At 43.8% G+C, this 57,671-nt stretch carries 55 protein-coding genes and 5 tRNA genes (1 of these 60 running past the window's edge); 39 read left to right on the forward strand and 21 right to left on the reverse strand.

Translation table 11 applies throughout. The features are described 5' to 3' along the window. Nucleotides 1-420: 420 nt before the first annotated feature. From QZX97_RS11860 to QZX97_RS11890, 7 genes are all read right to left on the reverse strand, one after another. Nucleotides 421-969: a NifU family protein gene (locus QZX97_RS11860; protein ID WP_295655692.1), complete on the reverse strand. Its 549-nt coding sequence runs from the start codon at nt 967-969 to the stop codon at nt 421-423. Between the two features lie 84 nt (nt 970-1,053). Then, on the reverse strand, nt 1,054-2,397 hold the full coding sequence (gene purB, locus QZX97_RS11865; protein WP_295655691.1) for an adenylosuccinate lyase: 1,344 nt from the start codon (nt 2,395-2,397) through the stop codon (nt 1,054-1,056). A 261-nt stretch (nt 2,398-2,658) separates the two neighbouring features. Next, nucleotides 2,659-3,201, reverse strand: coding sequence for an ORF6N domain-containing protein (locus QZX97_RS11870; RefSeq protein WP_295655690.1), 543 nt, complete (start codon nt 3,199-3,201; stop codon nt 2,659-2,661). Nucleotides 3,202-3,333: 132 nt separating this feature from the next. After that, nucleotides 3,334-6,756: an efflux RND transporter permease subunit gene (locus QZX97_RS11875; protein WP_295655689.1), complete on the reverse strand. Its 3,423-nt coding sequence runs from the start codon at nt 6,754-6,756 to the stop codon at nt 3,334-3,336. A 25-nt stretch (nt 6,757-6,781) separates the two neighbouring features. Further along, nucleotides 6,782-7,876, reverse strand: a complete 1,095-nt coding sequence (locus tag QZX97_RS11880; protein ID WP_295655688.1) for an efflux RND transporter periplasmic adaptor subunit — start codon at nt 7,874-7,876, stop codon at nt 6,782-6,784. A gap of 36 nt (nt 7,877-7,912) precedes the next feature. Continuing rightward, nucleotides 7,913-9,277, reverse strand: a complete 1,365-nt coding sequence (locus QZX97_RS11885; protein WP_295655687.1) for a TolC family protein — start codon at nt 9,275-9,277, stop codon at nt 7,913-7,915. Between the two features lie 24 nt (nt 9,278-9,301). Next, nucleotides 9,302-9,922: a TetR/AcrR family transcriptional regulator gene (locus tag QZX97_RS11890; protein ID WP_295655686.1), complete on the reverse strand. Its 621-nt coding sequence runs from the start codon at nt 9,920-9,922 to the stop codon at nt 9,302-9,304. Nucleotides 9,923-10,315: 393 nt separating this feature from the next. Between QZX97_RS11890 and QZX97_RS11895 the strand changes: the two genes are divergently transcribed. From QZX97_RS11895 to rfaE2, 28 genes are all read left to right on the forward strand, one after another. Beyond that, nucleotides 10,316-11,488, forward strand: coding sequence for an acyl-CoA dehydrogenase family protein (locus QZX97_RS11895; protein WP_295655685.1), 1,173 nt, complete (start codon nt 10,316-10,318; stop codon nt 11,486-11,488). 59 nt (nt 11,489-11,547) lie between these two features. After that, nucleotides 11,548-11,775: a UPF0175 family protein gene (locus QZX97_RS11900; protein ID WP_295655684.1), complete on the forward strand. Its 228-nt coding sequence runs from the start codon at nt 11,548-11,550 to the stop codon at nt 11,773-11,775. Next, a complete protein-coding gene (locus tag QZX97_RS11905; RefSeq protein ID WP_295655683.1) occupies nt 11,753-12,223 on the forward strand; it encodes a DUF3368 domain-containing protein in 471 nt (156 codons plus the stop codon). The genes QZX97_RS11900 and QZX97_RS11905 overlap by 23 nt, the downstream gene beginning before the upstream one ends. Nucleotides 12,224-12,471: 248 nt before the next feature. After that, nucleotides 12,472-12,663: a 30S ribosomal protein S21 gene (gene rpsU, locus QZX97_RS11910; RefSeq protein WP_295655682.1), complete on the forward strand. Its 192-nt coding sequence runs from the start codon at nt 12,472-12,474 to the stop codon at nt 12,661-12,663. A gap of 93 nt (nt 12,664-12,756) precedes the next feature. After that, nucleotides 12,757-13,692, forward strand: a complete 936-nt coding sequence (locus QZX97_RS11915; RefSeq protein WP_295655681.1) for a tyrosine-type recombinase/integrase — start codon at nt 12,757-12,759, stop codon at nt 13,690-13,692. Between the two features lie 14 nt (nt 13,693-13,706). After that, entirely contained in the window at nt 13,707-14,054 is a 348-nt protein-coding gene (locus QZX97_RS11920; protein ID WP_295655680.1) for an HPF/RaiA family ribosome-associated protein, read from the forward strand. A gap of 168 nt (nt 14,055-14,222) precedes the next feature. After that, a tRNA-Thr gene (locus QZX97_RS11925) sits at nt 14,223-14,295 on the forward strand. An 85-nt stretch (nt 14,296-14,380) separates the two neighbouring features. After that, nucleotides 14,381-14,461: transfer RNA gene (locus tag QZX97_RS11930), tRNA-Tyr, on the forward strand. An 84-nt stretch (nt 14,462-14,545) separates the two neighbouring features. Next, nucleotides 14,546-14,618, forward strand: a tRNA-Gly gene (locus QZX97_RS11935). Nucleotides 14,619-14,706: 88 nt separating this feature from the next. After that, nucleotides 14,707-14,778 (forward strand) — tRNA-Thr (locus QZX97_RS11940). A gap of 58 nt (nt 14,779-14,836) precedes the next feature. Beyond that, nucleotides 14,837-16,024 carry an elongation factor Tu gene (gene tuf, locus QZX97_RS11945; protein ID WP_295655679.1) on the forward strand — a complete coding sequence of 396 codons (1,188 nt, stop codon included), beginning with the start codon at nt 14,837-14,839 and terminating at the stop codon, nt 16,022-16,024. Between the two features lie 127 nt (nt 16,025-16,151). Then, a tRNA-Trp gene (locus QZX97_RS11950) sits at nt 16,152-16,222 on the forward strand. A gap of 14 nt (nt 16,223-16,236) precedes the next feature. Beyond that, entirely contained in the window at nt 16,237-16,431 is a 195-nt protein-coding gene (secE, locus tag QZX97_RS11955; RefSeq protein WP_295655678.1) for a preprotein translocase subunit SecE, read from the forward strand. A gap of 12 nt (nt 16,432-16,443) precedes the next feature. Continuing rightward, nucleotides 16,444-16,986, forward strand: coding sequence for a transcription termination/antitermination protein NusG (gene nusG, locus QZX97_RS11960; protein WP_295655677.1), 543 nt, complete (start codon nt 16,444-16,446; stop codon nt 16,984-16,986). Nucleotides 16,987-17,153: 167 nt separating this feature from the next. Beyond that, entirely contained in the window at nt 17,154-17,597 is a 444-nt protein-coding gene (gene rplK, locus QZX97_RS11965) for a 50S ribosomal protein L11 (protein WP_295655676.1), read from the forward strand. Between the two features lie 24 nt (nt 17,598-17,621). Beyond that, on the forward strand, nt 17,622-18,320 hold the full coding sequence (gene rplA / locus QZX97_RS11970) for a 50S ribosomal protein L1 (RefSeq protein ID WP_295655674.1): 699 nt from the start codon (nt 17,622-17,624) through the stop codon (nt 18,318-18,320). A gap of 4 nt (nt 18,321-18,324) precedes the next feature. Continuing rightward, the gene (rplJ, locus tag QZX97_RS11975) at nt 18,325-18,843 is read left to right on the forward strand and encodes a 50S ribosomal protein L10 (protein WP_295655673.1); all 519 of its coding nucleotides are present in this window, start codon (nt 18,325-18,327) and stop codon (nt 18,841-18,843) included. 59 nt (nt 18,844-18,902) lie between these two features. After that, a complete protein-coding gene (gene rplL, locus QZX97_RS11980; RefSeq protein ID WP_295655671.1) occupies nt 18,903-19,286 on the forward strand; it encodes a 50S ribosomal protein L7/L12 in 384 nt (127 codons plus the stop codon). 214 nt (nt 19,287-19,500) lie between these two features. Next, nucleotides 19,501-23,304 (forward strand): DNA-directed RNA polymerase subunit beta, encoded by a 3,804-nt coding sequence (gene rpoB / locus QZX97_RS11985; protein WP_295655670.1) that lies wholly within the window; start codon nt 19,501-19,503, stop codon nt 23,302-23,304. A gap of 84 nt (nt 23,305-23,388) precedes the next feature. Continuing rightward, nucleotides 23,389-27,672, forward strand: coding sequence for a DNA-directed RNA polymerase subunit beta' (rpoC, locus tag QZX97_RS11990; protein WP_295655669.1), 4,284 nt, complete (start codon nt 23,389-23,391; stop codon nt 27,670-27,672). A 71-nt stretch (nt 27,673-27,743) separates the two neighbouring features. Continuing rightward, nucleotides 27,744-28,055 (forward strand): DUF3467 domain-containing protein, encoded by a 312-nt coding sequence (locus tag QZX97_RS11995; protein WP_295655668.1) that lies wholly within the window; start codon nt 27,744-27,746, stop codon nt 28,053-28,055. Nucleotides 28,056-28,172: 117 nt separating this feature from the next. Then, a complete protein-coding gene (locus tag QZX97_RS12000; RefSeq protein WP_295655667.1) occupies nt 28,173-28,988 on the forward strand; it encodes a 2,3,4,5-tetrahydropyridine-2,6-dicarboxylate N-succinyltransferase in 816 nt (271 codons plus the stop codon). Nucleotides 28,989-29,160: 172 nt separating this feature from the next. Beyond that, on the forward strand, nt 29,161-30,282 hold the full coding sequence (locus QZX97_RS12005) for a glycosyltransferase family 1 protein (protein WP_295655666.1): 1,122 nt from the start codon (nt 29,161-29,163) through the stop codon (nt 30,280-30,282). Beyond that, nucleotides 30,275-30,841, forward strand: coding sequence for an L-threonylcarbamoyladenylate synthase (locus QZX97_RS12010; RefSeq protein ID WP_295655665.1), 567 nt, complete (start codon nt 30,275-30,277; stop codon nt 30,839-30,841). Before QZX97_RS12005 ends, QZX97_RS12010 begins: the two co-directional genes overlap by 8 nt. A 61-nt stretch (nt 30,842-30,902) precedes the next feature. Then, complete coding sequence (locus QZX97_RS12015) at nt 30,903-32,321, forward strand: HD domain-containing protein (RefSeq protein WP_295664675.1); 1,419 nt, start codon at nt 30,903-30,905, stop codon at nt 32,319-32,321. A gap of 36 nt (nt 32,322-32,357) precedes the next feature. Beyond that, nucleotides 32,358-33,005 carry a hypothetical protein gene (locus QZX97_RS12020; protein WP_295655663.1) on the forward strand — a complete coding sequence of 216 codons (648 nt, stop codon included), beginning with the start codon at nt 32,358-32,360 and terminating at the stop codon, nt 33,003-33,005. Nucleotides 33,006-33,019: 14 nt separating this feature from the next. Beyond that, nucleotides 33,020-33,931, forward strand: a complete 912-nt coding sequence (gene miaA, locus QZX97_RS12025; RefSeq protein ID WP_295655662.1) for a tRNA (adenosine(37)-N6)-dimethylallyltransferase MiaA — start codon at nt 33,020-33,022, stop codon at nt 33,929-33,931. 4 nt (nt 33,932-33,935) lie between these two features. Beyond that, nucleotides 33,936-34,430, forward strand: coding sequence for a D-glycero-beta-D-manno-heptose 1-phosphate adenylyltransferase (rfaE2, locus tag QZX97_RS12030; protein ID WP_295655661.1), 495 nt, complete (start codon nt 33,936-33,938; stop codon nt 34,428-34,430). Between the two features lie 72 nt (nt 34,431-34,502). Here rfaE2 and rfbD read toward each other — a convergent pair whose 3' ends face one another. The 3 genes from rfbD to QZX97_RS12045 form a co-directional block, all read right to left on the reverse strand. Next, a complete protein-coding gene (gene rfbD, locus QZX97_RS12035; RefSeq protein ID WP_295655660.1) occupies nt 34,503-35,363 on the reverse strand; it encodes a dTDP-4-dehydrorhamnose reductase in 861 nt (286 codons plus the stop codon). 16 nt (nt 35,364-35,379) lie between these two features. Then, a complete protein-coding gene (locus tag QZX97_RS12040) occupies nt 35,380-35,859 on the reverse strand; it encodes a nucleoside deaminase (RefSeq protein WP_295655659.1) in 480 nt (159 codons plus the stop codon). Nucleotides 35,860-35,928: 69 nt separating this feature from the next. After that, entirely contained in the window at nt 35,929-36,516 is a 588-nt protein-coding gene (locus tag QZX97_RS12045) for an OmpH family outer membrane protein (protein WP_295655658.1), read from the reverse strand. Nucleotides 36,517-36,670: 154 nt separating this feature from the next. On the opposite strand from QZX97_RS12045, the gene gyrB reads away from it, so the two are divergent. The 3 genes from gyrB to QZX97_RS12060 all read left to right on the forward strand — a co-directional run bounded on the left by gyrB (nt 36,671) and on the right by QZX97_RS12060 (nt 39,799). After that, complete coding sequence (gene gyrB, locus QZX97_RS12050; RefSeq protein ID WP_295655657.1) at nt 36,671-38,671, forward strand: DNA topoisomerase (ATP-hydrolyzing) subunit B; 2,001 nt, start codon at nt 36,671-36,673, stop codon at nt 38,669-38,671. Nucleotides 38,672-38,810: 139 nt separating this feature from the next. Continuing rightward, the gene (locus tag QZX97_RS12055; protein WP_295655656.1) at nt 38,811-39,149 is read left to right on the forward strand and encodes a PadR family transcriptional regulator; all 339 of its coding nucleotides are present in this window, start codon (nt 38,811-38,813) and stop codon (nt 39,147-39,149) included. Further along, nucleotides 39,146-39,799, forward strand: a complete 654-nt coding sequence (locus QZX97_RS12060; protein WP_295655655.1) for a hypothetical protein — start codon at nt 39,146-39,148, stop codon at nt 39,797-39,799. The genes QZX97_RS12055 and QZX97_RS12060 overlap by 4 nt, the downstream gene beginning before the upstream one ends. A 31-nt stretch (nt 39,800-39,830) precedes the next feature. On the opposite strand, the gene QZX97_RS12065 is transcribed toward QZX97_RS12060, so the two are convergent. From QZX97_RS12065 to QZX97_RS12075, 3 genes are all read right to left on the reverse strand, one after another. Continuing rightward, nucleotides 39,831-40,301: an aspartyl protease family protein gene (locus QZX97_RS12065; protein WP_295655654.1), complete on the reverse strand. Its 471-nt coding sequence runs from the start codon at nt 40,299-40,301 to the stop codon at nt 39,831-39,833. Next, nucleotides 40,301-41,239, reverse strand: a complete 939-nt coding sequence (gene mdh / locus QZX97_RS12070; protein ID WP_295655653.1) for a malate dehydrogenase — start codon at nt 41,237-41,239, stop codon at nt 40,301-40,303. Before mdh ends, QZX97_RS12065 begins: the two co-directional genes overlap by 1 nt. Before the next feature lie 176 nt (nt 41,240-41,415). Beyond that, on the reverse strand, nt 41,416-42,102 hold the full coding sequence (locus QZX97_RS12075; protein ID WP_295655652.1) for a hypothetical protein: 687 nt from the start codon (nt 42,100-42,102) through the stop codon (nt 41,416-41,418). 140 nt (nt 42,103-42,242) lie between these two features. Here QZX97_RS12075 and dnaE point away from each other — a divergent pair, with 140 nt between their 5' ends. From dnaE to QZX97_RS12110, 7 genes are all read left to right on the forward strand, one after another. After that, complete coding sequence (gene dnaE / locus QZX97_RS12080) at nt 42,243-45,830, forward strand: DNA polymerase III subunit alpha (protein ID WP_295655651.1); 3,588 nt, start codon at nt 42,243-42,245, stop codon at nt 45,828-45,830. A 129-nt stretch (nt 45,831-45,959) separates the two neighbouring features. Further along, nucleotides 45,960-46,184 (forward strand): hypothetical protein, encoded by a 225-nt coding sequence (locus QZX97_RS12085; protein ID WP_295655650.1) that lies wholly within the window; start codon nt 45,960-45,962, stop codon nt 46,182-46,184. A 449-nt stretch (nt 46,185-46,633) separates the two neighbouring features. Continuing rightward, the gene (locus tag QZX97_RS12090; protein WP_295655649.1) at nt 46,634-47,332 is read left to right on the forward strand and encodes a hypothetical protein; all 699 of its coding nucleotides are present in this window, start codon (nt 46,634-46,636) and stop codon (nt 47,330-47,332) included. Nucleotides 47,333-47,408: 76 nt separating this feature from the next. Continuing rightward, the gene (locus QZX97_RS12095; RefSeq protein WP_295655647.1) at nt 47,409-47,621 is read left to right on the forward strand and encodes a hypothetical protein; all 213 of its coding nucleotides are present in this window, start codon (nt 47,409-47,411) and stop codon (nt 47,619-47,621) included. Further along, complete coding sequence (locus QZX97_RS12100; RefSeq protein WP_295655646.1) at nt 47,608-48,015, forward strand: putative toxin-antitoxin system toxin component, PIN family; 408 nt, start codon at nt 47,608-47,610, stop codon at nt 48,013-48,015. The genes QZX97_RS12095 and QZX97_RS12100 overlap by 14 nt, the downstream gene beginning before the upstream one ends. Nucleotides 48,016-48,147: 132 nt before the next feature. Continuing rightward, a complete protein-coding gene (gene trxA / locus QZX97_RS12105; RefSeq protein ID WP_295655645.1) occupies nt 48,148-48,468 on the forward strand; it encodes a thioredoxin in 321 nt (106 codons plus the stop codon). Nucleotides 48,469-48,910: 442 nt separating this feature from the next. After that, nucleotides 48,911-49,831, forward strand: a complete 921-nt coding sequence (locus QZX97_RS12110; protein ID WP_295655644.1) for a DUF58 domain-containing protein — start codon at nt 48,911-48,913, stop codon at nt 49,829-49,831. Nucleotides 49,832-50,268: 437 nt separating this feature from the next. On the opposite strand, the gene QZX97_RS12115 is transcribed toward QZX97_RS12110, so the two are convergent. From QZX97_RS12115 to QZX97_RS12130, 4 genes are all read right to left on the reverse strand, one after another. Continuing rightward, on the reverse strand, nt 50,269-51,456 hold the full coding sequence (locus tag QZX97_RS12115; protein WP_295655643.1) for an aspartate aminotransferase family protein: 1,188 nt from the start codon (nt 51,454-51,456) through the stop codon (nt 50,269-50,271). A 71-nt stretch (nt 51,457-51,527) separates the two neighbouring features. Continuing rightward, a complete protein-coding gene (locus QZX97_RS12120) occupies nt 51,528-52,010 on the reverse strand; it encodes a hypothetical protein (RefSeq protein WP_295655642.1) in 483 nt (160 codons plus the stop codon). 72 nt (nt 52,011-52,082) lie between these two features. Further along, the gene (locus QZX97_RS12125; RefSeq protein ID WP_295655641.1) at nt 52,083-53,087 is read right to left on the reverse strand and encodes a hypothetical protein; all 1,005 of its coding nucleotides are present in this window, start codon (nt 53,085-53,087) and stop codon (nt 52,083-52,085) included. Between the two features lie 44 nt (nt 53,088-53,131). Further along, on the reverse strand, nt 53,132-53,689 hold the full coding sequence (locus QZX97_RS12130; RefSeq protein WP_295655640.1) for a sigma-70 family RNA polymerase sigma factor: 558 nt from the start codon (nt 53,687-53,689) through the stop codon (nt 53,132-53,134). Nucleotides 53,690-53,826: 137 nt separating this feature from the next. Here QZX97_RS12130 and QZX97_RS12135 point away from each other — a divergent pair, with 137 nt between their 5' ends. Then, nucleotides 53,827-54,240, forward strand: coding sequence for an EamA family transporter (locus QZX97_RS12135; protein WP_295655639.1), 414 nt, complete (start codon nt 53,827-53,829; stop codon nt 54,238-54,240). Nucleotides 54,241-54,319: 79 nt separating this feature from the next. Here the strand turns inward: QZX97_RS12135 and bcp are convergent, their stop codons facing one another. From bcp to QZX97_RS12155, 4 genes are all read right to left on the reverse strand, one after another. Further along, nucleotides 54,320-54,781, reverse strand: coding sequence for a thioredoxin-dependent thiol peroxidase (gene bcp, locus QZX97_RS12140; protein ID WP_295655638.1), 462 nt, complete (start codon nt 54,779-54,781; stop codon nt 54,320-54,322). Further along, nucleotides 54,781-56,502, reverse strand: coding sequence for a M23 family metallopeptidase (locus QZX97_RS12145; RefSeq protein WP_295655637.1), 1,722 nt, complete (start codon nt 56,500-56,502; stop codon nt 54,781-54,783). Before QZX97_RS12145 ends, bcp begins: the two co-directional genes overlap by 1 nt. Next, on the reverse strand, nt 56,499-57,110 hold the full coding sequence (locus tag QZX97_RS12150) for a fumarylacetoacetate hydrolase family protein (RefSeq protein ID WP_295655636.1): 612 nt from the start codon (nt 57,108-57,110) through the stop codon (nt 56,499-56,501). The genes QZX97_RS12145 and QZX97_RS12150 overlap by 4 nt, the downstream gene beginning before the upstream one ends. A gap of 111 nt (nt 57,111-57,221) precedes the next feature. Next, nucleotides 57,222-57,671, reverse strand: the 3' portion of a protein-coding gene (locus QZX97_RS12155; RefSeq protein WP_295655635.1) for a T9SS type A sorting domain-containing protein. The gene runs 72 nt beyond the window's last position; the window shows 450 of its 522 coding nt (coding positions 73-522); the start codon falls outside the window, past its right edge — the gene reads right to left on this strand; it ends in the stop codon at nt 57,222-57,224.

Raw genomic sequence — 57,671 nt, forward strand, 5'->3', positions numbered from 1 at the left:
GTATCTTTTGTTCTGAAGTGAATATTCTTCTGGTCTTACTGCGAATCTCTTTGATATAGTTTTCTGCTGTTTGTTTCTTCTTGGTTTCCATTGTCTTAAAGTTAATTAATCTTTGGAAACACTCCACAAGCTTAGCACCCAATCGGTCCACTTTCAGCTGACGATTTACATTGCGGCTTCGTTATTTATCTGGTTTTACATGAAACGTCGCCAAAACTTAAGGGAGCTTCTTTTGAGCTTCGTCGTTGTTATTATTATATGGCAGTTCGATGTACAAGTTTTGCATTGGAGTTTACGCTACTACCTGTAACTCAAAAAAAATACCGGCCCGCTGGCGCAAACCGGTATTTAATTCAACTATAGTAAAAAACAATTAACACTTTGTACTATCGTTATGATAACGAAAGCGTTATCAATATATTACATCGCTTCTGAAACAACTTCGGTAACTTCGGGCACCATACGTTTCAACAGATTTTCGATGCCCGATTTCAGCGTGATGGTGGATGATGGGCAGCCACTGCACGAGCCACGCAGTTCAACGGTTACCACACCCTCGTTAAAAGATTTATAGGTTATGGCGCCACCATCCTGTTCAACCGCCGGGCGAACATAGTCTTGCAGTATTTGTTGTATCTTGATTTCGGCATCAGTACCTTCAAAGGCAACTTCTTCCTGTTCTTTTAACTGTACTGCCAGCTCGCTTTCAACCGCGCCTTTAACAAACTCTTTCAAAATGGGTTCAAGGTCGTTCCAGTCGCTGCCTTCCGTTTTAGTTACGGTTACAAAGTTGCTGGCAAAAAATACGCCGTTAACAAACGAGAACTTGAACAATTCTTTTGCGAAAGGCGATTTCTCGGCGCTTTCTTTAGTGGCATAATCAACACTTCCGTTAATGAGCAGTTTATTTACAATAAACTTCATAGTGGCCGGGTTCGGCGTCGATTCGGTATATACGTTGATATTCATGTTATCTTCCTTTCAAAAATTGTGCTACAAAATTACTATGCTTTTTGGTGTTTGCGTGCAGGTTTACCAATTATGACCTGTAAATTATATACCCGTGTAAGTAGCCGGGCTAATTGCCCTTATCTCGTTCTTTATCGTGTCGTCCACATCCAATGTGCCAACAAACGCGGCTATGGTTTCGGCATTTATTTCGGCATTGGTGCGGGTAAGGTCCTTTAAAGCCTCGTAAGGGTTGGGGTAGCCTTCGCGGCGAAGGATGGTTTGTATCGCTTCGGCAACCACGGCCCAGTTGGCTTCGAGGTGTGCTTTGAGGGCCGGTTCGTTCAGTAATAATTTGCCAAGGCCCTTCATGGTCGATTTGAGCGCAATGAGCGTGTGCGCCATCGGAACGCCGATATTGCGCAGAACGGTCGAATCGGTCAGGTCGCGCTGGAGGCGGCTGATAGGCAGTTTGGCCGCCAGATGCTCAAACAAAGCATTGGCAATACCCAGATTACCTTCCGAGTTCTCAAAATCAATAGGGTTAACTTTATGCGGCATGGCCGATGAACCTATTTCGCCTGCCTTTATTTTCTGTTTGAAGTAGTTCATGGATATGTAGGTCCACATATCACGGTCAAGGTCAATCAGGATGTTGTTGATACGTTTAAGGTTATCGCAATGTGCGGCAAAGTTATCGTAATGCTCAATCTGTGTGGTGTATTGCGAACGTTTAAGTCCAAGCGTGGCATTTACAAAAAGGTTACCGAAAGCTTTCCAGTCGATAGCTTTATAACCAGTGTTATGTGCGTTAAAGTTGCCCGTAGCACCACCAAACTTGGCCGAGTAGGGTATTGTGTAAAACAACTCCAGTTGAGCTTCCAGGCGTTCCACGTATACCATCAGCTCTTTGCCTAAACGGGTTGGCGAAGCTGGTTGGCCGTGGGTATGGGACAACATGGGTATTTCGGCCCAATCGGCAGCATAAGTTTTTAACAAGTCTATCACCTCTTGTAATGCCGGCAGGTAAACCTGATTGACAGCCAATTTAAACGAGTAGGGTATGGCGGTATTATTGATATCCTGCGAGGTGAGGCCGAAGTGGATAAACTCTTTATAAGCATCCAGTTTTAGCGCGTCGAATTTTTGTTTGATGAAGTACTCAACCGCCTTCACATCGTGGTTGGTTATTTTTTCAATGTCTTTGATGGATTGGGCATCGGCTTCGGTAAAGTCAAAATATATCCGGCGCAGGCTATCGAACAATGTTTTATCAAAACTCTGCAGTTGCGGTAAAGGTATTTCGCAAAGGGCGATAAAGTATTCTATCTCTACAAAAACACGGTATTTTATGAGCGCGGCTTCCGAAAAGTAGGCCGATAGTTGTTTGGTAGTATTATGATAACGGCCATCGACCGGTGATACTGCAGATAGTGGAGAAAGCGTCATTGTCAAATTTTTTGCAAAGATAGTGATAAGATGGAAGATGGATGATGTAAAATGGAATATGGGTAATTATGGGTGTTTGAATTTTTAATTTCGGATCCCGATAGCTATCGGGACGGATGTTCAATTTCGGATTTGGCCCATGGGCATTTATGGGTGTTTGAATTTTTAATTTCGCTAATATTCTCTTTAGTCAACATTCCATACAATATAAGAAAATTTGCAGGACTTTACAAAAAGTGTTGATGAAATGGCTCCTGGAGCTTACAGGTCGTCCGATTTATAACCTATTCTTTTGCGCGGTTTGGGTACCTCTTTTCTCTCTAACTCATCCAGGTATTGAAAAACCAGTTCAATGTTTTGCGTATTGTTATTCAGTTGCTTGTTCATCTCTTTTAGCTGCGCGCTAAATTCGTTATGGTCCAAAACATGTTTTCTAAAACGAGTAAATATGCGCATTACCTGGATATTTACCTGTATGGCCAGAGGACTATTTAAAACACTTGACAGCATTAATACTCCGTGCTCGGTGAATGCGTAAGGTGGTTTTCTTCTACCGCCTCTTCCTATCTTTGATGTCGCAATTTGCGACATCAAACTTTCAAATTCGTCACCGGTTAATCGGAACATGAAATCTTCTGGAAAACGATCTGAATTCCTTGCTACTTGTTCATTGAGCCTTCGTGTTTCAACACCATAAAGCTCTGCTAAGTCGCTGTCTAACATTACTTTTTGATCGCGAATATGATAAATTTTGTTTATCACTAATTCATCGGGTATAATTGACTGGTTTTGTAATTCCTTCATATTTCAATCGAAATTAATAATTAATTTCCAATGTTTGAGGTCGCAATTTGCGACCTCAAACATTGGATTTATCCCAACAAAAAAGCCCCGCATGGTACAATCATGCGGGGCTAACAAACAAATAAACTAATTTTAGGCGACTGTTTCTTCAAGCTTTACGATGCTCTCGTCATCGCTGATTTTTTTGCCTGAAAAAAAGTTCTTCATATGTACACGGATAATGTACATGCATGGCACCAATATCAACGTAATAATGGTGGCAAAACCAAGCCCGAATATCATCGTCCACGATAACGGACCCCAGAAGGCTACGTTATCGCCACCGAAGAAGATATGCGGCTGGAAACTGGTAAACAAACCCGTAAAGTCAATATTAAAACCTACAGCCAATGGCACCAATCCGAAAATGGCAGCTGTTGCTGTCAACAATACCGGCGTCATACGGGTACGGGCAGCTTCAACAACGGCGTCATGTAGGCTTCCGCCCTGTTCTATCAGCATATCGGTAAATTCAACGAGCAATATACCGTTACGCACTACCACACCGGCTAAGGCAATGATACCAACCCCTGTCATTACAATCGAGATGGTCATCCCAAAGATGCTCACGCCCAGGAACACACCGATGATACTGAAGAATATCTCGCTGATGATGATAAAGGTTTTACCGATGGAATTGAACTGTGTCATCAATATTACCAATATCAAACCAAAAGATACGCCCAGTGCTGTCAATAAGAAGGTCATGGCCTCCATTTGGTCTTCCTGGCCACCGCCCATCCTGATGGTTACATCATCGGGCTTGCTAAAGGTATTGATGGCCCTTAAAATGTTGGCGTTTACCTCGTTGGCGTTGTAGGGCTGCACCACGCTCGAGCCTAGGGTAAGTACACGCCTTTGTTGTTTACGCTTTATATTGCTGTAGGTGTTGGTAAACCTGATATCTGTAAAGGCAGATATGGGTACCTGACGGATAGCACCGCCGGTAGCAAAATCGCGGTAGGTGATTTTCATGTTCCGTATGGCATCCAAATCGTTGCGTTGCGACTCTTTACCACGAACGGTAATCTCGTAATTGTCCTCTTTGGTGTTTTTAAAATCACCGGCTTTGGCACCATAAACCGTAGCACCTAAAGCCTGGGTAATCTGGCCCGTGTTAATGCCTTCGCGGTTGGCACGCTCACGGTCAACATCAAACACAATTTCAGGTTTATCACTTTGCACGTCGGGTTGCAGGTCTTCAATACCGGCTATGCCTTGCGCGGCAATGTGTTTTTTCAACCTTTCGCCGGTTTTAACCAGGCTATCCAAATTATCGCCAATAATTTCGATACTGATATCTTTTTGCGTTGGCGGGCCGCCATGCTCTTGTGCTACGGCTATTTGCACGCCCGGCAGACCTTGTACTTCCTTTCGAATGTTAGCCAATATCTTTTTGGTATCCTTACCGTGGCGTTTGGCAAATTCAACAAAGGCTACGGTAATTTTGCCTTTATTATAGTAGGTGCCCTGGTCTTCGTCTTGCGGGTCGGTAACGCCAACGCTTACGTTGGATATAATGGAAGATACCACATCCTTATCAGGTTCTACCACATCGGCAACACGTTTTTCCAACTGGCGGGTTATCTTATCGGTATATGATTGGTCGGTGCCTATCGGTAGCGTAATGTACACATAAGCAAAGTTAGGGTCGGCATTGGGGAAGAACTCCACTTTGGGGGCCCGCGCCGACATAAATACAAATGTTAGGATGAACAATACTACCGCGCCAAGCAAAATGGTACCCGGCCTGCGTACCGCACGTTCTAACCAGCGGGCATACCACGACTGGAACTTGGGCCATATATTGTTTTGAAATGCATCTATGGTACGCAGCAATACAAAATGATTGAACAGGTATAATATAGCCGCGAATACAACAAAGTTGCCCAGGCCCTTATTGATCAAATACGCCAATACGGCAATAACCGCAAATATGAGCAACGAGCGCAGTACCTTTTTATCGAACTTAGGATTGTCGTGCTCGCCTTTATAATGCGGTTTCATAAAATCGACTGCGAAAACCGGGTTCATGATGTATGCAACCAGTAACGATGCCAATAAGGTGATGATCAACGTTATAGGCAGGAAGAACATAAAATGCCCGATCAAACTGTTCCAAAACGCTAAGGGCACGAATGGCGCAAGGGTGGTCATGGTACCCGAAAATACCGGTAAAAACACTTCGCCTGCGGCCATTTTTGCAGCTTGTTTAATAGGTACTTTACCGTTGGCAAAAATACGGTGCGTATTTTCAATTACCACAATGGCATCATCTACCACAATACCCAGGGCCAGCAGGAATGAGAATAATACGATCATGTTCAGGGTAAAACCGATAGCCGGCATCACCAAAAAGGCCACAAAACACGACAGGGGCACCGATAGCGCCACAAATACAGCGTTGGTAGTACCCATAAAAAACATCAGGATAACGGTTACCAAAATAAAACCGATGATGATGGTATTGATAAGGTCGTTCAAGGTTGAACGGGTTTTGTCCGACTGGTCGCCAGTAACGGTAATACTTAAACCTTTAGGGAAAACCGTTTTTTGTTTTTGAGCAATCAGCGCATTAATCTTATCCGATGCCTGAATCAGGTTTTCGCCGGCACGTTTGCTAATGTTTAGTGTAATTACATTTTTAAAGTTGGGGTTATCATTGGTTTTTAAGCGCGCATAGCTCTCCTGATCTTTAAAGCCGTCTTTAATTTCGGCAATGTCTTTCAGGTAAACTGCTTTGCCTGCCGGATTACGGATAATCATGGCGCCAACTTCATCGGCACTTTTAAAGTCTTCTTTAATGTCAATGGGGCGTTGTACACCATCCATAATCACGTTACCTGCCGTGCTGATGATGTTTTCGTTGCCAATGGCCTGGATAATATCGCCGTAGCCAACTTGCGCTGCAGACATCTTGTCCAAATCCACATTCACCTGTATGTTTGGCGTAAGCGCGCCAACTTCGTCAACTTTCGAGATTTCTTTAAAGCCTTCAATATCGTCTTTCAGGTTGTCGGCGTATTCCTTTAACTTTTTCAGATCATAATCGCCCGAGATATTGACGTACATGATAGGCAAATCGGCTACGTTGATATCACTTATGATAGGATCTTTTAGGTTATTGTCGTTTTGCGGCAGGTCTTGCTTGGCCTTGTCAACAGCATCCTTAACATCCTGCTTGGCATCTTTAATGGCAATATTGGCATTAAACTCGGCGGTAATAATGGATACGTTTTGTACCGAGTTGGAAGTGACCTTTTTTAATCCTTTCAGCGATTTTAATTGCTTCTCGATTTGACGGGTAACCAACAACTCGATGTTTTGGGGCGATTGGCCAAGGTATTGCGTGGTAACAAATACCTTCGATTGCGCGATATCGGGGAAGTTTTCCTTGGGCAAATTGTTATAACTGATCAAACCCAGTACCGTGATCAAAAATATGAGCACATATACCGCGGTTTTATTTTTGATGGCCCAGCTTGATGGCCCAAATTCTTTTTCAAGATCTTTCATTTCAGATCGGTTTTTAGTTTAAAACTTATTGAGAAACTTTTACTTTATCGCCATCTTCCACATCGCTTGCGCCGCGGGTTATCAATTGGTCGCCTTCATTTAAGCCCGATAATATTTCGGTTTGGCTGTTATAGGTTGCGCCCAAGGTAACGGCTTTGCGTTTGGCTGTACCGCCATCGTTAACGAAAACAAAATCGCCTTGCTCCGATTTTTGTATGGCATTTAGCGGCACCACAATGCTATTGGTTTTGCTGTAATCGGCAATTTTTATCATCACGGTCATATTGGGGCGCAATGTTTTGCGGGTAGGCAGTTTTATTTCGATGGCGAAGCTGCGCGATGCCGGGTCGATTACTTTTGCGGCGAAGGTCAACTTAGTGGTTAGCGAATCATTGGCATCGGGTACCACAATTTTAACATCCTGCCCTTGGTTTACCTTGCTCGAGTACGACTCAGGAACATCGGCTTTCACTTTCAGGTTATCGGCATTTACAATACGGATGCCTGTTGCACCCGGCGATGCGGCCTGTCCTAATTTCAGGTCCATTTGGTCAATTGTACCATTGATAGGTGATGTAATGCGGTATAGATCGGCCTGTTGGCGTAATGCGGCAACTTGTTTTTGCGCGCTTTGCAAATTAGTTTGGGCTTGCAAAAATTGTATTTCGGTACCTATTTTTTGGTCCCACAGGTTTTTTTGGCGGGTAAATACCTCGTTAGCCAGCGTGGCTTGCGATTCGGCTTGCGCGATATTTTGTTTTAACACGCTGTTATCTAATTGCGCCAATACTTCACCTTTGGTAACATGGTCGCCGGTTTTAACATACAAGTTGGTAATCATACCGGGTGCTTGCGGGTAAGCTGTCACGTTGTCCTGCGCGTCAATTTTGCCTTGCAGTTCGACATAGGTGATAAAACTGCCTTTTTTTACCGGCATGGTGCTTACGTCGGTCAACTTAACCGAATCTGTTTTACCGGTCTTTAATTCAAGCGCCGATATTTTCGACGCGAGGTCGGCCTGTTGTTTTTTAAGGTCGGCAAGCTCGGCCTTTGGATCTTTGGGTTTATTGTTGCAAGCGGCCAAAACTATCAGGGCGCTTAGTAAAAATATTCTTTTCATGTTGTGATGGTGTTGTTACGTGTTTGGTTAAATATTTTAGTTGATCCTTCCGTAGGCTTTGTCCAGATCCACCTTGCTGATCAAAGCGTTGTACAATGCCTGTATATATTGGTTGTCGGCAGTTTCCAGGTCGGTTTGTGCCTGCGTTACCTCGATGCTCGAACCTACGCCCTGTTGGTATTTTATTTTTGATACCCGCAAAACCTCCTGTGCCAAATCCTGACTGCGTTTTTGGTTGTTGAGCGATTGTATGCTGTTGAAAAACGTAACCTGCGCGGCAGTGGCCTGCAGCATAAAGCCGTTTTTGGCGTTATACAAATCGTTTTGGGCTTTTTGAACGTTGATTTGGCTCTGTTTTAATTGGTTAAGCCTTTGGCCCCCGCTAAAAATAGGGACATTGACAGACAGCCCGATAAAGTTGAAAGGATAGCTGTGGTCGTACAAATATCTCCAATGGTTTTCTTCAAAAGCTACTGTATAGCCCGCATTGGCGGCCACGGTTGGCAGATAGGCTGCTTTCTTGTCTTTAACGTCAAGCATATTCAACTTTACGTTGGTTTCCAGCAAACTGTATTCAATGCGGTTTTTATAAAAAGTTGTGTCAACACTCAGCTCGGCCAATTGGTGGTCTAATTTAATATCTTCCAACTTATCGGTGAGCGTAATTTGTTGCTCAATGGGCATCCCCATTTGAAATTTGAGCATTTGCACATATAATTGAAGTGCGCGTGCCACATTCTCACGATTGGTAATCAGGTTATTGTACGAAACAGTGAGGCGGTCAACATCTATCTTCTCCACAAAACCTTGTTTGTTCATGGAAGTAGTTTGATCCAGTTGTTGTTTTAATTGATTGATATTGGCATCCAACAACTTTATTTGCTCGTTGCTTACCAGTGCCTGATAGTATGCCTTGGTTACGTTTACATTGGTCTCAATTTTAGAACGAACAAGGCTTTTGTTGTATAACTCCTTAAAAGTTTTTACCGCCTGTAAGCCTACAATAAAGGTGCCGCTAAAAATAAGCTGACTGGCCTGTACCCCATAGTTATTGGTGTACGTTGTGGCGCCAAAAGGGAACTTGACCAATGCTGCTTCAGGGTCGTAAGGTTGGCCCGTAAAAAAGCTAGACGGCCCTACTGTTGCCGGCGCCTGAAAATACTTCTGGAAACTAATTGAACCATTAACTTGCGGCAGGCCCGTGCCGATAGTTTCCTTTATTTTATAATCGGCGCTTTTAACATCCAGTTCAGCATTTTTTACTGAATCCTGATGTTCATAAGCATATTTGATACAATCGGCAAGGCTATAGTTGTTTTGCGCCGGTGCCGTTTGTTGTGCCATGCCGTTTTTCGCGTAAAACAGCAGGCAGATGATGAGTATGTATAAACTTTTTTTCATTGTATATGGTGGTTGTTTGGTTTGTTATTCTTGTTCTATAATGTTTTTATAATGATCCAACAGCTTTCGCCCCTTTGCAGTACAAATGCCGTAGGCAAAATGTTCCATCAGCTGGATCTGTACTTTCCAGGGGTTAAATGTTTGAGGGGGGAAAACCTCGGTATTAAAGCCCAATTCAATTTGCCATATCCGCATACGCGCAATAATACCTAAATCGATATCCGGCCTTATGTACCCCTGTTCAATACCTTTAGCCATCATCGTCCGCATGCTGTCCACAACAAACTGTGCCTTAAACTCCTGAAGTTGTTTCCATGCGCCCGGGTGGTATTTTTGCAGGTCATATATCACAACAGGGTTTATCCTCGAAAAAAATTCCTCCGAACATTTCATCATATTGATCAACTCCTCCAAAACGTTCGCCGAGTTTTCTATAACGTTCTGCATTTCGCATTTGTCCTGCTCAAGCTTGGTGTGCACCAGGGCCGTAACCAATTCGTCCTTGTCCTTATAATGAAGATAGATCGTCTTTTTGGACATGCCCAAATGCTTCGCAATATCATCCATGGTGATACTGCGGATGCCTGCTTTAAAAAACAGCTCTTCTGCCCCTTCTAAAATCCGCTCTTTTTGTACGTCTGACATAACGAGACAAAACTATGGAAACATTTTTTGATTTCATAGTTTCCTTGTGTTATCATTACGTTAAGCTGACAAAGCAAGCTGCCGAGCCACATTAGGGGATGTTTTAGATCGTTTTTTTATTGACATGTTACATTTCTATCCATTGTGCTATCGTTAAAAATGTAAATTAACAACCCGTGATTGACAACCCTATGTCAGCAGAAAGTTAAAAAAAGTTTGAATGACCGGTTATTTAAATTTTTTTTAGGAAGGTTTTTAAGGGTGTCCATTCTTTAAATCAACTAAACCCACTATCTATACCAAAAACCGTTTTATTCTGTTATTTAGATAGTTTTTGAACCCGGGCAGGTGCTTTTTTATTTACTATGTTTGCATATAAACTTAAAAAAAGAGATGGATTTTAGTGCCGAAGTATCCACCGGGTACGACTTTTCGATGAGCGAAAACCAGCGCATGGTGGCTCAAATGGTTAAAGATTTTGCCGAAAAAAATATACGACCCCATGTAATGGACTGGGACGAAGCACAGACCTTCCCGATAGAACTGTTTAAGCAATTGGGTGAGCTGGGTTTGATGGGTGTTTTGGTACCCGAGGCGTATGGCGGTTCGGGCTTTGGATACTTTGAGTATGTAAGTGTAATCGTGGAGATAGCAAAGGTTTGCGGTTCGATTGGTTTATCTGTAGCAGCACATAACTCATTGTGTACAGGGCATATTTTAGCTTTCGCGAATGAAGAGCAAAAGCACCGCTGGCTGCCAAAATTGGCTACTGCCGAGTGGATTGGTGCCTGGGGGCTCACCGAAGCCAATACCGGATCGGACGCGATGGGCATGGCCACAACAGCTTTTTTGGATGGCGATTATTATGTGGTGAACGGATCGAAGAACTGGATAACCCACGGAAAATCGGGCAATATCGCTGTGGTGATGGTGCGTACAGGGGAGAAGGGCGATTCGCATGGCATATCGGCATTGGTGATAGAAAAAGGTACACCGGGCTTTACCCACGGTAAAAAGGAAAACAAACTGGGCATGCGCGCATCCGAAACTACGGAGCTGATATTTGACAATTGCCGTGTGCCGAAAGAAAACCTATTGGGTGCAGAGGGCGAAGGCTTTAAACAGGCCATGAAGGTGTTGGATGGCGGGCGTATCTCCATCGCGGCCCTATCATTAGGTATTGCTAAGGGGGCTTTTGAGGCGGCGGTTAAATATTCGAAGGAAAGACATCAATTTGGGCAGCCCATCAGCAGTTTCCAGGGCATATCCTTTAAGTTGGCCGATATGGCAACCGAAATAGAAGCCGCCGAGCTATTGATACTACAGGCAGCCGATTTGAAGAACCGTGGCCAACAGGTTACCAAGCAATCGGCCATGGCAAAATATTATGCATCCGAAGTTGCGGTGCGGTGCGCCAACGAAGCGGTACAGATATTTGGCGGCTATGGCTACACCAAAGATTTCCCGGTGGAGAAATTTTACCGCGATGCCAAACTGTGCACGATAGGCGAGGGGACGAGCGAGATACAGAAGATCGTGATCGCGAGAGAAGTGATAAAAGAATAGGGTACTTGCATTACTTAGAACGATTTTTGCGTTAATGTTATAATTATTATATTTACAACATGACTACCATAACATTACAGGTACCAGATAACCTTGCGGAGTATGAAAAGGATACCGTGCGGTTCATTGCAGCAAAGTTGTATGAATCCGGTAAACTTTCCTTGGGCCATGCTGCTGAAATGGCCGGATTATCTAAACGCACCTTTGCGGAAATTTTAGGCGATTATAATGTATCTCTTATCAACTATTCTATCGAAGATATTGTTGAAGACGCCTCCAAATTTTAATATAGTAATTGCTGATACAACCTGTTTTATCCTTCTTGAAAAGATAGGAGAAATGGAGTTGTTAAGATCTGTTTTTGACAATATAATCACTACAGATATAGTAGCGGCAGAATATGGTTTTCCATTACCAAATTGGGTCGAAATAAGAAAAGTGGCCGATATTCATTTACAAGAAGTACTCCAAATTGAAGTAGATGCAGGAGAAGCGAGTGCAATAGCGTTAGCTACTGAATTATCACCCGCCCTATTGGTTTTAGATGATTTGGAAGCAAGGCGACTTGCAAGACAGTTAAATCTGAACTATACCGGTACATTAGGGGTTGTTTTGAGAGCAAAGTGGTCGGGCCAAATTGAAAGTGTTAAACCCATCATGGCTAGAATTCAAAACACCAACTTCCGGATAACAGATCAACTATATTTGGACGTGTTAAAACAAGCCGAAGAATAATTGTGATCCAATTAAAATTATATTTTTTCTAATTACCTTTTAACTTACAAAAGATCGTTATTGCGAGGGAAGTGTTGAGCAAGTAGGTGTTGAATATAGAACGCTGAATTTTGAATGACGAATATTGAAGTATTGGGTTTACCTTTACTTCAATATTCGATAATATAATTCTTTTCCAATTACCTTTTTGATTTTCAAAACATTGTCTGTACATTTGCAGCCCTTGAAAGGAGGTATTTTTTAGAACTATGATCATTATCAACGTAAAAGACGGCGAATCATTAGATAAAGCACTAAAACGCTTCAAAAAGAAATTTGAAAAAACAGGAGTGTTAAGAGAACTTCGCAGCCGTCAGGCCTTCGAAAAAAAATCTGTAGCACGCCGCACCGAAATTAAGCACGCCATCTACATTCAAAACATGAACTCTGAAGGAAACTAATTTGCTTTTGTTGTTAACAGAAGTTTAATTTTTTTTCTACTTCATATTAAAACTATTTGTACATTCATGCTATTGAATGTATAAGTAGTTTTTATGGTTTTAGAGCGGTTTGTAAAATATCTTCAATACGAAAAGCGGTTCTCGCCGCATACGGTTACCGCTTACCAAAACGACCTGAAACAATTCTTTTTGCATACGGCCACATCGGGCCAATATGCAAAACTCCCGGCAGATGAGATAGATACCAAAGTAGCGCTCCTCATCGCCAATATATCGTCTATCACTTATAACGACATACGCGACTGGATAGTGGAGCTGATGAACCATCAGCAAACCGCAAAATCCGTCAATCGTAAAATTGCTGCGCTGCGTACTTTCTTCAAGTTTTTGGTGCGCGAGGGCTTAATTACGCAAAACCCGGCATCAAAAATACAGGCGCCCAAAATACCCAAGCGTTTGCCGGTGGTGGTAGAAGAAGACAAGATTATGTCGCTATTATCCAACAGCGATAACTTTGAAGACAGCTTTACCGGTGTACGCGATAAGCTCATCATCGAAATGCTGTTTGGTACGGGTATACGCCTTGCCGAGCTGGTAGGGCTTAAAGATAGCGATGTAAACCTGTACGACAATACCATTAAGGTATTGGGCAAGCGCAACAAGGAGCGCATCATCCCCATCAATAACGAACTGAAGGGTTTATTGATAATCTATCTAAACTTAAAAAAAAGTGAAGATTTTTCTAACAATTCTTTAACATTGTTCGTTACAAGTAAAGGTGCCAAAGCCTACCCAAAGATGATATACCTTATTGTGCATAAATACCTCTCGTACATATCCACCCAGGATAAAAAGAGCCCGCACGTATTAAGGCACTCATTTGCCACCAGCTTATTAAACAACGGAGCCGATTTAAACTCCATTAAAGAACTTTTGGGCCACGCCAACCTGAGCGCGACCCAAATTTATACCCACAATTCAGTTGAGCGATTAAAGTCTATTTACAAACAAGCCCATCCAAAGGCTTAAAAAAGGAGTACATCATGAAAATCAGAGTCCAATCCATCCACTTCAATGCCGACAAAAAACTATTGGATTTTATCCAAAAAAAAGCAGACAAGCTTGATCTTTTTTTCGACCAGATTATTAGCGGCGAAGTTTATTTAAAACTTGAGAATGTTGAAGATGAAGCCAATAAGGTTACCGAGATAAAGGTAACGTTGCCGGGCAACCAGTTATTTGCCAAGCACCAGTGCAAAACGTTCGAAGAAGGGACAGATTTAGCCATCGAATCGCTGATAAAGCAGATAGATAAGCATAAACAAAAGAAAGTTAAGGGGGTTGAAGCTGTTAACAAAGCTGTTTTATCCATCCTGGCCGACGAAGTATAGGCGCAAAAACACCGTTTTTTGATGAAAATCGGCAGGTAAATAACCTGTCGATTTTTTTTATAAAAAAATTTTGTTCAGGGTTTAAAATGTGTAGATTTGCAATCCCTTTTGGAGAGGTAGTCAACACGCACCTCGTAATTCAAATGGATTGTTCTTAAAAATAGTTTTGCCTCCTTAGCTCAGCTGGTAGAGCGACTGACTTGTAATCAGTAGGTCATTGGTTCGATCCCGATAGGAGGCTCTCTTGATTTCGAATATTCGATTTCGGATTTTTTCTCTTAAGGGTTTAAATTCGAAATTGTGAATCGGAAATCCGAAATTGAGACGGGGGGATACCAGAGCGGTCAAATGGGACGGACTGTAAATCCGTTGCTTCGGCTACGAAGGTTCGAATCCTTCTCCCCCCACGGGATAATTTTTGAGTGATTGAATGAGCGAGTTATTGATTAATCAATCATTCATTAAATCAATCACTCAAACTTTAAACAAAAGCGGAAGTAGCTCAGTTGGTAGAGCGATAGCCTTCCAAGCTATAGGTCGCGAGTTCGAACCTCGTCTTCCGCTCGAGACTTGGTTCATTGGTTTAACTGTTCATGAGTTCATTGGTTTGAACAAATGAACCAATCAACAAATGAACTGCTGAACTTTAAAAGCCGACGTAGCTCAGGGGTAGAGCACTTCCTTGGTAAGGAAGAGGTCATGGGTTCAAATCCCATTGTTGGCTCAAAATTGTGTATTATAATAATTAGAAAATAAATTAACCTACAAACATTTTATAAATCATGGCAAAAGAAAAGTTTGACCGCAGCAAGCCGCACTTAAACATCGGTACTATCGGTCACGTTGACCACGGCAAAACAACCCTTACAGCAGCTATCACAAAAGTATTAGCTGATGCAGGTTTATCAGAAGCCCGTTCATTTGATTCAATTGACTCGGCTCCTGAAGAAAAAGAGCGTGGTATTACTATTAACACTGCGCACGTTGAGTACTCGACTGCAACCCGTCACTACGCACACGTTGACTGCCCGGGTCACGCTGACTATGTGAAAAACATGGTTACAGGTGCTGCCCAAATGGACGGTGCTATCATCGTAGTTGCTGCAACTGACGGTCCGATGCCGCAAACACGCGAGCACATCCTGTTGGCACGCCAGGTAGGTGTACCTGCATTGGTTGTGTTTATGAATAAAGTGGATATGGTTGATGATCCGGAATTGTTAGAGCTTGTTGAGATGGAAATCCGCGAACTGTTATCGTTCTACGAATATCCAGGTGATGATATCCCTGTTATCCAAGGTTCGGCCTTAGGTGGTTTGAACGGTGATGCAAAATGGGTTGGTAAAATTATGGAGTTGATGGATGCTGTAGATAACTACATCCCAATCCCTCCACGTTTAACTGAATTGCCTTTCTTGATGCCTGTTGAAGACGTATTCTCGATCACTGGTCGTGGTACCGTTGCAACCGGTCGTATCGAGCGTGGTGTAATTAACTCTGGCGATCAGGTTGATATATTAGGTATGGGTGCTGAGAACTTGAAATCGACCGTAACAGGTGTTGAGATGTTCCGCAAAATCCTTGACCGTGGCGAAGCTGGTGATAACGTAGGTTTATTGTTACGTGGTATTGAAAAAGAAGCTATCCGTCGTGGTATGGTTATTTGCAAACCAGGTTCGGTAACCCCGCACACCGATTTCAAAGCAGAAGTTTACGTATTATCAAAAGCAGAAGGTGGTCGTCACACACCATTCTTCAACAAATACCGTCCGCAATTCTATTTCCGTACAACTGACGTAACCGGCGAAATTTCGTTGGCCGAAGGTGTAGAAATGGTTATGCCTGGTGATAACGTTACCATCACTGTAAAGCTGATCAACGCTATCGCAATGGAAAAAGGCTTACGTTTCGCTATCCGTGAGGGTGGTCGTACAGTAGGTGCCGGTCAGGTAACTGAAATATTGAAATAATTCGGATACCTCGAAAAAAAGGTACTGAACGGTTAATTTTATTACAAAAAGTACCGGGATTTACGTCCCGGTACTTTTGTACTAATATATAAAAAACAATTAAACCCGATTTTTGGGTTTAGGGTATACGGGAATAGTTCAATGGTAGAATAGAGGTCTCCAAAACCTTTGATCAGGGTTCGAATCCTTGTTCCCGTGCAGAATATAATGAAATGGCTAAAGTAACAGAATATATAAAAGAATCGTACGAAGAACTGACCCAGAAAGTAACCTGGCCCACTTGGAGCGAACTGCAAAGCAGCGCGATGTTGGTATTGATAGCGGCTATTATTATAGCGTTCATCATATTGGCCATGGACCAGGCGTTTGGTAATTTGTTGCATTATTTTTATAAAACCTTAGCGTAATATTTTAATAGGATGAGCGATCAATTGAAATGGTACGTTGTTAGGGCCATTAGTGGTAAAGAAAAAAAAGTTAAACAATATATAGATGCCGAAATAAACCGTTTGGGCATATCGCATTTGGTTCCACAGGTTTTGATACCGATGGAAAAATATTATCAGATGCGCGACGGTAAAAAGATAGCCAAGGAGCGCAATTTTTTTCCGGGCTATGTATTGATGGAAGCCGCTTTAGACGGGGAGTTGGAGCACATTATCAAAAATATCAATAGTGTGATCGGCTTTTTGGGCGATAAACAAGGTAACGCCATCCCATTGCGCCAGGCCGAAGTTAACCGTATTTTAGGTAAGGTTGACGAGATGAGCGCGCAGGGCGAAGTAATGAACGTACCGTATTACGTTGGCGAAAACGTTAAAGTAATGGACGGACCATTCAATGGCTTTAGCGGCGTGATAGAAGAGGTGAACGAAGAGAAAAAGAAACTGAAAGTAATGGTAAAAATATTCGGAAGGCGTACACCTTTGGAATTGAATTACATGCAGGTAGAGAAAGAGTAATCTTATTCCGGATGTCGGATTTTCGACGTCGGAATTAAAAAATTAAAAATATAGATAGAGGGATAGGATAAATTCGAAATTGAACATCCGAAATCCGATATCAAAAAATCTTAAATGTTACATAGCTTCCACTTACTAACATTGAGTATTAAATAAAGTAAATTAAAATGGCAAAAGAAGTCGGTGCGTTAGTAAAACTACAGGTAAAGGGCGGCGCGGCAAACCCATCACCACCAATAGGCCCAGCATTGGGTGCTAAAGGTGTTAACATTATGGAGTTTTGCAAGCAGTTTAATGCCCGTACCCAAGACAAGCCAGGTAAAGTGTTGCCGGTAGTAATTACCGTTTATGTCGACAAGTCGTTCGATTTTATCATCAAAACTCCACCGGTTGCTATCCAGTTAATGGAAGTATCAGGTTTAAAGAGTGGTTCGGCCGAGCCAAACCGTAAAAAGGTTGCCAGTGTAAACTGGGGTCAGGTTGAAACCATAGCGAAAGATAAAATGACCGATTTGAACGCGTTTACAGTAGAATCGGCCATGAAAATGGTTGCCGGCACAGCACGCAGTATGGGAATTACCGTTTCCGGTACAGCGCCCTGGAATAATTAATTAATTAAAATCAGTTAAAAGACAGTGGCAAGATTAACAAAAAATCAGAAAGCGGCACTATCCAAAATTGAGGTTAATAAAGCGTATTCTTTACAGGATGCAGCAAGTTTGGTAAAAGATATTACTAATACCAAGTTTGACTCGTCTGTTGATATAGATGTTCGTTTAGGTGTAGACCCGCGCAAAGCCAATCAAATGGTGCGTGGTATTGCCACCTTACCTCATGGAACCGGTAAAACTGTACGTGTATTGGTGCTTTGTACTCCCGATAAGGAGCAAGAAGCAAAAGACGCAGGTGCAGATTTTGTAGGTTTGGATGATTATATTGCCAAGATTGAAGGCGGATGGACTGATGTTGATATTATCATCACTATGCCAAGTGTGATGGCTAAGGTAGGTCGTTTGGGTAGGATACTCGGACCACGTAACCTGATGCCTAACCCTAAATCGGGTACAGTAACTACCGAAGTTGGTAAAGCTGTAACCGAGGTAAAAGCAGGTAAGATCGATTTCAAGGTTGACAAGACCGGTATCATCCATGCATCAATAGGAAAAGTATCTTTCCCTGCTGAGAAAATTTATGAGAATGCTTTGGAGATCCTCCAGATCATATCGAAATTAAAACCATCAGCAGCAAAAGGAACATATTTTAAGAGCATTCACGTTTCTTCAACTATGTCTCCGGGAATCGAAATTGAAACTAAAACAGTAGCGGGGATCTAAAGTCATGAATAAAGAAGAAAAACACGACGTAGTAATTGCCCTTACTGAGCAAATGAAAGAGTATGGTAATTTTTATATTACCGATACTTCAAACTTAACGGTTGCGAAGATCAACGATATCCGCCGTAAATGCTTTGAAAGCGACATCAAAATGCAGGTAACTAAAAATACACTGATCAAGAAAGCCATGTTGGCTATTGACGGCGATTTTAGTGAAATGTACGATGTTTTGAAAGGTTCGTCATCTATTATGTTCTCAAAATCAGGCACTGCCCCGGCAAAACTGATCAAACAATTACGTAAGACAGGTGATAAGCCAATTTTAAAAGCAGCTTACATTGATACAGCGGTATTTGTTGGCGATAACCAGTTAGATGCACTGATCAACCTGAAGTCGAAAGAACAGTTGATTGGCGAAATTATTGGCTTATTGCAATCGCCTGCTAAAAACGTTATCGGTGCCCTGCAATCGGGTGGTAACAAATTGGCCGGCATAGTTAAAACATTACAAGAAAGAGGTTAAACAAACTACCTTAAAGTTTGAATTTAAAAATCACAAAGCATTAATTAAAAATTATAATAATGGCAGATTTAAAAGCGTTTGCTGAACAGTTGGTAAACTTGACAGTAAAAGAAGTTAACGAATTAGCTCAGATCTTGAAAGATGAGTACGGTATTGAACCAGCTGCAGCAGCAGTTGCAGTAGCAGCAGCACCTGCAGGCGGTGGCGATGCACCAGCAGCAGAGGCAGTTCAAACAGCATTCGATGTTATATTGAAAGAAGCTGGTGGCGCTAAATTAGCGGTTGTTAAATTGGTAAAAGATTTAACCGGCTTAGGCTTGAAAGAAGCAAAAGACTTAGTAGATGCAGCACCTAAAGAAGTAAAAACAGGTGTTACTAAAGAAGAAGCTGAAAGCTTGAAAAAACAATTAGAAGAAGCAGGAGCTGTTGTTGAGGTTAAGTAATTTAACCATACAGCTAATTTGACATGAGACTCCGACCCTTTTTGGTCGGGGTCTATTGTCGTTTATATTGCCTAATAGATTTGAGACCATAGATTTGATGTTTGAGTTTTTGCCACGGTTACCAAGGCATTTAAATTGAACCCATCATCCCAACGCTCACATCTAAGTTCTCATAATCTATCTAAGTTTATCAATAAACTAAAATTATCATCCCTTGGCAAACAAAAGTAATCAAAGAGTAAACTTTGCGACCAGCAGGAAAGTATTGGAATATCCTGATTTTCTGGACGTGCAGTTACAGTCGTTCCAGGAATTTTTTCAATTGCAAACCACATCGGATAACCGCTATAAAGAGGGGTTGTTCAAGGTATTTGCCGAAAACTTTCCGATCTCAGATTCAAGAAATATTTTCGTACTGGAGTTTCTTGACTATTTTATCGACCCGCCACGTTACGATATACAAGAGTGTATTGAGCGCGGGTTAACCCACAGTGTGCCATTAAAGGCCAAACTGCGCTTATCGTGCAACGATGAAGAGCATGAGGACTTTGAAACCATTGTTCAGGATGTGTATTTGGGAACTATCCCTTACATGACACCTAAAGGTACCTTTGTTATCAATGGCGCCGAGCGCGTGATTGTATCGCAATTGCACCGTTCGCCAGGTGTGTTTTTTGGACAAAGCCGCCACACTAACGGAACAAAATTATACTCGGCACGTGTTATCCCTTTTAAAGGATCGTGGATAGAATTCGCGACAGACGTTAACAACGTGATGTACGCCTATATTGACCGTAAGAAGAAATTCCCGGTTACCACATTGCTGCGGGCCATTGGTTATGATTCGGATAAGGACATTTTGGAATTATTTGAATTGGCCGACGAGGTTAAGGTAAGCAAATCGGGCCTGAAGAAATTTATTGGACGTAAGCTTGCTGCAAGGGTGCTTAAAAAATGGGTTGAAGACTTTGTGGATGAAGATACCGGTGAGGTAGTTTCAATCGACAGGAACGAGATCATTTTGGAGCGCGAAACCGTTTTAGAAGATGACCATATCGATATGATCATTGACGCAGGTGTAAAAACCATCATCCTGAACAAGGAAGATGCTGCCACCAGCGGTGATTATACCATTATATACAATACATTACAAAAAGATACATCGAACTCTGAAAAAGAGGCCGTTGAACATATCTATCGCCAGTTACGTAACGCTGAACCACCTGATGAGGAAACTGCTCGTGGTATCATCGACCGTTTGTTCTTTTCGGACAAGCGTTATGACCTGGGTGATGTGGGCAGGTACCGCATCAACCGTAAATTGAAATTGACCACGCCTAACGAGGTGAAGGTTTTAACCAAGGACGATATCATCGCCATTGTTAAATACCTGATCAAACTGATCAACTCGAAGGCTGAGGTGGATGATATTGACCACTTGTCAAACCGTCGTGTACGTACCGTAGGTGAGCAATTGTTTGCACAGTTTGGTGTTGGTTTGGCCCGTATGGCCCGTACCATCCGCGAGCGTATGAACATCCGCGACAACGAGGTATTTACACCGACTGACTTAATTAACGCACGTACCCTATCATCTGTGATCAACTCGTTCTTTGGAACTAACCAGTTATCGCAGTTTATGGACCAAACCAACCCACTGGCAGAGATTACGCACAAGCGTCGTCTGTCGGCCTTAGGGCCCGGTGGTCTGTCGCGCGAGCGTGCCGGTTTTGAGGTGCGCGACGTTCACTATACCCACTACGGTAGGTTGTGTACCATTGAAACACCTGAAGGACCGAACATCGGTTTGATTTCTTCGTTGTGTATCCACGCCAAGATCAATAACCTGGGCTTCATCGAAACGCCTTATAAAAAGGTAGTTAACGGTGTAGTGCAAATGGCAGAGCCTGTTATTTACTTATCTGCAGAGGATGAAGATGGCAAAACCATCGGACAAGCCAACGCGGTTTATGGTGATGACGGTGTGTTTAAAACTCCAAAAGTGAAAGCTCGTTTTGAAGGTGACTTCCCGATCATTGAGCCCGACCGTTTGGATTATATGGACATTGCGCCAAACCAGATCACGTCGATAGCAGCTTCGCTGATTCCTTTCCTGGAACATGATGATGCTAACCGTGCGCTGATGGGTTCGAACATGCAACGCCAGGCCGTACCGTTATTGCGCCCCGAAGCGCCGATAGTAGGTACAGGTTTAGAAGGCCGTGTGGCAAAAGATTCGCGTACGCTTATTAATGCCGAAGGTGATGGTGTTGTTGAATATGTTGACGCTAACGAGATACGTATAAAATACGACCGTGATGAACTTGACCGTTTGGTTTCGTTTGAAGGCGATACCAAATCGTACAGGTTGATCAAGTTTAAGAAAACCAACCAAAGTACCACCATGAACCTGAAGCCTATCGTTAAGAAAGGCCAACGTGTTGAAAAAGGACAGGTACTTTGCGAAGGATATGCCACTCAAGATGGCGAATTAGCACTTGGACGTAACCTTAAAGTGGCTTTCATGCCTTGGCAAGGTTTCAACTTTGAGGATGCGATCGTGATTTCTGAGCGTGTGGTATCGCAGGATATCTTTACTTCTATCCACGTTGAAGAATTTGAATTGGAAGTACGTGATACCAAGCGTGGTGAAGAAGAATTGACACCGGATATACCTAACGTATCGGAAGAGGCCACTAAGGACCTTGACGAGAACGGTATTATCCGTGTAGGTGCCGAAGTTAAAGAAGGCGATATTTTGATCGGTAAGATTACCCCTAAAGGTGAGTCGGACCCATCGCCGGAAGAAAAACTGCTACGTGCCATATTTGGTGATAAAGCAGGCGACGTTAAGGATGCATCGTTAAAAACCCCGCCATCAATCAATGGTGTGGTTATCGATACAAAATTGTTCAGCCGTGCCAAGAAAACTTCGAAAGCTGAAGAAAAAGCAGCGATCGAGAAGTTGGATACCAAACATGATAAAGCTATTAAAGACCTGAAAAACTTGTTAGTTGATAAGTTATTCGAGATCGTTAACGGCAAAACATCGCAAGGTGTGTACAACGTTTACAAAGAGCTGTTGGTAGCTAAAGGTGTTAAATTCACCCAAAAAATCCTTTTGGAACTTGAATTTAGTAACATCAACCCAACTAAATGGACCACTGATGATGACAAGAACGATCAGATCAAGTTGCTGATCCACAACTATGGCATCAAGGTGAACGAAGAGCTGGGTGCTTACCGTCGTGATAAATTCGCGATCAGCGTAGGTGATGAGTTACCGTCAGGTATCGTACAAATGGCCAAAGTTTACATCGCTAAAAAGCGTAAGCTTAAAGTAGGTGATAAGATGGCCGGCCGCCACGGTAATAAAGGTATTGTTGCACGTATTGTACGTGATGAAGACATGCCTTTCCTTGAAGACGGAACACCTGTTGATATTGTGTTGAACCCGCTGGGCGTACCTTCGCGTATGAACCTTGGCCAGATATACGAAACTGTATTGGGCTGGGCAGGTAAAGAGCTTGGTGTTAAATTTGCTACTCCGATTTTTGATGGTGCAAGCCATGAAGAAGTAGAAGAGTGGGTGAAAAAGGCCGGCATACCTGAATCGGGCAGAACATACCTTTACAACGGTTTAACCGGTGATCGCTTTGATCAGCAAACTACTGTAGGTATTATCTACATGCTGAAATTAGGCCACATGGTTGATGATAAGATGCACGCACGTTCAATCGGGCCATACTCGTTAATTACACAACAACCATTGGGCGGTAAAGCCCAGTTTGGTGGTCAGCGTTTTGGTGAGATGGAGGTTTGGGCACTGGAAGCATTCGGTGCAGCAAACATACTGCAAGAGATTTTGACTGTTAAGTCGGATGATGTTGTGGGCCGTGCCAAAACTTATGAGGCTATTGTAAAAGGCGAGAACCTGCCAACACCATCGGTTCCTGAATCATTCAACGTATTGGTTCATGAGTTAAGAGGTTTAGGTTTGGATATCACATTGGAATAAGTTGCGGGTTATGGGTTGTGAGTTACCGGTTAAATACCGATCACTCGCAACCCGCAACTCATAACTCAAAACACAAAAAGAGCTATGTCATACAAAAAGGATAATAAAATCAAAAGTAATTTCACCACGATCACGATCAGTCTGGCTTCTCCGGAGTCGATACTGGAGCGTTCAAGTGGCGAAGTTTTAAAACCAGAGACCATTAACTACAGGACCTACAAACCTGAGCGTGATGGTTTGTTCTGCGAGCGTATTTTCGGTCCGGTTAAAGATTACGAGTGCCATTGCGGTAAATACAAACGTATCCGTTACAAGGGTATCGTATGCGACCGTTGCGGTGTTGAAGTAACCGAAAAGAAAGTTCGTCGCGAGCGTATGGGCCACATCAATTTGGTGGTGCCTGTTGCGCACATCTGGTATTTCCGTTCGTTGCCAAACAAGATCGGTTATTTATTGGGCTTGCCTACTAAAAAACTGGATCTGATCATCTACTACGAACGTTATGTAGTAATACAAGCCGGTATTAAAGAAGCTGACGGGATCAATAAAATGGATTTCCTGACAGAAGAAGAATACCTGGATATATTGGATACTTTACCAAAGGAAAACCAGTACCTGGATGACAAGGACCCTCAGAAGTTTGTTGCCAAAATGGGTGCCGAAGCTTTGGAAGAGTTGCTAAAACGCCTGGATTTGGATCAGCAGTCGTACGACTTGCGCCACCAGGCAGCTAACGAAACATCGCAACAACGTAAAAACGAAGCTTTAAAACGTTTGCAGGTTGTTGAGGCTTTCCGCGACGCGAAAACACGTATTGAGAACAACCCTGAGTGGATGATCGTGAAGATTGTTCCGGTTATACCTCCTGAATTGCGCCCGTTGGTGCCATTGGAGGGCGGCCGTTTCGCTACTTCGGATTTGAACGACTTATACCGTCGTGTAATTATCCGTAACAACCGTTTAAAACGTTTGATCGAGATAAAAGCACCGGAAGTAATCTTGCGTAACGAAAAACGTATGCTGCAGGAAGCTGTGGATTCGTTATTTGACAACTCACGTAAAGTTAACGCCGTTAAAACTGAAGGTAACCGTGCATTGAAATCGCTTTCAGACATCCTGAAAGGTAAACAAGGCCGTTTCCGTCAAAACTTATTGGGTAAACGTGTGGATTACTCGGCACGTTCGGTAATTGTTGTAGGCCCAAGCCTTAAACTGCACGAATGCGGTTTACCAAAAGATATGGCTGCTGAGCTGTTCAAACCGTTTATCATCCGCAAGATGATAGAGCGCGGTGTGGTAAAAACAGTAAAATCGGCTAAAAAAATAGTTGACCGTAAAGACCCCTTAGTTTGGGATATTTTGGAAAACGTATTGAAGGGACACCCTGTATTATTAAACCGTGCGCCTACATTGCACAGGTTAGGTATCCAGGCCTTTCAACCAAAACTGATTGAAGGTAAAGCTATCCAGTTGCACCCTTTAACCTGTACAGCATTTAACGCGGATTTTGACGGTGACCAGATGGCTGTTCACGTACCGCTGGGCAATGCTGCCATTTTAGAGGCGCAAATTTTGATGCTTGCGTCGCACAATATTTTGAACCCTGCCAACGGTACGCCAATTACAGTACCATCGCAAGATATGGTTTTGGGCTTATATTACATTACCAAAGGACGTAAGAGCGAGCCGGGCCACACTGTTGTTGGTTCAGGCTTAAATTTCTACTCACCTGAGGAAGTAATTATTGCCTACAATGAGAAGAAAGTTGACCTGCACGCCTTTATCAAAGTAAAAGTAAACGTTAAGCAAAAAGACGGAAGTATAGTTAACCAGTTGACTGATACTACTGTTGGACGCGTATTGTTTAACTTGCATGTACCTGCCGAAGTTGGTTACATTAACGAATTGCTGACCAAGAAATCACTGCGTGATATCATTGGTACCGTTGTTAAGGTTACCGGTATGGCGCGTGCCGCACAGTTTTTGGATGACATTAAGGAATTAGGTTTCCAAATGGCATTCCGTGGTGGTTTGTCGTTTAACCTGAAGGATTTGAATATCCCTGCTGAAAAAGTTACCCTGATTGAGCAAGCTTCGAAAGAAGTGGAAGACGTAATGGCCAACTACAACATGGGTTTCATTACCAACAACGAGCGTTACAACCAAATTATTGACGTTTGGACACGTATCAACAACCGTTTGACTGCAAACGTGATGGAAATACTGTCGACAGATAACCAGGGCTTCAACTCGGTTTACATGATGCTTGACTCGGGTGCCCGTGGTTCGAAAGAACAGATCAGGCAGCTGGCAGGTATGCGTGGATTGATGGCGAAACCGCAAAAATCAGGCTCAGGTGGTGAGATCATCGAGAACCCGATCCTTTCGAACTTTAAAGAAGGTTTGTCGGTATTGGAGTACTTTATATCCACCCACGGTGCACGTAAAGGTTTGGCGGATACAGCGTTGAAAACAGCCGATGCGGGTTACCTGACCCGTCGTTTACATGATGTTGCACAAGACATGATTGTAGGTGATGTGGATTGCGGTACACTGCGTGGTATCTATACAACAGCGTTAAAAGACAACGAAGACATTGTTGAACCATTATATGATCGTATTTTGGGCCGTACATCGTTACACGATGTTTATGACCCGATCACGAACGAATTGTTGGTTTCGGCAGGTGAAGATATTGAAGAAGAAATAGCACGTAAGATCCAGAACTCTCCGTTAGAGGGTATCGAGATACGTTCGGTATTGACCTGCGAAAGCAAACGCGGTGTGTGTGCTTTATGCTATGGCCGTAACCTTGCAAGCGGTAAACGTGTGCAAATGGGCGAGGCTGTCGGTGTAATTGCCGCGCAATCGATTGGTGAGCCGGGTACACAGTTAACATTGCGTACCTTCCACGTGGGTGGTACCGCGTCGAACATTGCAGCTGAATCACAGATCAACGCTAAGTTTGAAGGTGTTATCGAGTTTGAAAACGTACGTACCGTACCTTTCACAACCGAAGAAGGGCCTGTTGAAGTGGTATTAGGTCGTTCGGGCGAGTTCCGGATTGTTGAAGCCGGTACAAACAAGGTTATTGTAAGTAACAACATCCCTTACGGTGCTTATTTATATGTAAAAGACGGCAGCAAGATCACTAAAGGCGACCGCATCTGTTCATGGGATCCGTACAATGCGGTTATCATTTCGGAATTTGCAGGTAAAGCACAGTTTGAAGCGATACAGGAAGGTATTACTTTCCGCGAAGAATCGGACGAACAAACCGGTCACCGCGAGAAAGTAATTATCGATACACGTGATAAAACTAAAAACCCTGTTATCCAGATTGTGGAAAAAGGCAATGTGGTTAAAGGATATAACATCCCGGTAGGCGCGCACATCGCGGTTGACGAAGGTGAGAAGATCCAAACAGGCCAGGTTATCGCTAAAATACCACGTTCGACAGGTAAAACCCGCGATATTACAGGTGGTTTGCCGCGTGTAACCGAGTTGTTTGAAGCACGTAACCCATCGAACCCTGCGGTAGTAACCGAAATTGACGGTGTGGTAACCTTAGGTGGTGTTAAACGTGGTAATCGCGAAATCACCATCGAATCGAAAGACGGGCAGGTTAAGAAATATTTGGTTCCATTGTCGAAACACATCCTGGTACAGGATAACGACTTTGTGAAGGCAGGTATGCCTTTATCTGATGGTTCGATATCACCAGCTGACATCCTTGCAATTAAAGGCCCTGCAGCGGTACAAGAATACCTGGTTAACGGTATACAAGAAGTTTACCGTTTGCAAGGTGTGAAAATTAACGATAAGCACTTTGAGGTGATTGTTCACCAAATGATGCAGAAAGTTACCATTGAAGATGCCGGCGATACCCGTTTCTTAGAGAAAGAAGCAGTTAACGGTTGGGACTTTATGGTTGAGAACGACGAGATATTCGACAAGAAAGTTATCGTTGATCCCGGAGATTCGAACACACTGAAAGCAGGACAAATTGTTTCGTTGAGGAAACTGAGGGACGAAAACTCGGTTCTGAAACGTAAGGATTTGAAATTGGCCGAAGTAAGGGATGCTATCCCTGCAACATCGAGCGCTATGCTGCAAGGTATAACCAGGGCGTCGTTAGGTACTAAGTCGTTTATGTCGGCCGCATCGTTCCAGGAAACTACCAAAGTACTGAACGAAGCCGCTATTGCCGGTAAGATTGACAAAATGCTTGGTTTGAAAGAAAACGTTATAGTTGGCCACTTAATTCCATCAGGAACAGGTTTACGTGTATACGAAAATATCCGCGTAGGCTCGAAAGAGGAATTTGACCGCTTAATGGCTTCGAAAACCGAAGAAGTTGAAGCTTAATTGAACAGCAATTAAATAAAGTTTATCAAGTCCTCTCTTTTAAGAGAGGACTTTTTTATTTTTATCCCACGATGGAAGAACAACACGACAACCAGCTGAACATTGAACTATCGGAAGAGATAGCCGAGGGTATATACTCAAACCTGGCCATCATCACACATTCCAACTCGGAGTTTGTGCTGGATTTTATCAGGATTATGCCGGGCGTACCGAAAGCAAGGGTAAAATCGAGAATCATATTAACGCCCGAGCACGCCAAACGTTTGCTTACCGCTTTGAGCGATAATGTTGAAAAATTTGAGGCAGTAAATGGCCGCATCAAGATACAGGATGAGCATATTGGCTTCCCGATGAATTTTGGCGGGACTGTTGGCCAGGCGTAATATGATGGCTTTTGGTAAAGCCGATTTTTGAAACCTTAACTTCATTTTTTATATCTTCGTGCTCAATTATTGGGGTTTATAGCCCTGATTGTTTATTTATTTCTACAAATTTCTGCAATGCAAAACCTGAAAAAACTGATTGAAGAGGCCTGGGAAGACAGGAACCTGATTACTTATAAAGAATACATCAACGCCATTGAAACCGTAATTGACCATTTGGACAAAGGCGAGTTGCGTTGCGCCGAAAAGATTGGCTCGCGCTGGCATGTGAACGACTGGATAAAAAAAGCGGTAATACTGTACTTCCCGACAAGGAGTATGGAGGTGATAGAAACCGGCCCTTTTGTGTTTCATGACAAAATGAAACTGAAAACCAATTACAAGGAACTTGGCGTGCGTGTGGTACCACATGGTATAGCCCGTTACGGCGCATTTTTGGCCCGTGGGGTTATCATGATGCCATCGTATGTAAATATTGGCGCATATGTTGACGAAGGTACCATGGTTGATACCTGGGCCACGGTAGGCTCGTGCGCGCAGATCGGTAAGCATGTGCATTTGAGCGGCGGCGTTGGTATTGGCGGTGTGTTGGAACCTGTGCAAGGTGCCCCCGTAATTATTGAAGATAATTGCTTTTTAGGCTCGCGCGCTATTGTAGTTGAAGGTGTGCATTTGGAAGAGGAGGTGGTGTTAGGCGCTAATGTGGTGCTGACCGCATCGACCAAAATTATTGATGTTACCGGCGATGAACCTGTTGAATACAAAAGCTTTGTGCCGGCACGTTCGGTAGTGATACCGGGGTCGTATACCAAAAAATTCCCGGCGGGCGATTATCAGGTGCCTTGCGCATTGATCATCGGCAAACGCAAAGCATCTACAGATAAAAAAACCTCGTTGAACGACGCCTTGCGCGAGAATAACGTAGCCGTATAAATTGTTGGAAAGTTGGAATGTTTTAAAGTTGTAATGTTACAATGTTGGAAGGTTGTAGTGTTGCAATGCTTTAATTTGGAACGTTGGGCATATCGTTATAGCTTAATTTATTAGATAGATAGACAAACAACATTACAATCTTCAAACTTTTCAACTTTCCAACAATAAAAAAATGAAAATAGGATACGAAGCCAAACGGGCATTTTTGAACACTACCGGGCTGGGTAATTACAGCCGAGGGGTAATCAGGATGATGGCTTTGGACTATCCGGACAACGAATACCTGTTGTATACGCCGAAGAAGAGGCGGAACGGCCTGAATTTTCTTGAAGGGTTGAACAATGTAAAGACCATTAGCCCTAAGAGTAAGTTTTTTACATCGTTATGGCGCAGTAAGGGTGTTATTGTGGACCTGAAACGGGACGGGGTTGAAGTGTATCATGGATTGAGCCATGAGCTGCCGATGGGCATCCACACCACGGGCATCAAATCGGTTGTAACCGTGCACGATTTGATATTTGTGCGCTTTCCGCAGTATTTTGGTTTTGTTAGTCGTAAGATATATGGTGCCAAAGTAGGCTATGCCTGTAAGCATGCCGATGCCATTGTCGCGGTAAGCGGGAAAACAAAAGCCGACCTTGTTGAGCTTTTGGGTGTTGATGCCGGTAAAATACAAGTGATATACCAGGGCTGCGACGATAGTTTCAAAGCGAGACAATCGCTGAAAAGGAAAACTGAGGTAAAAGATAAATACCACCTGCCCGACAATTATATACTGAACGTGGGCACCATTGAGCCCCGCAAAAATTTATTGGTACTGGTTAAAGCATTAAAGCAATTGCCCGATGTAAAACTGGTGGTGATAGGTAAACAAAGCCCATATATCAAGCAAATCAGGCGGTATATTATTGCTAATCAGTTTGAGAAGCGGGTTATTTTTTTGAGTAACGTGCGTTTTGACGAACTGCCCGCCATATATCAGTTGGCATCGGTATTTGTTTACCCGTCGCGCTACGAGGGTTTTGGCATTCCGGTTTTAGAGGCATTGGTATCGGGCACGCCGGTGGTAGCTGCTACAGGCTCATGCCTGGAAGAAGCGGGAGGACCTGATAGTTTATATGTTGACCCGGACGATGAAAAAGGGTTTGCCGATAAAATAGCGTTGGTTTTGAACGATACCGCCCTAAGTCAGCAGATGGTTGAAAAAGGGATGCAGTATGCCGGAAAATTTGAAGAGAAAAAGTTAGCGGCCCAGATGATGGGCGTGTACAAAAATATATTGACGAATGCTTAAAGACGAAGTTGCCAAGGCATTAAAAGTATTACAGGACGGCGGTATCATCTTATATCCCACCGATACCATTTGGGGTATAGGCTGCGATGCTACCAATGCCGAAGCCGTAAAGAAAGTATATGCGCTAAAACAGCGCGATGAGGCCAAAAGTTTGATTGTTTTGGTGGATACCGACAATAAATTGCCCAGCTATATAACAGAAGTGCCCGATATAGCTTACGACCTGATTGAGTATGCCGAAAGTCCGTTGACGTTGGTGATGCCGGGCGCTAAAAATTTGGCCCCCAACCTGATAGCGGAAGACGGGAGTGTGGGACTGCGGGTAACCAGCCATGAGTTTTGCAAACAGTTGATACAGCGTTTCCGGAAACCTATTGTATCAACTTCGGCAAATATTAGCGGACAACCATCGCCGAAAAACTTTAGCGGTGTTGCCGATGAGATAATAGAAGGTGTTGATTATGTGGTTGATGTAGATCAACATGATATGACAGAGAAGAAACCGTCGACCATTATGCGGTTGGAACCCGATGGCAGGTTCGAATTTATACGCAGGTAATATTTTAGCCCCAAATTTGAATTAATTACCTTTGGCGCTTTAAACGCCGACCGTACCGTCAATGAAACAGCATTTACAGCATCCTATATTTAACGTGGTTTCGGCTATTGCCGGTGAGCTGGGTGTGGATGCTTATGTGATAGGCGGCTTTGTGCGCGACCTGTATTTGAACCGGCCGTCGAAGGACATCGACGTAGTGGTGATAGGCAATGGTATTGCTTTCGCGGAAAAGGTGGCGGCAAAGCTGAAAGTAAAGGTTTCTGTATTCAAAAGCTTTGGTACGGCCATGCTGAACTACCGCGATTTTGAAATAGAGTTTGTTGGAGCGAGGAAAGAATCATACCGATCAGATTCGCGCAAGCCAATCGTGGAGAATGGTACGTTGGAGGATGACCAGAGACGCCGGGATTTTACCATCAACGCGTTGGCGATAGCCTTGCACCCAAAACAGTTTGGCGAGTTGATAGACCCATTTGGCGGTATTGCCGATATGGAAAGCAAGCTCATCCGGACGCCGTTAGAACCTGTAGAGACTTTTAGCGATGACCCTTTGCGCATTATGCGGGCCATACGATTTGCCACGCAGCTGGATTTTACGATAGACCCGATAGCTATTGAAGCCATCAAGACCAATACCGAACGCATCAAAATCGTATCGCAGGAGCGGATAACGGATGAGTTGAACAAAATCATCTTATCGCCAAAGCCATCTATCGGTTTTAAGCTGTTGTTTGATACAGGTTTGCTGCATATCATCTTCCCGCAGATGGTGGCTTTGCAGGGCGTGGAAATCATCAACGGGAAAGGGCATAAGGATAATTTTTATCACACGCTGGAAGTATTGGACAATATTTGTCAGACTACAGATGACCTGTGGCTGCGTTGGGCGGCAATTTTACATGATATTGCCAAACCGCCCACCAAACGTTTTGAGCCGGGCCATGGCTGGACGTTTCATGGGCATGAAGATAAGGGAGCCAGGATGGTGCCCGGGATATTTGCGCAATTGAAGTTGCCTTTGAATGAGAAGATGAAGTTTGTGCAGAAAATGGTGCAGTTGCATTTGCGGCCCATTGTTTTAGCACAGGAAACTATAACAGATTCGGCGTTGCGACGTTTGTTGTTTGACGCGGGCGAGGATATTGAGGCTTTGATGTTGTTGTGCAAAGCAGACATCACCACCAAAAACGAATACAAAATAAAAAAATACCGGAGCAACTTTGAGCTGGTACAAAAAAAACTAAAAGAAGTTGAGGAGCGCGACCGCATACGCAACTGGCAGCCACCCGTTACCGGGATTGATATTATGGCGCTTTTTGATATAAAGGAGGGCCGTGAGGTAGGTATTATCAAAAACCAGATACGCGAAGCGATACTGGAAGGGGATATACCGAACTCGCGCGAGGCGGCAATAGATTTCACGATTAAAAAAGGTGAAGAAATTGGCTTGAAAGTTGTGGCGAGCAGAAAACCAGAATAAAATATTATTTTTGACTATTAAAATTTAAGTATACCAATGGCAGTTTACCGGTTCAGGGTTTCGTTTGAAGATTATGATGATGTAACGAGGGAAGTTGATATTAAATCGACGCACACCTTTGAGGATTTGCATCGCGCTATACACCTTTCCACAGGGTATCAGCCGGAGTATTCCTCGTCGTTCTACATCAGTAACGACCAATGGATAAAAGGGCAGGAGATAGCTTATATGCCCAGTCAGCGTAAAATAGACCGTGGGGTGGCATTGATGGAGAAATCGAAACTGAGCGCGTTTATTGACGACCCGCACCAAAAGTTTTACTATACCTTTAATTTTGACCGCCCTTTTGACTTTCATATCGAACTCATTAAGATATTGGACGAAACACCGGGCATTACTTACCCGCATGTGGCCAAAAGCAATGGCGAAGCGCCCAAACAGTTTGGCAATGTATTTACGCCGGCCGCCACAACCGAAGTTGCGGAAGATGAATTTGACTTTTTGAACGAGATGGAATATGTGGCCGAAGAAACTGCCGACTTTGAAGAAGTGAGCGACCCTGATGAAGTAAGGGCCAGTCCGCATATGGAGGAGCACGAAGAAGAAGAGGGCGAAGAAGACGAATTTGGCAGTGAGTTTTCGGACAACGAGCATTTTGATGCAGGCGAGGGCGATGAATACTAACACGGATTATTCTGATGAATAATTCATCCCACCCAAAAATATTGATTGTTATTGCAGGCCCAACAGCTGTTGGCAAAACCACGTTAGCTATTGACCTGGCAAGACATTATCAAACCGAGATCGTTTCGGCTGATTCGAGGCAGTATTACCGCGAGATGGCCATTGGTACCGCCAAGCCAACTCCGGAAGAACTGGCGCAGGCCAAACATCATTTTGTTAACTCGCATTCGGTTACGGACAGTTACAATGTGGGCGATTTTGAACAGGATGGGCTTAAAGTAATTGACGAGCTTTTTAAATCGCACGATAAGGTGATACTGGCGGGCGGATCGGGCCTGTATATCAAAGCGATATGTGAAGGTTTTGACGAACTTCCCCCCGTTGACGAAGCTGTAAGGAACGAGCTGAACAAACTGTACGCGCAAAAAGGTATCGAATATTTGCAGGACAGGTTAAAGACGGCCGACCCGGTTTACCATGAGCAGGTTGACCTGAATAACCCGCAGCGCATTATCAGGGCATTGGAGGTGATGCAAAGTTCGGGGAAGGCGTTCTCATCCTACCATACATCAAGCGTTAAGCAGCGGCCCTTTAAAACCGTTAAAATTGGCTTAAATTTACCCCGTGAACTGCTTTACCAGCGCATTAACCTGCGGGTTGACGAGATGATAAAGCAAGGTTTGATAGACGAAGTACGAGGGCTGCTGCCTTACAAGGATTATAATGCCCTGAACACAGTAGGATACAGCGAAATATTTGATTATTTAGATGGGCTGACCGATTTGGAGACGGCCATCGCGCTCATCAAGCAAAATACACGGCGATTTGCCAAAAGGCAACTCACCTGGTTTAATAAAGATAAGGACATGACATGGTTTGCGCCTAACCAAATAAAGGCGATGATTGAATTGATAGACAAAGCATAGATATATGAGCACAGCCGACCAAATACTGAAAAGCAAGTTATACACCCTTGACGCCCTAAAAGCAGAAAGGGAAAAATGGAAAGCCGCTGGGCAAAAAGTGGTGTTTACCAACGGCGTATTCGATTTGCTGCACATCGGGCATATATCGTATTTGGCCGCTGCGGCGGGGTTGGGGCAAAAGCTGATCATCGGGCTGAACTCGGATGCTTCGACACGAAGGTTAAAAGGGCCTACAAGGCCGGTGAACGATGAATACAGCCGTTCGATTATGCTGGCGGCTATATTTTTTATCGATGCGGTGGTGTTGTTTGAGGAAGATACGCCGATTATACCCATTACCACTTTATTGCCGGATATTTTGGTTAAAGGCGGCGATTACAGCATAGACCAGATAGTTGGCGCGCCGGAGGTGATGGCCAATGGCGGCGAAGTGAAAGCTATTGAATTTGTGGAGGGGTATTCGTCGAGTAAGATTATTGATAAGATTAAGAACCGGTAAATTGCTCACGCAAAGGCGCGAAGATGCCAAGTTTTTTTTCTTTGCGACTTAGCGTCTTTGCGTGAAATATTGTTAATCCTTCAATTTCGCGATACATTTTACCAGGCTTTCGCGCCAGTAGGGTATCTCTATGTTTAATTCCCGTTTAATTTTTGATTTGTCCATTACCGAGAATGCGGGGCGGATGGCGCGGGTTACGTATTCGGCTGTGCGGACGGGGTATGCTTTGACGCTGATGCCGGCTATATCGAAAATGGCTTTGGCAAAATCGTACCATGAGGTTACACCTTCGTTGCTATAGTGGTAGGTGCCGTATTTTTGTTCGTCGTTTTGGATGATGTGGAGGATGCAGCCTGCCAAATCGATGGCGTAGGTAGGTGTGCCAATCTGGTCGGCAATAATTTTCAGTTCGTCTTTTTCGGTGCCGAGGCGCATCATGGTTTTTACGAAGTTGTTGCCATACTCGGAGTATAGCCAGCTTGTGCGCAGGGTATAGTAGCGTTTGGTTTGTTCCGCTACAGCGATCTCGCCTTCCAGCTTGGTGAGGCCGTATATGTTGATAGGTTCGGCAATATCGTCTTCGGCCAGGGGCAAATTCCCGCTACCGGCAAATATAAAATCGGTAGAGATGTGGATCAGCGTGGCATTGTGCTTTTCGCAAAGTTTGGCCAGGTTTTCGGCACCGGTTTTATTGATCTTGCGGGCAAGGTCAACATCATCTTCAGCCTTGTCCACGGCAGTATAGGCCGCGCAGTTGATGGCATAGGCTGGTTTGTATTCGGTAAAAAGCTGATCTAAGGCAGCTAAATCCAATACATTGGCTTTGTCTTCGGGCGGGAAAACGATACCCGAAAAGCCTTGTTGTGCGGCAACCGCATTGAGGCAATTGCCCAATTGCCCTGAACCGCCAAATACAATCGTAGTTTTATCCATGCCGGCAAATTTATGACTAATATTCAGTTTTGTTTTCGAGGGTTTGCCATAATTTAAAAGCTCCCTGTGCCTCATCGCGCAACAACTGGGCAAAAGGTAATTTCCGGTCGTCCATTTTTTTGTCGAGTTCGTCGTAAATAAACTGGTCGTCAAAACCTACGGCAGCGGCATCAGCTTTGTTGTTGGCATAATATATTTTATCGATACGGGCCCAGTATATAGCACCGAGGCACATGGGGCAGGGTTCGCAGCTGGTGTATATCACACAACCTTCCAGACTAAAAGTTTCGAGCTCCTGGCAGGCGGTGCGTATGGCCAGCACTTCGGCATGCGCGGTTGGGTCGTTGTTTGGTACTACTTTGTTTGCGCTGCGGGCGATGATCATGCCATCCTTTACGATGACAGCGCCAAAGGGACCGCCTTGCCCTTGTTTCACATTGTATTCGGCCAGCTCAATGGCTATCCGCATAAATTTTTCGTGCTGTGCATCGCTCATATATCCTCCTTGTCAATAAAAAACCCCAACTTTTGGGTTGAGGTTTCATGTTTCGGGCTTTTAGGCCTGTTATTTTTTGTCTTTAGTGTATTGGTCGTTCAACCTTTTTACCACATCGGCGGTAACATCCAAACTCGGGTCGCCATATAAAACCACCGGGTTTGTTTTTGAAAAGGTAAGTACCATTTTATAACCTTTTTCTTTGGCGTAAGCTTTTGTGAAATCGGAAATCTTATCAAATAATTTGCCTTGCTCGGTAGCCTGATCGTTTTGAATTTGGGCCTGCGCATTTTGCTGGTAAGCTTGCAACTCCTGTTGTTTGCGTTGCAGCAGTTGTTCTTTATCAGAGCGCTGATCGGCGCTGATAGAATTCATTACTTTTTTGTAATCGTCAACCTCGCGCTGAAAAGCCGCGCCTTTTGATTGCAAATCTTCTTTAGCGGCATCGCCTTTAGCTTGCAGGCGTTTTACCATATCCTTTGAATACTCGTATTTGTTTAACAGCGTATCGGTATTTACATAAACAATTTCCGCTTTTTCGGGTGTAGGGGCAACTGCTGTTTTTGAGTCGGTAGTGCCGTGGTTGCAGGCTACAAAGGCGCCTAAAACTATAATCGCTAAACCTGATTTAGCTAAATTAAGAACTGATGATTTCATTTATTTTAATGTGATTTTTCGACAAAGATAAAGTTTCGGTGCAAGTATCCTAATGTTTTGCTTTTAGTGTTAATAACTGGTCGCAATTTATCAACAATGACCCGTATGTCGGGCATATTTAGTATCTTTGGTTTTAGTGTTTTTATAGCAATTTATGAGCGAAGAATTAGAAGAAAATAACGAAGACCAATTACAAAATAACGCGGAAAGCGAAGACAGATCCAATTATTCCGCAGATAACATACAGGTTTTAGAAGGTTTAGAGGCGGTTAGGAAAAGACCGTCGATGTATATAGGCGATACGGGCTCAAAAGGTTTGCACCACCTGGTTTATGAGGTGGTAGATAACTCGATAGATGAGGCTTTAGCCGGGCATTGCGATACCATCAATGTCATCATCCATAAAGGCAATTCCATTACGGTTATTGATAATGGCCGTGGTATCCCGACAGGTATCAACACCAAGGAGCAAAAATCGGCATTGGAAATTGTAATGACCGTGTTGCACGCCGGTGGTAAGTTTGACAAGGACACCTACAAAGTTTCGGGTGGTTTGCACGGTGTGGGCGTTAGCTGCGTTAACGCGCTGTCGACACATATGAAAACGCTGGTTTACCGCGAAGGCAAGATATTTACACAAGAATACGAAAAAGGCAAACCGCTGTTTCCGGTGAAGGAAATTGGTGTGTCGGACCATACCGGTACTACGCAAACTTTTCAGCCCGACCCGGAGATATTTACGCTGACTACTGAATATAAGTACGAAACGCTGGCAGGCCGCTTGCGCGAACTGGCTTACCTGAACAAGGGGATTAAGCTTACGTTGAGCGATGAGCGTATACCAAATGAGGATGGTTCTTTTACAACCGAAGTATTTTACTCGGAGGGTGGCTTACGCGAGTTTGTAAGCTATCTGGACAATATGCGTACAGCTATTATACCCGAGCCAATCTATTTGGACGGTATGAAAAACGGTATACCGGTGGAGTTGGCGTTTCAGTACAATGATACTTATACCGAAAACGTACACAGTTATGTAAACAACATCAATACCATTGAAGGCGGCACGCACGTAGCGGGTTTCCGTCGTGGTTTGACGCGTACTTTGAAGGCTTATGCAGATAAGGAAGGTTTGCTGAAAAACAATAAGATTGAAATTACCGGTGATGACTTCCGCGAAGGGTTGACGGCTATTATTTCGGTTAAGGTACAAGAGCCGCAGTTTGAAGGGCAAACCAAAAGCAAGCTGGGCAACAACGAAGTAATGGGTGCTGTTGATATGGCCGTTGGTGAAATATTAGGCAACTTTTTGGAAGAAAACCCGAGGGAAGCCAAGCTGATCGTAAACAAGGTGATCATAGCTGCACAGGCCCGTGCGGCAGCCCGTAAGGCCCGCGAAATGGTGCAGCGCAAAAACGTAATGGGCGGTTCGGGCCTGCCCGGAAAGCTGGCCGATTGCGCCAATAGCGACCCTGCGGTTTGTGAGTTATACCTTGTAGAAGGGGACTCGGCGGGTGGTACTGCCAAGCAAGGCCGTAACCGCGAGTACCAGGCCATTTTGCCATTGCGTGGTAAGATACTGAACGTGGAGAAGGCCATGGAGCATAAAATTTACGAGAACGAGGAAATAAAAAATATGTTTACCGCCCTGGGCGTAAGCATAGGCACCACGGATGATGTGAAGGCCCTGAACCTTGACAAGCTGCGTTACCATAAAGTAGTGATCATGACGGATGCCGACGTTGACGGTTCGCACATTACCACCTTGATATTGACTTTCTTTTTCCGTTATATGAAGGAACTGGTGGAACGTGGCTATGTGTATATTGCCGCGCCGCCTTTGTACCTGGTAAAAAAAGGTAAGGATCAGGAATACTGCTGGACAGAAGACCAGCGCGACTTGGCCGTGCAGCGCTTAAAAGGTGCAGGTAAAGAGGACAGTGTACACATACAGCGTTACAAAGGTTTGGGCGAAATGAACGACCACCAATTGTGGGACACCACCATGAACCCCGAAACCCGTACCCTGCGCAAAGTAACCATTGAAAACGCTGCCGAGTGCGACCATACCTTTAGCATGCTGATGGGCGACGATGTTGCCCCCCGCCGCGAGTTTATTGAGCGCAATGCGAAGTATGCGAGGATAGATACTTAGGAGATAGAATCAAGAGACAAGAATCAAGAGTTTTTGGTTTTTAGGATGAATAAATTAAACCCGCTGATGGCGGGTTTTTTTGTGATAAAATTTATATACATAATTTTGTTATGTATATAAATTTTATACCTTTGTTATCATGAGCACAAATCCATTGTTAAAGGGGACCCTGCAAACCATTATTTTGAAGCTGCTGGAAGATAACGAGCAGATGTATGGGTATGAAATTACGCAAAAGGTAAAGGAGATAACCGCCGGCGAAATTAAGCTGACCGAGGGCGCTTTGTACCCGGCCCTGCATAAACTGGAGGCGGACGGGTTATTGGAAACGAGTACCGAGATAGTTGATAACCGTGTGCGCAAGTATTACCGGCTGACGGAAGAAGGCGGTAACGAGGTAACCAGCAAATTGAGCGAGGCACAGGCTTTTATCGAACAGTTGCAGTTATTGTTAAACCTTAAACCGGCTGTGCAATGAAATTGAACGAAGAACAATTACAGGACCTGAAACAGGAATTGCGGTACGCTACCCGATACCAGGAAACTTACGATGAACTGCTTGACCATGTGGTAACGGCCATTGATAACATGGACACCAAAGAGGAACTGTATGCCACTACGCTTACCAAAAATATTATTGATAACGAGTTTGGCGGCTATGAGGCGCTGAAGGATATGGAAAAGAATCATGCCAGGCTGGTCATGTCGGCAATGTCGAAAAAGCATTGGGAAAACATCAAATGGTTTTTTAACTGGCCTACGGTGATGCTTACGGCGGCATTGGTTGTTGTGGGCTTTATGATTGACAGCCATGCATCATCGCACAAAGTATTGCTATTGGTTACCTTTGGGGCTTCGGTATGCCCATTTTTGTTTATCGCTTTTAAAAAGCTGATGACTAAATATAGCGGTTATTATTCCGGGGTTTATACCAAACCCTCCATAAAGGACGGTTATATTTTTAACGCTGCGATGCTATCGTGCAATACCATTAACGTGGTGAGTTTTACTTTGAGGAACTTTAACCTGTACGGCACGCTCAACTTGTTTGTTTTCGTGGTTTACTCGGTATTTGTGCTCAGCTTTTTTAAACTGTACCGTGAAGAATACCGCTTAATTACCGCCTGACGGATTTGAGCTGTGCTATGCCTCTCTCAATTTATAGGTCGCCGCGTAATAGCATTATACTTTTGCCGTAGTCGATAACGGCCTGGTATCGCATCAAAATATCGCCACCTAAAACACCGAGGATGGGGGGCAGGTTGAGTTGGCTGTAAGCAAGCCTGATGTGGGAAAGGTCGATTACCGCGATTTCCTGTTCGGGGATATGGAATTGGCCGACGTAGAGGTTATGCAGGATCAATTTGGCGGATGACATGGAATTGGTGCCCAAGCCGGTGGATAGTTCGTCTGTTTCGTGGAAGGCGGCTTGGCTGTTGGCTTCGTAGATGGTGGCTTTGTCGAACGTGGTGCGCGAGGCGCCGGTATCCAAAACAACGGTAAAGGGTTTACCAAAAACAACAACTTCCACCAGAGGGTGGAAGCCGTTGCCTTCAAGATTGATAATTTGGATGGGTATTTCTACAGCCCCTCCCGGCCTCCCCGGAAGGGAGGAGGTAATGTTCGTCACTATATAAATTTCGAGTCGGCTAAAACCTGGTTCATGTTGCGTACCGCATCGGCGCTTTTGTTGAACTCAGCTTGTTCGGCGTCGCTCAGTTTAAAGCTCACGATTTTTTCCCAGCCGCCTTTACCTAAAACTACAGGCACCACCAGCGAGATATCTTTCTGGCCGTATTCGCCATCTAAAGCTACACCGCAGGAGATGAGTTTTTTCTCATCGCGAACAATGCTCTCAACCATGGCAGCAGTACCCGCGCCCGGTGCATACCATGCAGAGGTGCCGATCAGTTTAGTTAATGTTGCACCGCCAACCATGGTTGCGGCAACAATTTTATCCTGTTGTTCCTGACTTAAGAATTGGGTAACCGGCACGCTGTTCCATGTTGCGTGTTTGATCAATGGGATCATGGTGGTATCGCCGTGGCCGCCGATTACAACAGCGTTCAGGTCGGCAGGAGAGCAGCCCAGTTCCTGACTCAGGTAATATTTAAAACGGGCCGAATCCAATGCGCCACCCATACCGATGATCTTGTTTTTTGGCAAGCCTGATGTTTTGAAAGTCAGGTAGTTCATGGTATCCATCGGGTTTGATACCACGATGATGATGGTGTTTGGCGAGTATTTAACAATGTTTTCGGTAACGCTTTTTACGATACCGGCATTGGTGCCGATCAGTTCTTCGCGGGTCATGCCGGGTTTGCGCGGCAAGCCTGAAGTGATTACCACCACTTCCGAATCCGCTGTGGCGGCGTAATCGTTGGTAACACCGGTAACCTTGGTATCAAAACCCAGGTATGAGGCGGTTTGCATCATATCGATGGCTTTACCTTCGGCAAAACCTTCGCGGATGTCTAATAAAATCAGTTCTTCGGCTAATTCCCTGCGGGCGATATTGTCGGCACAGGTTGCACCTACCGCTCCGGCGCCAATTACGGTTATTTTCATTTTTATTTGATTTTTTTGATGGTATTGATTTAGCGCCCGAAGTTAGTAAAAGAGTATTTATTTTGGAATTAATTTAGTTGTTATTAGTTATTGGGTTACTGCGTTATTGTTGTGGGGGGCGTTGCAAACGCGAGCCCAGGTTAAGCGCTCGTTGCAAACGAGTGCAGGAGGGGTGTTTAGTTGTTATCCGATTTTATCTTATTTCTATCAATTTCAAACATCTTAGGGTCAACGGGCTCTTCGCTTGCTGATATGATGTCATAAGATATTATTCCCAATACATTTTTATGCGAACTGCCAAAAAGAATACTTTTGAAATTTAAATAAAAGCAACCGGATTCATCGATGAATTTGTTAAAAAAGCCTAAATTCCATTTAGCAAAATGTATTCTATCTACAGGCAAGTACCCTCTTGAAATCACATAATTAACATTTGTGAATGTTGTCGAATCTTTTTCCTCAAATCGGACACAGAGATCAATAGCCTCACACTTACGGGGAAATATTTTGCTCATTACATCACTTACTTTAAAACTTTGAAGACTTTGCATTGAAGAGTTTAGATTAAGTCGGTACAGACTATCTGAATGATTCAAAAGAAACAATCGCAAAGGCTCCTTCTCAAAATAATAATCCTTAATGCAATTACCCGAAGAATGAATTTTAACCCAATTTCCGTGAGAATAAAAAAGAGTCACCGTGTCATCAATGTTAATAATCCCGTCACTTGTTTTATTGATCTCGTGATAGGTTATTTTCCCCTCAAACTCTTTGACTTGATGACTGCTGATTATTGATGAGCCACAACTCAACAAACAAACAAAAAATAAGGCTGCAAAAGAAAGGAAAATGGTTTTAGTCATGGTCTGTAAATAGGTTTGAATAAAGCTACCAATAATAAAATAAACATAAATCCTATTTTTCAACATCTGTGTACGGGCAGCCGATTTTTGATAAATTTGTTATTCCCATAAAGATACTAGTGTAACAGATTTTTACCACCATGCCCGATTTTTCGCACCTGCACGTACATACCCAGTTCTCGTTATTAGACGGAGCCGCCGACATTGGCAAGCTTTACAAAAAAGCCGCCGCCGATGGCATGAAAGCCCTGGCCATTACCGACCACGGGAATATGTTCGGGGTGTTTAAGTTTGTGGCCGAGGCGGGCAAGCACAATGTAAAGCCCATAGTGGGCTGCGAATTTTATGTAGTGGACGACCGGCATAAAAAGCAGTTTACCAAAGAGAAAAAGGATGTACGACGCCACCAGTTGTTTTTGGCGAAGAATGCCGAAGGGTACCGCAATTTGGTGAAGCTGTGCTCGTTAGGTTATATCGAAGGCTTGTACAGTAAATGGCCGCGTATTGATAAGGAACTTATCCTAAAATACCATAAAGGGCTTATCGCGACGACCTGTTGTATCGGTGCATCCGTGCCGCAAACCATACTAAAGGGCACCGAAGATGAGGCTGAGACCGAGTTTAAATGGTGGCTGGATTTGTTTGGCGAGGATTATTATATCGAGCTGCAGCGGCATGAGATTCCGGAGCAACAGATCATCAACGATACTTTGGTAAAATATGCCAAAAAGTATAACGTGAAGATGATTTGCTCTAACGATTCGCACTATGTGGACCAGCAGGACAGCAACGCGCACGATATTTTGCTTTGCGTGAACACCGGGGACATGCAAAGCACGCCTATAGCAACGGACGAGGAAGGCGGCAAGGGCTATCGCTTTGGTTTCCCTAACGACCAGTTCTATTTTAAGACGCAGGCCGAGATGGGCAAGTTGTTCCATGACCTGCCCGAATCGCTCGACAATACGAACGAGATAGTAGACAAGGTGGACGTGTTGAAGCTAAAACGCGATATTATGCTGCCCAACTTCCCTATACCGCCGGAGTTCCAGATACATACCGGTGCCGACAGCGATACCATGAACCAGTGGGAATACCTGAAGCACCTCACGTTTACCGGTGCCAAGGCCAGGTATGTCGATATATCGCCGGAAACGGAAGAACGCATCAACTTTGAGTTGTTCACCATCCGCACCATGGGTTTCGCGGGTTACTTTTTAATTGTGGCCGACTTTATCAAGCACGGGCGCGAGATAGGCGTGTTTATTGGTCCTGGACGTGGTTCGGCAGCGGGTAGCGTGGTGGCGTACTGTACGGGTATCACCAATATCGACCCGATGAAGTACAATTTACTGTTCGAGAGGTTTTTGAACCCCGACCGTAAGAGCATGCCCGATATTGATACGGATTTTGACGATGAAGGCAGGCAAAAGGTAATTGACTATGTTGTTGATAAATATGGTAAGAACCAGGTAGCGCAAATTATCACCTATGGTTCCATGGCCGCACGTACCAGTATACAGGACGTGGGGCGCGTGCTGGATATGCCTTTGTCGGACGTAACGGCGCTGAAGAAACTGGTACCCGAAACCTTGGGCATCACTTTAAAGGATGCGATTGAGCAGGTACCCGAACTAAAAGAAATATTAAAAGGCAACGACCTGCGCGCGCAGGTGTTGCGCGAGGCCGAAAAGCTGGAAGGCTCGGTGCGCAATACGGGTGTACACGCGGCGGGTATCATTATATCGCCGGAAGATTTGACCAATTTGGTTCCGGTGGCCACTTCGAAGGAGTCGACCTTGCTGGTTACGCAGTACGACGGGCGTGTGATAGAAGACGCGGGCGTTATCAAGATGGACTTTTTGGGTTTGAAGACCCTGACCATCATTAAGGGCGCTTTGCAGATGATAAAACGTAACCACGGGGTTGACATTGACATTGACTATATTACCCTTGAAGATGAAAAAACCTACGAGCTTTACCAGCGCGGCGATACCAACGGTACTTTCCAGTTTGAAAGTGATGGTATGCAAATGTACCTGCGCGACCTGAAGCCCGATAAGTTTGAAGACTTGATCGCCATGAACGCGCTTTATAGGCCGGGTCCGATAGAGTATATCCCGGCTTTCATCAAGCGTAAGCATGGTTTGGAGCCGGTTATTTACGATTTGCCCGACATGGAAGAATACCTGGCCGAAACCTATGGTATTACTGTGTACCAGGAACAGGTGATGCTTTTATCGCAAAAACTGGCGGGCTTTAGCAAGGGCGATGCCGATGTGTTGCGGAAAGCGATGGGTAAAAAGCAAATTGAGGTGCTCAACAAAATGGAAGCCCAGTTTGTGGAGGGCGCCACGGCCAAAGGCCATCCGAAAGACAAACTAACCAAGGTATGGAACGATTGGAAGGCTTTCGCGCAATACGCGTTCAATAAATCGCACTCCACTTGTTATGCATTGGTGGCCTATCAAACTGCTTACCTCAAGGCGCATTACCCTTCGGAGTATATGGCGTCGGTATTGAACAACCAGAACAACATGGAGAAGATTTCCTTCTTTATGGAGGAATGCCGCCGCATGGGCACCTTGGTTTTGGGGCCCGATGTAAACGAAAGTTCGGTATTGTTTACCGCTACCGGCGACGGCAATATCCGTTTTGGCCTTTCTGGGATAAAAGGTGTGGGCAATAACGCGGTGGAAAGCATTATTGAAGAGCGTGAGGCTAACGGTCCGTATAAATCGGTTTATGATTTTGCCCAACGCTCCAATACGCGCGCGGTGAACAAAAAATCGTTGGAGAATATGGTGTATAGCGGGGCGTTCGATAGTTTTGGCCTAAAGCGCGCCCAATTCTTTGCCAAAACAGAAAATGGCATGCTCAACGGCATAGAGCGTTTGACCAAGTACGCCAATGATTACCAGAATACGCAAAGCAGTTCGCAGTCTTCGTTGTTTGGTGGCACGGTGTCCGCTTATATCCCTGAACCTACTATGCCCGAGGCGGAGGAGTTTGCGCTGATAGAAAAACTGAAATACGAGAAGGAAGTGATCGGTATTTATTTGACCGGCCACCCCCTGGATAATTACCGGGTAGAGCTGGAGCGCTTTTGCAAGCATACCGTTGCCGACCTGAAACTGGTGCAGCGCATGAAGAACAAAGAAGGCGGCGAAGAAACCGTGATGGCTTTTAACAACCTGCGCAAAAGCTCAACCGAATTGAACATCGGCGGTATTATGACTAAAGTGCAGCATAAAACTACCAAAACCGGCAAACCTTTTGGCACTTTTGTGTTGGAAGATTACCTGGACAATTACGAGTTTGCCCTTTTTGGGGATGAGTATGTGAAGTTCAGGAATTTGCTGATGGAGGATTGCTTTATCCACATTAAAGGCAATATCGAAGAGAAATTCCGCCAGGAGGGTAATTGGGATTTACGCATCACGAGCATGGGGTTATTATCGGAAATGCGGGATAAGATGACGAAATCGTTGACGGTGGTGTTGAATTTGGCCGACTTAAACAGTGAATTGCTGAATGGATTGCAACAAGTTATCACTGCAAATAACGAAAGGTACCCTGTGAAGAATTGCATGTTACGTTTCAAAATTCAAGATAGGGAAGAGTCAATCCTGATGGATATGCCATCTAAGTCATTTAAAGTAAATCCCAGTGATGATTTAATGGATGAGATAAGGGCGTTGACGAATTCGGCACCGGTGCTGGCGTAGCCAGCCCCCTCTAAATCTCCCCCGGTAGGGGAGACTTCAAATGGCGTTTTTATAATTACAAGAATTGACTGATTGGGTATAGCCTACTGTTGGATTGTGCGAAACTTTTTTCGATAAATCAGATAACTTATGGTAGCAATAATGGGATTTACTATTATTGAATACAATAAACCTATAACAGGTAATCCAAGAGCTGCCTCTACGCATCTGTCGCCTTGGTCGGCCATCCAGTACATGAAAATAGGAGTTGCTGCTATTGATAGTATGATGCTTGAAAGGGCTGCAATAAAAGCAGTTTCGCCAAGGGTGAGTTTTGTTTGCCCTTTTATTCGCCGTACCGAAAATACAATCTGAAAAATTGGCGATGCAATTAGCATTATCATGCAAATAAAATTCATCGGGCGAAAGGTTTTGTACATTTAATACATATTTTAAATAAAGGTAACCTTCACCGTGAGCTGGCGTAGACGGAACCCCCTGAGGGGGAAGAAAAGTTTGATAATATTGGAATAGAATTGATTGCTTTATTATTTATTTCCGCAGGGTTATGTCGCTCATAGCCGCGACGGGCTTAGTTACTTTCCCTTGATGGAAAGTAACCAAAGATCAAGTCGCAACACTGCTGCCCAGCCCGCCCTGCCGGTTCTTAACGCTGCACCGTTACGCTACGCTCCACTCAGTACAGCTAAACCGCCATTCCCGCCATACGCCCGGCCCGCTCCGTTGCGACAAGGCCGACGCTTTTTTTATTAAGGCACCGATCCCTTGGCTAACGCGAACTCTCAAAGTATTATATTTATAGCATGAAAATTTCGTTGACCATGTTTTTGACTATTATACTGGTAAATACGGTTTTCAGTCGGGCAAAAATTGATTCTACGATACGAGACATAAAAACTGCATCAATCGGCGGAGTGAAATTTACTGCGGTTTTGAAGGTTATGCCAAGCGAACAGGCTATTTTTATTAAAAATGAAAGTAATCATAAAACTATAAAAATTGGCGACAGATCGTTGGAGAGCGCCGGAATAAGTGGTATCGATTTTATCGACTTTAATCAAGATGGGTATAAGGATATCTTAATTGACTATTATACTAACGTCCCGGGTATTCAGGACCTACTGTTGTACGATAAAAATCATAAAACCTTTGTTAAGGTGAAAAACTTTGCCCAGTACCCTGATGCTATCCATATACATTACTCAAAATACTTTTATTCTTACCATAGGAGTGGTTGTGCCGATTGGGATTGGGACAGCGATTTGTTTAAAATAGTAAACTTTAAAGTCGTTAAAATAGCCACCATTTCGGGTAGAGGGTGTGACCGAGATGACCCGGATGACAAAGAGGAGACGGGTGTTTTTATCTATAAAGTAAAAGACGCTAAAGGAAAGTTAATAAAAAAACTGCCTATTACTGTTATTGAAAAATATAAAGATTGGAAATGGGGCTTTATTAGGGATTATTGGAAACGCCACTATTTATTTTTTGCCCAACCTTAATCATCTTCTATCATGCCAAAACAATATTTAGCTATCCATATTAAATGTATTAAAATGTTTTTTCGTAAATTTGAATATGGATACTTTAAGCGTAGAAATATTAAATCCGAAAGCTAAAAAGCTATTGCAAGATTTGGCTGATATGGACCTTATAGCAATTAAGGAATCATCAAGATTTAGCATTGAAAAAACATTGGCAAAATTAAGATCTCATGAAAACCCCCCTTCTTTAGAAGATATTACTGCCGAAGTAGAAATAGTTCGCGCTGAGCGCTATGCCAAAAAGTGATATTCGTATTATAATTGATACCAATTTATGGGTCAGTTTTTTATTAAGAAAGGATCTATCGCAAATTGATAGCTTGCTTGTACAAAAAAGAGCAACCATAATTTTTAGTGATGAATTGCTGGCGGAACTTCTTGACGTAGTTTATCGACCGAAATTCAAGAAGTTTTTTTCAAATGACAATATAGATCTTGTACTTTCTTTGATAAATGAAGTAGCAAAATTTATAGAGGTTAAAAGTAGTGTATCCATTTGTCGCGACATTAAAGATAATTTTCTATTAGCCTTAGCTATCGATGGCCATGTAGATTATCTTTTAACCGGGGACAAAGATCTGCTGGAACTTAAAACTATTGAAAAAACACAAATCCTTTCTATTTCGGATTATTTGAAATAAGTAAACGATCATCCCAAAACAATAATCTACCATTACGGTCTAACAAATGTCAAGTTGTCATAAAACAATTTGTGGCAAGTGTTTTGAATACTCTATATTTGTTGACTTAAAAAATTAAAAGAAGGAAATATCATGGCTTTAGAAATCACCGATGCCAACTTTGAGGAGCTGGTATTAAAATCAAATAAACCTGTACTTGTTGACTTTTGGGCAGAATGGTGTGGCCCTTGCCGCATGGTTGGCCCTGTGGTTGAAGAAATTTCGAAAGAGTACGCGGATACAGCTGTTGTAGGTAAAGTAAACGTGGATAACAACCCGGGTATATCGATGAAATACGGTATCCGTAACATCCCCGCGTTACTGTACTTTAAAAACGGCGAAATTGTAGACAAACAAATAGGCGCAGTGCCAAAATCTGTTTTGGCAGGTAAGCTGGATAAGCAATTGGCTTAAGCCGCATAGCGCTTGGCGCAGGGCGCATAGCGTTGATATATTTAGAGCGTTCCGGGGTTACCGGGGCGCTTTTTTTTGTATATTTGTATTAGTGATTTCACCGATTTTTTAAGATGATTTCAGCGATTTTATTTTTGGATAACACCCATAAATACCCATATTGGTTGGTTTTTGGATAACACAAAAAAGAGATTCAATTTTTAACCACAGAGAAGCACAGAGATTTTACACAGAGGAACACAGAGAATTTTTAGGATACCCATATTTTGATGGAAGACGGAAGATGTAAAATGGAAGATGTGTTTTTGAGAATACCCATAAATACCCATGTCCTTTTTGTCATTGAGTCATTGGTCATCCCGATAGCTATCGGGAAGTCATTTTTTAATTTGCACATAGGCACATTTGCAAATTCGCACATTAAAAACACGAACTTCGTTTTATGCCGCAATTGAGTAATAACCGCGAGGTACAACATTTAGCCGATCTGGAACTGTTGGCCAGGCAGGTGGTGGAAGGTTTTATTACCGGACTGCACCAGAGCCCTTTTCATGGGTTTTCGGTGGAGTTTGCGGAGCATAGGTTGTATAACAATGGCGAGTCGGTAAAGAATGTAGACTGGAAGCTGATGGCCCGCACCGAAAAGCTGTTTGTAAAACAGTTTGAAGAGGAAACCAACCTGCGCTGTTATTTGATGCTGGACACTTCGTCGTCGATGAACTTCCCCGACAAGGGGCTGAGCAAAATGCAGTTTTCGGTATACGCCATAGCTTCGTTGATGTACTTGTTTAAAAAGCAGCGCGACGCGTTTGGCCTGTGCTTGTTTTCGGACAAGATAGACTGGCTGAGCAGGGCGCGGTCGACGAGTACGCATTTGTTTTACCTTTTTGCCGAACTGGAGAAAATGTATAACCAGCCTAAAGCGCAAAGTCAGACTGATATTGCCGGCGTGCTGCACCATATTGCCGAGGATATACACCAACGCAGCATGATCATTTTGTTTAGCGACATGCTGGAAAACGGGATGGATGACGAAAAGGCCGATGCTTTATTCGCGGCGTTACAGCATTTGAAGCACAATAAGCACGAGATCATCATTTTTAACGTAACCGATAAAAAGAAGGAGCTGGATTTTGATTTTGATAACCGCCCGTACCATTTTGTGGACCTAGAGAGCGGCGAAGAGATGCGCGTGCACCCTAACGAAATAAAGGCGGATTACCTGACGGCGTTGAATACCTGGCGGCACAAGTTGCAGCTAAAATGCGCGCAATACCATATTGACTTGATTGATGCCAATATACATTCCGGCTTTGAAAAGGTACTGAAATCGTACCTGATCAAGCGGAACAAAATGATGTGAGGGTTTTAGTATTTTTCTTTCTCTTTGGGGAGTAACTGAACAGCTACTAAGGTGATAATGATACTTAGTGCAACGATGGGGAAAATTAAATAAATCAGGAACATTGGTGGTTTGGTTTGGCTAATAAAACATTCTCTCAATTATATCATTTGCAGCGATTTGTAACATAACAGATACAAAAGCGTGTTGCAACTGATAACCAAATCTATACCTTAATTTAATATATTTTTAACATACCAAAAGATTTAGTATACTAATAAATCAATGTGTTATTTTTTGTGAATTTTAAAACAAAATGTTAAACGCGTTGTTAAGGTAAACGAAAAATGCAAAAAAATAATGTTGATTAAAACAGTAGTTTAAAGCGTTTTAAGCCATGAAATTTGTAAATTCTGCTTATAACTGTTGGTTTGAACTTTAATTTATAATCAAAACTATCAGGAAAAGTACGCAATGGCTTCGATGATGACATTGCAGGCATGCCTTATTTGCTCTTTGGTGATGATGAGGGGGGGGGCCAGACGCATGGCATCGCTGCAATGCAGGAACCAATCGGTGATGATGCCGTTTTCGATACAGCGGTCGATCACTTTTTTGTTGAGGTCGAAACTTTCGAGTTGGATGGCGAGCCAGAGGCCTTTGCCACGCACTTCGCTGATGGCCGGGTGGAGCAATAGTTGACGGAACAAGGCTTCCTTTTCGGCAACGCTTTCGATCAGGTTTTCATCCAATAATACACCAAGCGCGGCCATGCCGGCGGCGCAACATACCGGGTGCCCGCCGAATGTGGTGATATGGCCAAGTATCGGGTTTTCAGTAAAGGCGGACATGATGGTGTTGGAAGAAATAAAGGCACCGAGCGGCATTCCGCCACCAAGGGCTTTGGCTAAAACCAACATATCGGGCACGATGCCGAAATGCTCAAAAGCGAAAAGTTTACCCGTGCGGCCAAAGGCTACCTGTATCTCGTCTAATATCAATAAAGTACCTGTTTCGGTGCAGCGCCGGCGGAGGGCCTGCATATAAGCTACATCAGGTACGCGTATGCCGGCTTCGCCTTGCATGGTTTCGACCAGTACACAGGCGGTTTCGGCGGTGATGAGGTCGAGGTCTGCTACCTCGTTAAACCTGATGAACGAAATGCCGGGTAATAAGGGGCGATAGGCTTGTTTATATTCCTCGTTGCCCATTACGCTGAGCGCGCCGTGGGTGCTACCGTGGTAGGAGTTTTTAAAGGCGATGATTTGGCTGCGGCCGTTATAGCGTTTGGCCAGTTTTAAGGCCCCTTCAATGGCTTCGGCGCCGGAGTTGGTAAAGTATACCGACTGTAGTTGTTGCGGTAGGAGTGCCGCCAGCTTTTGCGCGAAAAGCACCTGCGGGGCTTGCACGTATTCGCCGTAAACCATGAGGTGCATATATTTTTCGGCCTGTTGCTTTACGGCATCCACCACTTTGGGATGCGAATGGCCAATATTGCTTACGCCGATGCCCGAAATAAGGTCGAGGCTTGGTTTTCCTTCGGCGGTGTACAGGTAACAGCCTTCGGCCCGCTCGAACGCCAACAGGAGCGGAAAACGGGTAGTTTGGGCGTTATGGGTAAGGAACAGCTGCCGAAGGTTGGTCATGATGCTACAAAAATAACAAAGGCTTTCAGTTTTAGTTGAAAGCCTTTGTTATTTATAAATATGCTTTATGATCAATTTGGAGAATCGTTTCTTTTCTCTTTTAACTGTTGAACTACTTCATCCCTAAACTCTGCTTCGCTTCTATGAATTTGGAGCACTTTTTCAGGAGGCATAATCTTTAGGAACTCTTGGTTATAACGCCTCCTTATCATCGATAATTTCATATCAAGATCCTCTTCCTGTTGAATTTGATCCGCGCTATTAGCTTGTGGATTTAACTGTAGTTGATGAATTTGAGCCTGGGTTTGAGCTATTTCTGTTGCATACTGCCTATAAAGTGGCATGAACTTTTCATTTTGCTCAGGAGTTAAATTAAGTTTTGCTTTGATATAAGCTTCTTTTATCTCCTGTGCTCTTTGTATCTTTTCTGCTTTGAGCACACGTTTGGCGGCAGAATTGTTGTTATTAAAACGCTGTTGCTGTACCCGAGGATTACGCTGCTGCCTTGGGCCACCCTCAAAGCGCGGCCTGGCCTGCCCTAAACTTGGGTACATGCCTATTAGCAGTAGTATTGTAAATATATATTTCATATCAACCTTGGGGTACAAACCATTGTTACCAATAGCCTAATTATTTTTTACCTGTTTGTTTGTATCCGCTTGCTGAGCGTTAAAATTATCAGGGTCAACGTTTTCTAATATAGTGGCGCTATCGCTGTTCAATTCCAAATAGTTTTCCAATTCATCAGCCGGAACCTTTGATAAAGCTTTATGCAAATAACTGCGGTTATGTGTAGCAACCGGGTTGTTAAACTCGCTGATAAATATCGCAGTGCCCACAACCAGGGCAAAACATGCTGCCGACGCATATTTAAACGCGCTGGAAACAAACATTTTTACAATAATGCCCTGACGCTCCTGCCTGCTTGCCTGTTTAACCGGCAATACATGCGATGTTTGCAACAGGATTTTGTTTTCCAGTTCGGCAAAGTAGCCATCGGGTACGGTAAATGCCTGTTCGGTATTCAACGCTTCTTCGATGGCGATGCGGGCCTGTATATTTTGTTCCAGTTCGTTAAAGTAGCCTTCAGGTACAGTAAATGCCTGTTCGGTATTCAATGCTTGTTCGATGGCGATGCGGGCCTGTATGTTTTGTTCCAGTTCGTTAAAGTAGCCTTCAGGTACAGTAAATGCCTGCTCGGTATTCAATGCTTCTTCGATGGCGATGCGGGCATGTATATTTTGCTCCAGTTCGTTAAAGTAGCCTTCAGGTACGGTAAATTCCTGTTCGGTATTCAATGCTTCTTCTATGGCTATCCTCGATTGGATGTTTTGCGTCAAATCTTCAAAATAGTTTTCGGGTACTTTGAATGTATTTTCGACACTTAATCCGGCTTCTATAGCAACCCTCGCCTGTATGTTTTGCTCCAGTTCGTTAAAATAATTAACCGGCACGATAAAGCCTTTATCGGCGGCATTTTGCGTTGCCTCCAATAGCTTAATATGCCCCATTAGCTGTGCTTCCATCTCACCGAAATAGTTTTGGGGCACGGCAAACGGGCTAACAGGGTTCACCTGTTTTAGCGTTGGGTACCCTTCAATCCATTTCATATCGTCTTCTTCCTTTTTCATCACCTTATATAGATGCTTTTTTTTACAAAAGGTTTAATCGTATTTTAATCTTCGGCCAATAAAAAAGCCTCTATCTTTTTAACTGCCAGGTGGAACGACGATTTAAGCGCGCCAACACTGGTTCCGAGCACTTCCGACATTTCTTCGTACTTCATGTCGTCGTAATATTTCATGTTAAACACCAACTTTTGCTTTTCGGGCAAGGTTAGCAAAGCTTTTTGAAGCTTCATTTGGGCCTTGTCGCCATCAAAGTAAGTGGAGTCGGCCAATGTTTCCGATAGTTCGTGCGATACATCATCAAACGATACATTATTTTTTAACTTTTTACGATTTAAAAAGGTAATGCACTCGTTGGTGGCTATGCGGTACATCCAGGTGTACAATTGGGCGTCGCTGCGAAAGCCGGGCAGGTTTTTCCAAACTTTGATAAAAACATCCTGCACCAGGTCATCGGCATCGTCATGGTCTATTACCATGCGGCGTACGTGCCAATAAATTTTTTGCTGGTATTTTTTGAGCAACATGTTGAACGCCAAGTTCCTTGTTTTCTCGTCCTGGAATTTTTCCAGTATTTCTGCGTCTTCAACAACCGGGTTAGACATGTATGGTATTTAGATTACTAATTAACAGTTATAAAAGTAATTATTTTCGGTCATAAATATAGCATAAGTTTAAAACATCAACATTCCACCATATTTGATTGCTAAATTTACGATTAGTTTAATCAAACAAAAATACTATGTGGTGGATATACGCTTTACTATCAGCTTTTTTCGCGGCCTTGACGGCGATATTTGCCAAAATGGGCATCAGGAATATGGATTCGAACCTGGCGACGGCCATCCGTACGGTGGTTATTTTGATGCTGGCCTGGGGTATTGTGCTGTTTAAGGGCAGCGCGTCGGGCATCGGCAACCTATCGAAACAGAACTGGATATTCCTGTTGCTGTCGGGATGCGCGACGGGCCTGTCGTGGATATTTTATTTTAAGGCGTTGCAACTAGGCGAGGTATCGCAGGTGGCACCGGTGGATAAGCTGAGCGTGGCCATAGCCATTGTGCTGGCCGTGATATTTTTAGGCGAGCCCATTACCTGGAAATCGGCCGTTGGGGCATTGATGATTATGGGCGGGACGTTTGTGTTGATACTATAGATATTGATTGAATGATTGATTGACTGAATGATTGAATAATTTTGCTCAATCAATAAATCAATCATTCAATAAATCAAAACTATCCCAACAGATCCAACACCTGTTGCGTGGCGTTTGCATTATCGACCTTGGTAATGATATTGCTGATGGTGCCTGTTGCGTTAATGATAAAAGTGGTGCGAACCGTGCCCATATAGGTTTTGCCATACATGCTTTTTTCGCCCCAAACGCCATAGGCTTCGTTTATCACTTTATCTTCATCGGCAATTAAAGTGAAGGGCAAGTTGTATTTGGTTTCGAATTTTTTGTGCGACTTTTCACTATCGGTACTTACACCGATAACGGCAAAACCATGTGATACCAACGATTGGTAATTATCCCTGAAACTACAGGCTTCGGCGGTGCAGCCGGGAGTATCGTCCTTTGGGTAAAAATAAAGGATTACGTTTTTTCCTTTAAAATCCGACAGGGAAACCATGTTTCCGTTTTGGTCCTTCGCTGTAAAACCGGGGGCTTTTTCGCCTTCTTTTAGTGTTGCCATTATTTGTAAAAATTAGCGGTATAAGTGGTCAGGTTGTTTTTGTTATCTCCAACAGTTAATTCCAAATCATGTTTGCCCGGAATCAAATTTTCATCGACAGTGCAATTTAGCAACCTTGTTTTATAATCCCACTCGGTTAAAACCCAATGGCCATCAATTTTACAGTTGTATGTTTTTATTCCCGAAAGGTTATCGCTTATTTTAAAATGAACGAGCTTTACCCCGGCTAAATTAGCGCCATCGTGGATGTTGAGCGGTAATACTTTGGGCGGCACGGTATCCACCCTAATCTCAAAATCGCCAAAGTTACGGGCATTGGTTTTGATGTAGCCATCCTGATAGTCGCCGCCTTCGGATGCGCCTCCAATACTCACAATTACCGCTTTATTGGCATAGTTACCGAGCGGTACATCGGGTTTTATGGATAATTCATAGCTATCGTGTATGGGCGTATAGCGGTTGTGTACATGGTGCACTATAGAATACGCACCCGGCCTTTTTGGCGATGTTGAATAGATGAAATTCAGGTCATCATACAAGTTACCCGGCTGTACCACTACTTTAATGCCGGGGGCAGTAAACTCGTCGCGTTTATCGTATTTAAACAAGGTACCATCGGGTTTTGGCTGACTTGCCGGTGGTTTTGATGATGAGTTGACCTTGAATTTTAATGTAGAAGTATTACCCGCTACATCTTTTACCACATAGCTGATGGTATGCGTGTCATCGTCGTTAAAGTTGACCAAACCCCGGTTTATGGATTGCGGGAACACGGTTATTTTATTGCCGGGCAGGATGAAGTTCTTTTGTATTTCGCGCCCGGTTTTGAGGAAATCGGGATAATCGATGATGGCGTTGATGGCGTGGGTTTGGTTGAAAGCGAAACGCTCGACGCAGAAGGTGTATACGGGATTATCATCCACACTCAGTTGGATGGAATATACACCGTTATGATTCATCGAGGTGCTGTTCATGTCGTAGGCACTGATGCCGAAGCCTATCTGGCCGCTCAGTACAGGTATTGCAGCAGGCAGCAGGTGGTAATTGCCGTTGGCACCGGCTACTTTATGAAAGTCTTTAGCGGTATGTTCGCTAAAAGGTTCGCCGTTAAGGTGGTAAATGTACAGGGCGCTGATAACGGGCGGCACTTTATCGCGAATGGTGAGACCGAACAGTTGGGCGTTCACGGTTTCCTCGGTTTTGGTATCGCGCAGCTCGAAATGCAAATGCGGACCTGCCGAGGCTCCGGCATTGCCCGACCAGGCGAAGACCTCATCCTTACAAACAGGCATTTGTGAGGGCAGTAAATTGATATCCACTTCGAAGTTTTGGTATTTGTACTGCGTATCGCGTATCATTTTGGCTAAACCGGGCGCAAATTTTGACAAATGCCCGTAAACGCTGGTATAACCATTGGGATGGGTGATGTACACCGCATTGCCAAAACCACCAAATTGTACCTTTAACCGCGACACGTAGCCATCGGCAACGGCGTGGACGGGGTAGCCAATGCTTTGGTTGGTTTTGAAGTCGAGCCCGGCATGGAAGTGGTTGGAACGCAACTCGCCAAAGGAGCCGGCCGTGGTAGGCACCAGATCGAGCGGGTACCTGAAAAAGTTTTGCGGGTAGGGGCGACTTTGGATGATATCCTGCGCAAGCACAACAAAACAAACCGCAGTAAAAACGAACAGGCAGGTAATGAACTTCAATACTATCCTCACTTTATATAAAAATCAAGCAGTTTTTCATTTTCAAGATAGCCTTCGAGGTGGTCGCCGATGCTTACTTTAGATACGCCCGGCGGCGTGCCGGTAAATATCAGGTCACCCTTTTTTAGAGTGATGTAGCCGGATACAAAAGCGATGATTTTTTCGAAAGAGAAAAGCAGGTCGGTGGTGCTGCCCTGCTGTCTTGTTTCGCCGTTGATATCGAGGTGAAAGTTGAGTTTGTATAGATCGGCAAACTTATCTTTCGGTATAAAGTTGCTTACCGGAGCCGAATTATCAAACGCTTTGGCGAGCTCCCAGGGCAGGCCTTTTTCTTTATGGCGGCTTTGAATATCGCGGGCGGTAAAATCGATACCGAGGGCCAGTTCATCATAATAGTTGGCAGCAAACTTTTCGCTGATGTTTTTTCCTTCTTTGCACACTTTGAGCACGATTTCGATTTCGTGGTGCACATCCTGCGAAAAATCGGGATGATAAAAGGGTTTGTTGTCTTTGAGTAAAGCCGTATCGGGCTTCATAAAAATTACCGGTACGGTGGGTACGGGGTTGTTCAGTTCTTTGGCGTGTTCGGCGTAATTACGGCCAATGGCGATGATCTTCATGGATAGCGAATTTAGGAAAAATGTGCGAATGTGCAGATGTGCAAATGTGCAAATGATTTTTTATTTCGGAAGTCGGATTTAGCGCGGTAGGAAGATAAGCGACTTTAAAAACTAAAGTATCGCAATCCTTTTGTAAACCGATTCGCTGCCGATGACGAGGCGGACAAAGTAAAAGCCGCTGGGCAGTTTGCTGTTGATGTTGAAGGTAAACTTCTGTTCGCCGGAATCAACGCGTTGTGAGAACAGGGTCATGATATCGTTACCCAGAATGTCCATAATTTTGATGGTAACGTTGCTGTTTTTGGCCACGTTGTAACGCAGGTTTATCTGATCGGAAATGGGGTTGGGGTAAACCTGTACGTTGGTGATCACTTTGGCCGGTTCGTACTTTGGAAACGCGGGTTTGGTGATGCTGCTGCCACCATAAATGGTAATGGCGGGTTTTAAAGGGGGCAATTCGTGGAGGCCGTTTTTGAGGTACGATTTGTCGTTTTTATTCGGGAAAACTTTGTTCAATTTATTTGTATCCCTCTTCATCGGTTTGGTGCCGTCTGCATGGAC

Origin of the sequence: uncultured Mucilaginibacter sp. (assembly GCF_903893715.1) — a bacterium.
Taxonomy (GTDB): domain Bacteria; phylum Bacteroidota; class Bacteroidia; order Sphingobacteriales; family Sphingobacteriaceae; genus Mucilaginibacter.

Excerpts from the sequence above, each read along its gene's own strand:
- QZX97_RS11860 (WP_295655692.1), bottom strand. The coding sequence starts at position 969 with ATGAATATCAACGTATATACCGAATCGACGCCGAACCCGGCCACTATG.
- purB (WP_295655691.1), bottom strand. The coding sequence starts at position 2,397 with ATGACGCTTTCTCCACTATCTGCAGTATCACCGGTCGATGGCCGTTAT.
- QZX97_RS11870 (WP_295655690.1), bottom strand. The coding sequence starts at position 3,201 with ATGAAGGAATTACAAAACCAGTCAATTATACCCGATGAATTAGTGATA.
- QZX97_RS11875 (WP_295655689.1), bottom strand. The coding sequence starts at position 6,756 with ATGAAAGATCTTGAAAAAGAATTTGGGCCATCAAGCTGGGCCATCAAA.
- QZX97_RS11880 (WP_295655688.1), bottom strand. The coding sequence starts at position 7,876 with ATGAAAAGAATATTTTTACTAAGCGCCCTGATAGTTTTGGCCGCTTGC.
- QZX97_RS11885 (WP_295655687.1), bottom strand. The coding sequence starts at position 9,277 with ATGAAAAAAAGTTTATACATACTCATCATCTGCCTGCTGTTTTACGCG.
- QZX97_RS11890 (WP_295655686.1), bottom strand. The coding sequence starts at position 9,922 with ATGTCAGACGTACAAAAAGAGCGGATTTTAGAAGGGGCAGAAGAGCTG.
- QZX97_RS11895 (WP_295655685.1), top strand. The coding sequence starts at position 10,316 with ATGGATTTTAGTGCCGAAGTATCCACCGGGTACGACTTTTCGATGAGC.
- QZX97_RS11900 (WP_295655684.1), top strand. The coding sequence starts at position 11,548 with ATGACTACCATAACATTACAGGTACCAGATAACCTTGCGGAGTATGAA.
- rpsU (WP_295655682.1), top strand. The coding sequence starts at position 12,472 with ATGATCATTATCAACGTAAAAGACGGCGAATCATTAGATAAAGCACTA.
- QZX97_RS11915 (WP_295655681.1), top strand. The coding sequence starts at position 12,757 with ATGGTTTTAGAGCGGTTTGTAAAATATCTTCAATACGAAAAGCGGTTC.
- QZX97_RS11920 (WP_295655680.1), top strand. The coding sequence starts at position 13,707 with ATGAAAATCAGAGTCCAATCCATCCACTTCAATGCCGACAAAAAACTA.
- tuf (WP_295655679.1), top strand. The coding sequence starts at position 14,837 with ATGGCAAAAGAAAAGTTTGACCGCAGCAAGCCGCACTTAAACATCGGT.
- secE (WP_295655678.1), top strand. The coding sequence starts at position 16,237 with ATGGCTAAAGTAACAGAATATATAAAAGAATCGTACGAAGAACTGACC.
- nusG (WP_295655677.1), top strand. The coding sequence starts at position 16,444 with ATGAGCGATCAATTGAAATGGTACGTTGTTAGGGCCATTAGTGGTAAA.
- rplK (WP_295655676.1), top strand. The coding sequence starts at position 17,154 with ATGGCAAAAGAAGTCGGTGCGTTAGTAAAACTACAGGTAAAGGGCGGC.
- rplJ (WP_295655673.1), top strand. The coding sequence starts at position 18,325 with ATGAATAAAGAAGAAAAACACGACGTAGTAATTGCCCTTACTGAGCAA.
- rplL (WP_295655671.1), top strand. The coding sequence starts at position 18,903 with ATGGCAGATTTAAAAGCGTTTGCTGAACAGTTGGTAAACTTGACAGTA.
- rpoC (WP_295655669.1), top strand. The coding sequence starts at position 23,389 with ATGTCATACAAAAAGGATAATAAAATCAAAAGTAATTTCACCACGATC.
- QZX97_RS11995 (WP_295655668.1), top strand. The coding sequence starts at position 27,744 with ATGGAAGAACAACACGACAACCAGCTGAACATTGAACTATCGGAAGAG.
- QZX97_RS12000 (WP_295655667.1), top strand. The coding sequence starts at position 28,173 with ATGCAAAACCTGAAAAAACTGATTGAAGAGGCCTGGGAAGACAGGAAC.
- QZX97_RS12005 (WP_295655666.1), top strand. The coding sequence starts at position 29,161 with ATGAAAATAGGATACGAAGCCAAACGGGCATTTTTGAACACTACCGGG.
- QZX97_RS12010 (WP_295655665.1), top strand. The coding sequence starts at position 30,275 with ATGCTTAAAGACGAAGTTGCCAAGGCATTAAAAGTATTACAGGACGGC.
- QZX97_RS12015 (WP_295664675.1), top strand. The coding sequence starts at position 30,903 with ATGAAACAGCATTTACAGCATCCTATATTTAACGTGGTTTCGGCTATT.
- QZX97_RS12020 (WP_295655663.1), top strand. The coding sequence starts at position 32,358 with ATGGCAGTTTACCGGTTCAGGGTTTCGTTTGAAGATTATGATGATGTA.
- miaA (WP_295655662.1), top strand. The coding sequence starts at position 33,020 with ATGAATAATTCATCCCACCCAAAAATATTGATTGTTATTGCAGGCCCA.
- rfaE2 (WP_295655661.1), top strand. The coding sequence starts at position 33,936 with ATGAGCACAGCCGACCAAATACTGAAAAGCAAGTTATACACCCTTGAC.
- rfbD (WP_295655660.1), bottom strand. The coding sequence starts at position 35,363 with ATGGATAAAACTACGATTGTATTTGGCGGTTCAGGGCAATTGGGCAAT.
- QZX97_RS12040 (WP_295655659.1), bottom strand. The coding sequence starts at position 35,859 with ATGAGCGATGCACAGCACGAAAAATTTATGCGGATAGCCATTGAGCTG.
- QZX97_RS12045 (WP_295655658.1), bottom strand. The coding sequence starts at position 36,516 with ATGAAATCATCAGTTCTTAATTTAGCTAAATCAGGTTTAGCGATTATA.
- gyrB (WP_295655657.1), top strand. The coding sequence starts at position 36,671 with ATGAGCGAAGAATTAGAAGAAAATAACGAAGACCAATTACAAAATAAC.
- QZX97_RS12055 (WP_295655656.1), top strand. The coding sequence starts at position 38,811 with ATGAGCACAAATCCATTGTTAAAGGGGACCCTGCAAACCATTATTTTG.
- QZX97_RS12060 (WP_295655655.1), top strand. The coding sequence starts at position 39,146 with ATGAAATTGAACGAAGAACAATTACAGGACCTGAAACAGGAATTGCGG.
- mdh (WP_295655653.1), bottom strand. The coding sequence starts at position 41,239 with ATGAAAATAACCGTAATTGGCGCCGGAGCGGTAGGTGCAACCTGTGCC.
- QZX97_RS12075 (WP_295655652.1), bottom strand. The coding sequence starts at position 42,102 with ATGACTAAAACCATTTTCCTTTCTTTTGCAGCCTTATTTTTTGTTTGT.
- dnaE (WP_295655651.1), top strand. The coding sequence starts at position 42,243 with ATGCCCGATTTTTCGCACCTGCACGTACATACCCAGTTCTCGTTATTA.
- QZX97_RS12085 (WP_295655650.1), top strand. The coding sequence starts at position 45,960 with ATGGTAGCAATAATGGGATTTACTATTATTGAATACAATAAACCTATA.
- QZX97_RS12090 (WP_295655649.1), top strand. The coding sequence starts at position 46,634 with ATGAAAATTTCGTTGACCATGTTTTTGACTATTATACTGGTAAATACG.
- QZX97_RS12095 (WP_295655647.1), top strand. The coding sequence starts at position 47,409 with ATGGATACTTTAAGCGTAGAAATATTAAATCCGAAAGCTAAAAAGCTA.
- QZX97_RS12100 (WP_295655646.1), top strand. The coding sequence starts at position 47,608 with ATGCCAAAAAGTGATATTCGTATTATAATTGATACCAATTTATGGGTC.
- trxA (WP_295655645.1), top strand. The coding sequence starts at position 48,148 with ATGGCTTTAGAAATCACCGATGCCAACTTTGAGGAGCTGGTATTAAAA.
- QZX97_RS12110 (WP_295655644.1), top strand. The coding sequence starts at position 48,911 with ATGCCGCAATTGAGTAATAACCGCGAGGTACAACATTTAGCCGATCTG.
- QZX97_RS12115 (WP_295655643.1), bottom strand. The coding sequence starts at position 51,456 with ATGACCAACCTTCGGCAGCTGTTCCTTACCCATAACGCCCAAACTACC.
- QZX97_RS12120 (WP_295655642.1), bottom strand. The coding sequence starts at position 52,010 with ATGTACCCAAGTTTAGGGCAGGCCAGGCCGCGCTTTGAGGGTGGCCCA.
- QZX97_RS12125 (WP_295655641.1), bottom strand. The coding sequence starts at position 53,087 with ATGAAAAAGGAAGAAGACGATATGAAATGGATTGAAGGGTACCCAACG.
- QZX97_RS12130 (WP_295655640.1), bottom strand. The coding sequence starts at position 53,689 with ATGTCTAACCCGGTTGTTGAAGACGCAGAAATACTGGAAAAATTCCAG.
- QZX97_RS12135 (WP_295655639.1), top strand. The coding sequence starts at position 53,827 with ATGTGGTGGATATACGCTTTACTATCAGCTTTTTTCGCGGCCTTGACG.
- bcp (WP_295655638.1), bottom strand. The coding sequence starts at position 54,781 with ATGGCAACACTAAAAGAAGGCGAAAAAGCCCCCGGTTTTACAGCGAAG.
- QZX97_RS12150 (WP_295655636.1), bottom strand. The coding sequence starts at position 57,110 with ATGAAGATCATCGCCATTGGCCGTAATTACGCCGAACACGCCAAAGAA.